This is a genomic window from uncultured Phyllobacterium sp. (assembly GCF_902479695.1).
Classification (GTDB): domain Bacteria; phylum Pseudomonadota; class Alphaproteobacteria; order Rhizobiales; family Rhizobiaceae; genus Phyllobacterium; species Phyllobacterium calauticae.
In genome coordinates, this window is record NZ_CABSQF010000025.1 from 1 (window position 1) to 57671 (window position 57671).

The 57671-nt window shown below is 60.2% G+C and carries 54 protein-coding genes (1 of these 54 running past the window's edge); 19 read left to right on the forward strand and 35 right to left on the reverse strand.

The genetic code is table 11. From position 1 onward, the window contains the following. The 6 genes from RDL77_RS15615 to rpsB form a co-directional block, all read right to left on the reverse strand. Positions 1-561 (reverse strand): phosphatidate cytidylyltransferase (locus RDL77_RS15615; RefSeq protein ID WP_288193643.1); only part of this gene is annotated, 561 nt, incomplete at its 3' end. After that, complete coding sequence (locus RDL77_RS15620; RefSeq protein WP_288193645.1) at positions 558-1277, reverse strand: isoprenyl transferase; 720 nt, start codon at positions 1275-1277, stop codon at positions 558-560. The genes RDL77_RS15615 and RDL77_RS15620, both read right to left, overlap by 4 nt. Before the next feature lie 40 nt (positions 1278-1317). Further along, positions 1318-1878, reverse strand: a complete 561-nt coding sequence (frr, locus tag RDL77_RS15625) for a ribosome recycling factor (protein WP_223615034.1) — start codon at positions 1876-1878, stop codon at positions 1318-1320. A gap of 57 nt (positions 1879-1935) precedes the next feature. Further along, positions 1936-2658: a UMP kinase gene (gene pyrH / locus RDL77_RS15630; protein ID WP_105732891.1), complete on the reverse strand. Its 723-nt coding sequence runs from the start codon at positions 2656-2658 to the stop codon at positions 1936-1938. Between the two features lie 101 nt (positions 2659-2759). After that, a complete protein-coding gene (gene tsf / locus RDL77_RS15635; protein ID WP_223615035.1) occupies positions 2760-3683 on the reverse strand; it encodes a translation elongation factor Ts in 924 nt (307 codons plus the stop codon). Positions 3684-3800: 117 nt separating this feature from the next. Next, entirely contained in the window at positions 3801-4595 is a 795-nt protein-coding gene (gene rpsB / locus RDL77_RS15640; protein ID WP_223615036.1) for a 30S ribosomal protein S2, read from the reverse strand. 278 nt (positions 4596-4873) lie between these two features. Between rpsB and RDL77_RS15645 the strand changes: the two genes are divergently transcribed. Together RDL77_RS15645 and RDL77_RS15650 are read left to right on the forward strand one after the other, a co-directional pair. Then, positions 4874-5197, forward strand: a complete 324-nt coding sequence (locus tag RDL77_RS15645; RefSeq protein ID WP_288193649.1) for a type II toxin-antitoxin system RelE/ParE family toxin — start codon at positions 4874-4876, stop codon at positions 5195-5197. Then, entirely contained in the window at positions 5197-5478 is a 282-nt protein-coding gene (locus tag RDL77_RS15650) for a helix-turn-helix domain-containing protein (RefSeq protein ID WP_288193695.1), read from the forward strand. The genes RDL77_RS15645 and RDL77_RS15650 overlap by 1 nt, the downstream gene beginning before the upstream one ends. A gap of 2 nt (positions 5479-5480) precedes the next feature. On the opposite strand, the gene RDL77_RS15655 is transcribed toward RDL77_RS15650, so the two are convergent. Beyond that, positions 5481-6305: a cell envelope integrity EipB family protein gene (locus tag RDL77_RS15655; protein WP_374042725.1), complete on the reverse strand. Its 825-nt coding sequence runs from the start codon at positions 6303-6305 to the stop codon at positions 5481-5483. A gap of 120 nt (positions 6306-6425) precedes the next feature. Here RDL77_RS15655 and RDL77_RS15660 point away from each other — a divergent pair, with 120 nt between their 5' ends. The 4 genes from RDL77_RS15660 (at position 6426) to RDL77_RS15675 (ending at position 9431) form a co-directional block, all read left to right on the forward strand. Continuing rightward, complete coding sequence (locus tag RDL77_RS15660; RefSeq protein WP_223615038.1) at positions 6426-6890, forward strand: RidA family protein; 465 nt, start codon at positions 6426-6428, stop codon at positions 6888-6890. 2 nt (positions 6891-6892) lie between these two features. Beyond that, entirely contained in the window at positions 6893-7612 is a 720-nt protein-coding gene (locus RDL77_RS15665) for a glycerophosphodiester phosphodiesterase (protein ID WP_288193652.1), read from the forward strand. 115 nt (positions 7613-7727) lie between these two features. Further along, positions 7728-8912 (forward strand): GNAT family N-acetyltransferase, encoded by a 1185-nt coding sequence (locus RDL77_RS15670; protein WP_288193654.1) that lies wholly within the window; start codon positions 7728-7730, stop codon positions 8910-8912. An 84-nt stretch (positions 8913-8996) separates the two neighbouring features. Continuing rightward, positions 8997-9431 carry an HIT family protein gene (locus RDL77_RS15675; RefSeq protein WP_288193656.1) on the forward strand — a complete coding sequence of 145 codons (435 nt, stop codon included), beginning with the start codon at positions 8997-8999 and terminating at the stop codon, positions 9429-9431. On the opposite strand, the gene RDL77_RS15680 is transcribed toward RDL77_RS15675, so the two are convergent. The 6 genes from RDL77_RS15680 to RDL77_RS15705 all read right to left on the reverse strand — a co-directional run bounded on the left by RDL77_RS15680 (position 9428) and on the right by RDL77_RS15705 (position 14971). Further along, positions 9428-10366 (reverse strand): phosphatase PAP2 family protein, encoded by a 939-nt coding sequence (locus RDL77_RS15680; protein ID WP_288193657.1) that lies wholly within the window; start codon positions 10364-10366, stop codon positions 9428-9430. The two genes, RDL77_RS15675 and RDL77_RS15680, sit on opposite strands and share 4 nt — an antisense overlap. 79 nt (positions 10367-10445) lie before the next feature. After that, positions 10446-10796: an AzlD domain-containing protein gene (locus tag RDL77_RS15685; protein ID WP_288193658.1), complete on the reverse strand. Its 351-nt coding sequence runs from the start codon at positions 10794-10796 to the stop codon at positions 10446-10448. Beyond that, the gene (locus tag RDL77_RS15690) at positions 10793-11551 is read right to left on the reverse strand and encodes an AzlC family ABC transporter permease (protein ID WP_374042726.1); all 759 of its coding nucleotides are present in this window, start codon (positions 11549-11551) and stop codon (positions 10793-10795) included. The genes RDL77_RS15685 and RDL77_RS15690 overlap by 4 nt, the downstream gene beginning before the upstream one ends. 66 nt (positions 11552-11617) lie before the next feature. Continuing rightward, positions 11618-14092, reverse strand: a complete 2475-nt coding sequence (gene clpA / locus RDL77_RS15695) for an ATP-dependent Clp protease ATP-binding subunit ClpA (protein WP_223615044.1) — start codon at positions 14090-14092, stop codon at positions 11618-11620. Between the two features lie 6 nt (positions 14093-14098). Further along, positions 14099-14452, reverse strand: a complete 354-nt coding sequence (gene clpS / locus RDL77_RS15700) for an ATP-dependent Clp protease adapter ClpS (RefSeq protein ID WP_105733146.1) — start codon at positions 14450-14452, stop codon at positions 14099-14101. Positions 14453-14638: 186 nt separating this feature from the next. Then, positions 14639-14971 (reverse strand): phasin family protein, encoded by a 333-nt coding sequence (locus RDL77_RS15705; RefSeq protein WP_288193659.1) that lies wholly within the window; start codon positions 14969-14971, stop codon positions 14639-14641. Positions 14972-15144: 173 nt separating this feature from the next. Between RDL77_RS15705 and RDL77_RS15710 the strand changes: the two genes are divergently transcribed. Both RDL77_RS15710 and RDL77_RS15715 read left to right on the forward strand, forming a co-directional pair. Beyond that, positions 15145-16605, forward strand: coding sequence for an SPOR domain-containing protein (locus tag RDL77_RS15710; protein ID WP_374042727.1), 1461 nt, complete (start codon positions 15145-15147; stop codon positions 16603-16605). A gap of 48 nt (positions 16606-16653) precedes the next feature. After that, on the forward strand, positions 16654-16923 hold the full coding sequence (locus RDL77_RS15715) for a hypothetical protein (RefSeq protein ID WP_288193660.1): 270 nt from the start codon (positions 16654-16656) through the stop codon (positions 16921-16923). 10 nt (positions 16924-16933) lie between these two features. On the opposite strand, the gene RDL77_RS15720 is transcribed toward RDL77_RS15715, so the two are convergent. The 3 genes from RDL77_RS15720 to RDL77_RS15730 form a co-directional block, all read right to left on the reverse strand. Then, the gene (locus RDL77_RS15720; RefSeq protein ID WP_105732907.1) at positions 16934-17368 is read right to left on the reverse strand and encodes a DUF1489 family protein; all 435 of its coding nucleotides are present in this window, start codon (positions 17366-17368) and stop codon (positions 16934-16936) included. Positions 17369-17471: 103 nt separating this feature from the next. Continuing rightward, a complete protein-coding gene (locus RDL77_RS15725; protein WP_374042728.1) occupies positions 17472-19001 on the reverse strand; it encodes a nucleobase:cation symporter-2 family protein in 1530 nt (509 codons plus the stop codon). 155 nt (positions 19002-19156) lie between these two features. Next, complete coding sequence (locus RDL77_RS15730; RefSeq protein WP_288193661.1) at positions 19157-20557, reverse strand: L-serine ammonia-lyase; 1401 nt, start codon at positions 20555-20557, stop codon at positions 19157-19159. A gap of 583 nt (positions 20558-21140) precedes the next feature. Here RDL77_RS15730 and RDL77_RS15735 point away from each other — a divergent pair. Next, complete coding sequence (locus RDL77_RS15735) at positions 21141-21860, forward strand: DUF599 domain-containing protein (protein ID WP_223615048.1); 720 nt, start codon at positions 21141-21143, stop codon at positions 21858-21860. Here the strand turns inward: RDL77_RS15735 and RDL77_RS15740 are convergent. Further along, positions 21855-23054: an MFS transporter gene (locus tag RDL77_RS15740; protein ID WP_223615049.1), complete on the reverse strand. Its 1200-nt coding sequence runs from the start codon at positions 23052-23054 to the stop codon at positions 21855-21857. The genes RDL77_RS15735 and RDL77_RS15740 overlap by 6 nt on opposite strands. 214 nt (positions 23055-23268) lie before the next feature. On the opposite strand from RDL77_RS15740, the gene RDL77_RS15745 reads away from it, so the two are divergent. Further along, complete coding sequence (locus RDL77_RS15745; RefSeq protein WP_288193664.1) at positions 23269-24243, forward strand: heparan-alpha-glucosaminide N-acetyltransferase; 975 nt, start codon at positions 23269-23271, stop codon at positions 24241-24243. A 174-nt stretch (positions 24244-24417) separates the two neighbouring features. Here the strand turns inward: RDL77_RS15745 and RDL77_RS15750 are convergent, their stop codons facing one another. The 6 genes from RDL77_RS15750 to RDL77_RS15775 form a co-directional block, all read right to left on the reverse strand. Further along, entirely contained in the window at positions 24418-24804 is a 387-nt protein-coding gene (locus RDL77_RS15750) for a MerR family DNA-binding transcriptional regulator (protein ID WP_105733149.1), read from the reverse strand. A 125-nt stretch (positions 24805-24929) separates the two neighbouring features. Then, positions 24930-26336 (reverse strand): magnesium transporter, encoded by a 1407-nt coding sequence (gene mgtE, locus RDL77_RS15755; protein ID WP_288193666.1) that lies wholly within the window; start codon positions 26334-26336, stop codon positions 24930-24932. 147 nt (positions 26337-26483) lie between these two features. Next, a complete protein-coding gene (locus tag RDL77_RS15760) occupies positions 26484-27932 on the reverse strand; it encodes an aldehyde dehydrogenase family protein (protein WP_288193668.1) in 1449 nt (482 codons plus the stop codon). A gap of 149 nt (positions 27933-28081) precedes the next feature. Beyond that, positions 28082-28672 (reverse strand): aminodeoxychorismate/anthranilate synthase component II, encoded by a 591-nt coding sequence (locus RDL77_RS15765; RefSeq protein WP_223615053.1) that lies wholly within the window; start codon positions 28670-28672, stop codon positions 28082-28084. After that, on the reverse strand, positions 28669-30063 hold the full coding sequence (gene pabB, locus RDL77_RS15770) for an aminodeoxychorismate synthase component I (protein ID WP_288193670.1): 1395 nt from the start codon (positions 30061-30063) through the stop codon (positions 28669-28671). Before pabB ends, RDL77_RS15765 begins: the two co-directional genes overlap by 4 nt. Before the next feature lie 29 nt (positions 30064-30092). Next, positions 30093-30518 carry an Lrp/AsnC family transcriptional regulator gene (locus tag RDL77_RS15775; RefSeq protein ID WP_105732917.1) on the reverse strand — a complete coding sequence of 142 codons (426 nt, stop codon included), beginning with the start codon at positions 30516-30518 and terminating at the stop codon, positions 30093-30095. A gap of 176 nt (positions 30519-30694) precedes the next feature. Here RDL77_RS15775 and rocF point away from each other — a divergent pair, with 176 nt between their 5' ends. Both rocF and rocD read left to right on the forward strand, forming a co-directional pair. Then, positions 30695-31678 (forward strand): arginase, encoded by a 984-nt coding sequence (gene rocF / locus RDL77_RS15780; RefSeq protein ID WP_374042729.1) that lies wholly within the window; start codon positions 30695-30697, stop codon positions 31676-31678. Between the two features lie 28 nt (positions 31679-31706). Beyond that, positions 31707-32915, forward strand: coding sequence for an ornithine--oxo-acid transaminase (gene rocD, locus RDL77_RS15785; protein ID WP_288193698.1), 1209 nt, complete (start codon positions 31707-31709; stop codon positions 32913-32915). Between the two features lie 18 nt (positions 32916-32933). Here rocD and RDL77_RS15790 read toward each other — a convergent pair whose 3' ends face one another. Genes RDL77_RS15790 through RDL77_RS15800 form a run of 3 tightly spaced genes read right to left on the reverse strand, consistent with a single transcriptional unit; the run spans position 32934 to position 39097 of the window. Next, on the reverse strand, positions 32934-35378 hold the full coding sequence (locus RDL77_RS15790) for an FAD-dependent oxidoreductase (RefSeq protein WP_288193672.1): 2445 nt from the start codon (positions 35376-35378) through the stop codon (positions 32934-32936). Continuing rightward, entirely contained in the window at positions 35375-37822 is a 2448-nt protein-coding gene (locus RDL77_RS15795; protein ID WP_288193674.1) for an FAD-dependent oxidoreductase, read from the reverse strand. Before RDL77_RS15795 ends, RDL77_RS15790 begins: the two co-directional genes overlap by 4 nt. Before the next feature lie 42 nt (positions 37823-37864). Beyond that, positions 37865-39097 (reverse strand): aromatic ring-hydroxylating dioxygenase subunit alpha, encoded by a 1233-nt coding sequence (locus tag RDL77_RS15800; RefSeq protein ID WP_288193699.1) that lies wholly within the window; start codon positions 39095-39097, stop codon positions 37865-37867. Positions 39098-39254: 157 nt separating this feature from the next. On the opposite strand from RDL77_RS15800, the gene RDL77_RS15805 reads away from it, so the two are divergent. Next, the gene (locus RDL77_RS15805) at positions 39255-40151 is read left to right on the forward strand and encodes a LysR substrate-binding domain-containing protein (protein ID WP_288193675.1); all 897 of its coding nucleotides are present in this window, start codon (positions 39255-39257) and stop codon (positions 40149-40151) included. A gap of 185 nt (positions 40152-40336) precedes the next feature. Here RDL77_RS15805 and RDL77_RS15810 read toward each other — a convergent pair whose 3' ends face one another. After that, positions 40337-40816 carry a thioesterase family protein gene (locus tag RDL77_RS15810; RefSeq protein ID WP_223615059.1) on the reverse strand — a complete coding sequence of 160 codons (480 nt, stop codon included), beginning with the start codon at positions 40814-40816 and terminating at the stop codon, positions 40337-40339. Positions 40817-40909: 93 nt separating this feature from the next. Further along, the gene (locus RDL77_RS15815; protein ID WP_223615060.1) at positions 40910-41896 is read right to left on the reverse strand and encodes a GlxA family transcriptional regulator; all 987 of its coding nucleotides are present in this window, start codon (positions 41894-41896) and stop codon (positions 40910-40912) included. A 79-nt stretch (positions 41897-41975) separates the two neighbouring features. On the opposite strand from RDL77_RS15815, the gene RDL77_RS15820 reads away from it, so the two are divergent. From RDL77_RS15820 to RDL77_RS15845, 6 genes are all read left to right on the forward strand, one after another. Continuing rightward, the gene (locus RDL77_RS15820; protein WP_288193678.1) at positions 41976-42881 is read left to right on the forward strand and encodes a 3-keto-5-aminohexanoate cleavage protein; all 906 of its coding nucleotides are present in this window, start codon (positions 41976-41978) and stop codon (positions 42879-42881) included. Positions 42882-42885: 4 nt separating this feature from the next. Further along, positions 42886-43947, forward strand: a complete 1062-nt coding sequence (locus RDL77_RS15825) for a carnitine 3-dehydrogenase (protein ID WP_223615061.1) — start codon at positions 42886-42888, stop codon at positions 43945-43947. A 3-nt stretch (positions 43948-43950) separates the two neighbouring features. Further along, positions 43951-45114, forward strand: a complete 1164-nt coding sequence (locus RDL77_RS15830) for an acyl-CoA dehydrogenase family protein (protein ID WP_288193680.1) — start codon at positions 43951-43953, stop codon at positions 45112-45114. A gap of 189 nt (positions 45115-45303) precedes the next feature. Continuing rightward, complete coding sequence (locus RDL77_RS15835; protein WP_288193681.1) at positions 45304-47376, forward strand: acetate--CoA ligase family protein; 2073 nt, start codon at positions 45304-45306, stop codon at positions 47374-47376. Then, on the forward strand, positions 47369-48151 hold the full coding sequence (locus tag RDL77_RS15840; protein ID WP_223615064.1) for a carnitinyl-CoA dehydratase: 783 nt from the start codon (positions 47369-47371) through the stop codon (positions 48149-48151). The genes RDL77_RS15835 and RDL77_RS15840 overlap by 8 nt, the downstream gene beginning before the upstream one ends. Further along, complete coding sequence (locus RDL77_RS15845) at positions 48148-49098, forward strand: alpha/beta hydrolase (RefSeq protein WP_288193682.1); 951 nt, start codon at positions 48148-48150, stop codon at positions 49096-49098. The genes RDL77_RS15840 and RDL77_RS15845 overlap by 4 nt, the downstream gene beginning before the upstream one ends. Positions 49099-49126: 28 nt before the next feature. Here RDL77_RS15845 and RDL77_RS15850 read toward each other — a convergent pair whose 3' ends face one another. The 7 genes from RDL77_RS15850 to RDL77_RS15880 form a co-directional block, all read right to left on the reverse strand. Next, entirely contained in the window at positions 49127-50788 is a 1662-nt protein-coding gene (locus RDL77_RS15850) for an ABC transporter ATP-binding protein (protein WP_288193683.1), read from the reverse strand. Further along, the gene (locus RDL77_RS15855; RefSeq protein ID WP_288193685.1) at positions 50781-51611 is read right to left on the reverse strand and encodes an ABC transporter permease; all 831 of its coding nucleotides are present in this window, start codon (positions 51609-51611) and stop codon (positions 50781-50783) included. Before RDL77_RS15855 ends, RDL77_RS15850 begins: the two co-directional genes overlap by 8 nt. 9 nt (positions 51612-51620) lie before the next feature. Further along, positions 51621-52580, reverse strand: a complete 960-nt coding sequence (locus RDL77_RS15860) for an ABC transporter permease (protein WP_223615068.1) — start codon at positions 52578-52580, stop codon at positions 51621-51623. Between the two features lie 11 nt (positions 52581-52591). Beyond that, complete coding sequence (locus RDL77_RS15865) at positions 52592-54181, reverse strand: ABC transporter substrate-binding protein (protein ID WP_223615069.1); 1590 nt, start codon at positions 54179-54181, stop codon at positions 52592-52594. A gap of 121 nt (positions 54182-54302) precedes the next feature. Next, a complete protein-coding gene (locus RDL77_RS15870; RefSeq protein ID WP_288193686.1) occupies positions 54303-56309 on the reverse strand; it encodes a CocE/NonD family hydrolase in 2007 nt (668 codons plus the stop codon). A 194-nt stretch (positions 56310-56503) separates the two neighbouring features. Further along, a complete protein-coding gene (locus tag RDL77_RS15875; protein ID WP_288193688.1) occupies positions 56504-57343 on the reverse strand; it encodes an ABC transporter permease in 840 nt (279 codons plus the stop codon). Further along, positions 57343-57671 carry the final stretch of an ABC transporter permease gene (locus RDL77_RS15880; RefSeq protein ID WP_223615218.1) on the reverse strand. It continues 385 nt past the right edge of the window, so the window shows 329 of its 714 coding nt (coding positions 386-714); the start codon falls outside the window, past its right edge; the stop codon is at positions 57343-57345. Before RDL77_RS15880 ends, RDL77_RS15875 begins: the two co-directional genes overlap by 1 nt.

Sequence of the window (57671 nt, forward strand, 5' to 3'; positions counted from 1 at the left end):
GCCAATGGCCCCAGACCAGGTTTTATTCGGCGAGAAACGCGGAGCCAGTTTTGGCCCGCCCAGTGCCCGCCCGTTGAAATAGGCAAAGATATCGGTCGACCAGACGACGGCAAACAGGAACAGAACAGCGGCAAAGCCATCTCCCGTGTCGCCGCGCACGAACGTCAGCGCGATGGCCGGAAATCCGGCATAGAGCAGACCGATCGCCGGCCACAAACCGGATTGCCGTCCGCCCAGCAAGGCTGTCAGCGCGGCTCCTGCCAGCAATATGGCAATGATCAACAATCCGTTGTGCGACAGCAGCAAAAGTCCAAGCACCACGATCAGGCAGGCCCAGGCAACGCCGCGGGTCAGCGGACTGGAGCGATCGAGCGTTATGGCATGCCATTCATAGAAGACACCCAAACCGATGGCACTGGCCATGAGCGCGAATGGCACGCCGCCAACCCAGGTCAGGGCGACGGCGATTGCAATCATGACAACGGCACTGAGGGTTCGTTTATGCAGATTGCTGAGACGGCCGGTGCCCTTGTCCGGTGCGGATGGCCCCGAAGCCGTCACAGAGCTATTTCCTGCTGATTGACGCCGCCAAAGCGCCGCTCGCGCATATGGAAGGTTTCGATCGCTTCCGCCAGGTGGGTGGATTTGAAATCCGGCCAGTAGCACGGCAGGAACATGAATTCCGAATAGGCCGCCTGCCAGAGCAGGAAGTTCGACAGCCGCATCTCGCCGCTGGTGCGAATGATCATGTCAGGATCCGGAATGCCCGCCGTATCGAGCCGCTCGGTGATAGCCTCGGCGGTCACCTCGTCCTGCGTCAGGACACCCGCCGCCACGTCGGACAGCAGCGCCTTCACCGCGCGGGTGATTTCATTGCGCGAACCGTAGTTGAAGGCAATGATCAGCGTCAGTGCCGTGTTCTTCTCGGTCAGGCTTTCTGCTTCCGTCAGGAGGGCGCGAATATCCTTCGCCAGGCCTTCCCGCTCGCCGATGATGCGCACACGCACATTCTCGCGATGCAGATCAGCCAGATCGCGCCGGATGAACAGCTTGAGCAGCCCCATCAGATCCGACACTTCGGATCGCGGGCGCGACCAGTTTTCCGATGAGAACGCAAACAGGGTCAGGTATGGAATGCCCATTTTGCCGGCGGCGCGAATGGTCTCGCGCAGCGCGTCGACGCCCGCCTTGTGACCGGCGGTGCGTGGCAGGCCACGTGCTTTTGCCCAACGGCCATTTCCATCCATGATGATGGCAATGTGGCGCGGATTGGACATGGCATTCAACCTCCGGTGGTATTAACGGGCTAAAAACAGACTAAACCTGCATGATTTCCGTTTGCTTGACTGCAACAACCCTGTCCATTTCGGCAATGGTCTCGTCCGTCAGCTTCTGTACTTTTTCGGAAAGAACGCGGTTGTCATCCTGACTGATCGCGCCATCCTTTTCGAGCTTTTTCAACTCGTCCATGCCGTCGCGGCGCACATGGCGGGCGGCAACTTTCGCCTGCTCCACATACTGATGGGCAATCTTGACAAGTTCCTTGCGGCGCTGCTCATTGAGTTCCGGCAAGGGAATGCGCAGATTGTTGCCGTCGGTGATCGGATTGAGGCCGAGACCAGACTCGCGAATGGCACGCTCGACCTTGCCAACCATCGACTTGTCCCAGACCGAGACGGCAAGCATGCGTGATTCGGGCACGGTGATGTTGGCGACCTGGTTCAGCGGCATATGTGAGCCATAGGCCTCGACGGTGATCGGCTCCAGCAAACTCGCCGACGCACGGCCTGTCCGCAGGCCATTGAGGTCATGTTTCAATGCCTGCACGGCACCATCCATACGGCGCTTCAGGTCATTCAAATCGAGTGCATCACTCATATTCAACGCTCCTATATTCTTTCCGTTATTCTGGTCAGCCCCTGCGAGGTTGGCGGGTCAATCGTCGGAAACGATTGTCGCGCGTCCTCTGCCCTGCAGAATTTCGGCAAAACCACCCTTTTCGTGGATTGAATAGACAATTATTGGGATATTGTTCTCGCGCGCAAGGGCCACAGCTGTTGTATCCATCACCGTAAGGCCGCGATCGAGCATCTCCTTGTGGGTAAGTCGCTCAAAGCGGACGGCGCTGGGGTCCTTTTTGGGGTCGGCGGTGTAAACGCCGTCAACCTGCGTGCCCTTGAACAGGGCATCGGCACCCACTTCGGCTGCGCGCAACGCTGCGGCCGAATCTGTCGTAAAGAATGGATTGCCCGTGCCGCCGGCAAAAATCACGACCTTCCCCATGTCCATGTAGGCTGTCGCCTGTCTCTGCGAGAACGTCTCGCACAATTCAGGCATGGCAATGGCGGAAAGGACGACGGTGTCTATGCCGATTTTGACGAGGGAGGTGCGCAAGGCCAGTGAATTGATCACCGTGGCAAGCATGCCCATGTGGTCGCCGGTGACCCGGTCGCCGCCCTTGGACGCGACAGCGACGCCGCGAAAGATATTGCCGCCGCCAATCACCACCCCGACTTCAACGCCGAGCGCCCGCGCTTCGGCAATATCACTGGCAATACGGTCGGCAACCGCAACGTCGATACCGAAACCCTGATCGCCCATGAGGGCTTCACCGGAGGCTTTCAGTAGAACGCGTTTATAGACAGCCGTACCAACCATAAGACCTCCCGCAGAGTCGTGCATTTCAGATATTCGAAGCCCGGATACACCAAGGGCACCGCGTTGTCACGCGATGCCCTCTGATTTCGTCAGTTGTGAAATTACTTCTTCACAGCTGCTGCAACTTCCGCTGCGAAATCGGTCTCTTCCTTCTCGATGCCCTCGCCCAGAGCAAAACGGGCAAATGCCGTGATCTTGGCCGGTGCGCCGATTGCCTTTTCCGCATCTTTCAGAGCGGCTTCGACAGTCAGGTCGGGATTGATGACGAAAGCCTGCGAGAGAAGAACAACTTCCTCATAGAACTTGCGCAGACGGCCTTCGACCATCTTTTCGATGATGTTGTCTGGCTTGCCGGACTGGCGTGCAGATTCGGTGAAAACCGCCTTTTCACGCTCAACGGCAGCCGGATCGACTTCAGCGGCGGTCAAAGCCAGCGGGTTGGTTGCCGCAACATGCATGGCCACCTGGCGGCCGAATGCATTGGCAGCGTCGGCATTGCCGGCGGTTTCAATGGCAACGAGAACGCCGAGCTTGCCGAGACCATCGGAAACAGCATTGTGAATGTAGGTTGCAACAACGCCTTCACCAACGCTGAGCGCTGCAGAACGGCGGAAAGACAGGTTTTCGCCGATTGTGCCAACCGCATCCTTGATGGTGTCGACAACGGACTTGCCGGTTGCCGGATAGGTCGCAGCAGCAACGGCAGCCGTGGAACCATCGCTACCAAGAGCGACCGTCGCAACGTTGCGAACGATGTCCTGGAACGCGTCGTTGCGCGCAACGAAGTCCGTTTCGGAGTTGACTTCAACGATAACCGACTTCTTGCCGTTGGTTGCAACGCCAACGAGACCTTCGGCAGCCGTACGGCCGGCCTTCTTGTCGGCCTTGGAAATACCCTTGGCACGCAGCCAGTCAATCGCAGCTTCCATGTCGCCATTGGTTTCGGTCAGGGCTGCCTTGCAGTCCATCATGCCGGCACCGCTGATTTCGCGGAGTTCTTTTACCTGTGATGCAGAAATGCTCATTATGTCGCCTCTTCTCAAAGCGAAGGCATACTGGGGAAACCAGCATGCCAACTTTGCGGCGCGTCATGCGCCAATACAATTGCTTTTAGTCACCCGTTACGACGGGTATATGAAGCCTCAAGCGGAGGCTTCACCGTCCTGTGCAGGAGCCGGTGCCGGCTCTTCGAGCGCTGGTTCGACAGGCGCTTCGTCCTGGGCGCCGATATCGATGCCGAGCGAGCCCTGCTGACGCAGGATGCCATCGAGGGCAGCCTTGGCAATCAGATCGCAATAGAGCGAAATGGCGCGCGACGCGTCGTCGTTGCCGGGGATCGGGAAGTCGATCTGGTCCGGATCGCAGTTGGAGTCGATAACGGCTACAACCGGAATGCCGAGACGCTTGGCTTCCTGAATGGCAATCGCTTCCTTGTTGGTATCGATGATGAAGATCAGGTCCGGGATCGAACCCATGTTCTTGATACCGCCGAGGGCGCGGTTGAGTTTTTCGCGTTCACGATCGAGGTTCAGGCGTTCCTTCTTGGTGAAGCCCTGTGCTTCGCCGGAAAGAAGTTCGTCCAGCTTGCGCAGACGCTGAATGGAGTTCGAGATCGTCTTCCAGTTGGTCATCATGCCGCCGAGCCAGCGGGCATTGACGTAATACTGGGCCGAACGGGTTGCCGCATCGGCAATGATGTCCGAAGCCTGGCGCTTGGTGCCGACGAACAGAACGCGGCCGCCACGGGCTACGGTGTCGGAAACCTTCTGCAGCGCACGGTGAAGCAGCGGAACAGTCTGGGCCAGATCGAGAATGTGAATGTTGTTGCGGTCACCATAAATGTATGGTGCCATTTTCGGGTTCCAGCGATGTGTCTGGTGGCCGAAGTGAACGCCAGCTTCGAGGAGCTGACGCATGCTGAAATCAGGCAATGCCATCTCTTAGTTTTCCTTTTCCGGTTTAACCTCCACAGGAAAGAGGCGGGAAACCCGCCACCGGAGGCCATATCGGATTTCTCCCGATATCAACCCAAATCCCGTGTGTGGAATGAAGCGGCTGTTAATGGATATTACCGGCAAACGCAAGAGCCATGGCTGATTTTCGCTGCATTTGGTTCCACCAGCCCTCTTACGACCATCGTTCAATGTCCGTCTTACGGGCGGCCCGCTATACTCTTGTGCGCTTTATACAAAAACTGATATAATGGACAATCAATATGAAACGTGTGGAGTTTGCCGGCAATTCACTCGCTTCACTCCGGGATTTCCCCGAGGCCATACGCAAGGAGATTGGCGTTCAACTGCACAAGTTACAACTTGGCCTGTCTCCAACCGATTGGCGCCCGATGCCTGCCATCGGAAGTGGCGTACGTGAAATACGTGTGCGGGATAGCCAGGGGGCTTTCAGGATTATCTATATCTCCGCCTTGGCGGACGTCGTTTATGTTTTGCATGCATTTCAGAAGAAGACGCAGAAAACAGCAAGCAAAGACCTGAACATAGCTGCCCTACGGCTACAAAGACTTCTGGAGATAAAATGATGAAGCGACAGAGTTTCTCAAGTGTATGGGATGCCTTGGAACGCAATTCCGCGGAAGCCGCCAACATGTCCATGCGATCCAGCCTGATGATTGCGATCGAGCAGCAGGTGAAAAGCTGGAAGCTCACGCAAGTCGAGGCCGCGCAGCGTCTCGGATTATCGCAACCGCGCCTGAATGATCTTCTGCGCGGCCGGATCACGCATTTCAGCCTGGATACACTGATCAATATCGCCCGAGATGCCGGACTCACCGTCCGGCTGGATATAAGTCAGGCAGCATAAGCCTACTTCGTGCACTTCGGCGCATCGAAAAGCTCCAGATTGACGAGCTTGCCGGTCATGGAGAAATCGCCGTAGTCCATCTTGAGATCACGGGTCACGCCATTGCGATAGAGTTTGAAATTGATGCGGTAGCTCGGCAGCCCTTCCGATTTGTCCGTATCGTCAAAATAGGCGATGGAAACCGGCCAGGTGTTTTCCTTCTCGAGCGCGCCCATCTTCTTCGTCTCGTCATCGGAATCACCGGAAGCGGGCTTGCCGATGACCACCGTCGTCGCCATGACCTTGTCGGCATCCTCGGAGCCGTCGAACAGCTTTGTCTGGTAGAACACATCCCCGGCGATCGCCTTCTCGATCAGTTCCTGCATGTGACGTGTCGGGAACTGTGAAAGTTCGAGATTTTCCTTGTTCGCTTCCGGCTTGGTAAGGGAGATTTCCGTCTTGTCCTTGTCCAGAAGCGCATCGCCGCGCACTTCCTTGGTCAGGCTCTGGTCGACAAATGTCTTGTTGACGAAACGGAATTTGGCGCCGTCACCGGACTCGAACGTGGTGGTCTGCTGGTCGGTCACCCTTTGAGGCTGTTCTTCCATGTCGACGCGCGTCACAAAGCGAAAATTTGTCGTGTAACCTTCACAATCCGAACCATTGAATTCGTATACCATGCGGCCTGTCAGCCCCGTGATACCACTGCTTTCCTGCGCATTATCCAGCTTGAGATCATAAATGGCGCGGTGTGGTACGAGAGTCGCTGTTCCAGCGGCGAGAGCCATCGACGATCCGGAAAGACCAAGGGCACTCAGGCTGAAAACGAGGACGGGGAATAGACGCATTGACAAGATTCTCCAGTTTTCGAATGGCCATATTAAAAAAACTCTTGGCGGAAGCGAGGCAAAAATCGCAACTTCATTCACAATCACTTGCGATTCCGCATGAGAAGGATGAGAAACCCAATGACCAGCACCATCGACAGCCGTCTAAACGACCTTGGAATTACCCTGCCCGTTGCCGCCGCTCCGGCCGCAAACTATGTGCCCTTCGCACGCAGCGGCTCGCTGCTTCTCACCTCGGGGCAATTGCCGCTGGCCGGGGGCAAGCTGGTCCATACCGGTTTGCTCGGTATTGATGTCGATCTGGCGCAGGGCCAGGAAGCGGCAAAGGCCTGCGCCATCAATATCCTTGCCCAGGCAAAGGCCGCGCTCGGCGATCTCGAGAAGATCGAGCGTATCGTGAAAATCACGGTGTTTGTCGCCTCCTCCAAGGATTTCACCGAACAGCACCTCGTCGCCAATGGTGCATCCGACCTGCTCGTGGCCGTGCTGGGCGACAAGGGCCGCCATGCTCGTTCCGCCGTGGGTACAGCGGCGCTGCCGTTGAATGCGCCGGTTGAAATCGAAGCGATCATCGAGGTCCGCTGATCATGGCATCACTGGAATGGCTGACAAAGACGCCCATTGCCCATCGCGGATTGCATGATCTCAACAAATCCCGCTGGGAGAATACGCTTTCAGCCTTTGATGCGGCGGCAAGTGCCGGCTTTGCCATCGAATGCGATGTGCACCTCTCTGCCGATGGCAAGGCTCTGGTGTTTCACGACGGCACGTTGGATCGTCTGGTTGCAAAGCCCGGCAACATTCATGATGTCACGGTGGCCGACGCCGCCGCGTTGCGGGTCGGCGGCACAAAGGACCACGTGCCGACACTCGCAGAAGCGCTCAAGCTCATTGCCGGCCGCGTGCCGATCGTCATCGAATTGAAGGGTATTCCGGGAAGGGACGATGGTCTCGTCAAGGCAGTCGCCGGGGATCTGGCCGGGTATGAGGGCAATGCCGCCATCATGTCGTTCGACCATCACCTCATCCGGCTGTTCGGCAGGGACGCTCCGGGGATTCCGGCCGGGCTCACGGCGGAGGGGCTCGATGACAGCGCTCTGGAGGCGCATTTCGCCATGCTCGCCCATAACATCGATTTCGTCTCCTACAATGTCCATCATCTGGAAAACCGCTTTGTCGGCTTCGTGAAGGGCAGGCTCGGCCTGCCGGTCATTTCGTGGACGGTGCGCAGCCCCGCTGACAAGGCCACGAGCGATGCGCATGTGGATCAGATCACGTTCGAGGGCTTTGATCCGCGCTCTGTTTGAAACACGGCGGTCATGCCGCGCTGCCTCTTGTATCGCCGGGTGGAATACCTAGTTTAATCAGAGGCAGCGAGGCGACTTTCATCCTGCCGGCAACGTCAGGAAACCAAGTTCAGCAATGTCAAATCTTGATCAGGGCGAGTTTACCTTGCGCGTCGGCGATGGAATCGGCGCGTTTACGCCGGAGGAATGGTCGCAGCTCTCGGGAACGTCGAGCGGCGCGCCCGGCTACAATCCGTTTCTTTCGCACGCCTTTCTCTCCGCCCTTGAGGATTCCGGCTGCGTCGACCGCAAGTCCGGCTGGCTGCCGCAGTTCCTGCGCCTCGAGGATGCCACAGGGACAGTCATCGGCGCGGTGCCGTGCTATCTGAAGGGCCATAGCCAGGGCGAATATGTCTTCGACCATGGCTGGGCCGACGCCTTCGAACGGTCTGGCGGGCGCTATTATCCCAAATTGCAGGCCAGCATTCCCTTCACGCCCGCAACGGGCCCTCGCCTGCTTGTGCATCGGGACTGGGACGGTCCGGCGGTCCGGGCCGCGCTTGCCAACGGCCTGCGGCAGCTCACGGGACAGCTCGGGGTTTCATCCGCGCATTCGACCTTTGTGAATACAGACGATCTGCCGGCATTCAACGAAGCCGGTTTCCTGCATCGCATCGATCAGCAGTTTCACTTCTTCAACGAAGGCTATGCAACCTATGATGATTTTCTCGACAGTCTTGCCGCGCGCAAACGCAAGGCCCTGAAGCGCGAACGGCGCGAAGCGCTGGCCGATGGCATCGTGATCGACCGCCTCACCGGCAGCGACCTGACCAAACCGGTCTGGGACGACTTCTTCACCTTCTATACGGACACCGGCAACCGCAAATGGGGTCGCCCCTATCTCAACCGGGAATTCTACCGGTTGATCGGCGAGCGCATGCCCGGCGACATCGTCCTGATGATGGCGCGGCGCGGCGGCCGCTACATCGCCGGAGCCATCAATTTCATCGGTTCCGACCGGCTTTTTGGCCGCCACTGGGGCTGCATCGAGGACCACCGGTTCCTGCATTTCGAGGTCTGCTATCATCAGGCCATCGATTTTGCCATTGAACGCAAACTGCGTGTGGTCGAGGCAGGCGCCCAGGGCGAGCACAAGCTGGCGCGTGGCTATCTGCCGGTCACCACCCATTCTGTCCACTATATCGCGCATGAGGGTCTGCGCCGCGCCGTCGCCGGTTTTCTTGAGCACGAGCGCAATGACGTTGCGATGATGAGCGACGTGCTGAACGAACACGCCCCCTTCAAGAAATCCGACTGCTGAACACACCATTTGCCCGGGCACGCTTGACCTTGCGGCAACACATGGCAAACATCCGATTCATCATTCAGGAAAGACGGGTGCCCCATGAGCCAGACCTATGACGACAACAATGTGTTCGCAAAAATCCTGCGCGGCGAGATTCCGTCCCACAAGCTCTACGAGGATGCCGACACCTATGCCTTCATGGATGTGATGCCGCAGGGCAAGGGCCACTGCCTGGTCATACCCAAGCAGCCCTCGCGCAACATCCTCGATGCCGCACCGGCCAGCCTCGCGGCGGCCATTGCCACGACGCAGAAGCTTGCGCGCGCCGTCAAGACGGCCTTTGACGCGGATGGCGTGACGGTCAGCCAGTTCAACGAACCGGCCTCGGGCCAGACGGTTTTCCACCTGCATTTCCACATCATTCCGCGATTCGAGGGCGTTGCACTGAAGCCTCATACGGGTCAGATGGAAGATCAGGGCGTGCTCGCCGCCAACGCTGACAAAATCAGACAGGCGCTCGCACAGGCCGCTTAGGCTGTCGCCATGGCAGGACGTGAGATCGTTCTGGCGGCGACAGCGCGGCCCGACTTGTAAAACAGGCCGGTACCGTACCAGCATATCAGAGCCACGCCGACGCCTGCGATGACATCGACGAGATGATGTCCTCCCTCGATCGGCGTGGCGATCAGGATAATGGTGTTCAATATCAGGATCGGCAGAAACCAGAACCGGACACCGGAAAAAGCCAGCACCAGCAGGATCGAGAGGGTCCCGTGATAGGACGGAAATGCGATCAGTCCTTTCATGGAGTAGAACGAAATCCACTGATCAACGCCGGAACGAAGATCAAAGAAGGTCTGCTTATAGGCGAGATCCACCACCGGCCTGTGTATTTTCCATATGGCATCGGCAGGTTTGATTGTCGCCAATGCTCCGGCTGAAGGCAGAACCGCCGAAATCAGGATGCACGCAAGGGCGCCCGCCATGACAGCTGCAACGAAGTGCTGCGCCCTTTTCGCATCTTCCATCACGCCGAGGATGATGACGGCACAGGCGACTTGAGCCAACGTCGTCAGATAGGTAATCGAGAACAACAGACCCAGCCACGGGTGATCGCCAACATATTGCGCATAGGCGAGCCAGTCGAAGCCAAGCAGAGCGTCAAGGCGCATAAGCGGCGCGTCAACGGAGGGGAAATCAAGCGATGTCACCAGATAGCTCAACACCGCCGCGGCAGCGCTGAATGCCATGAGAATCGCCGTTTCAACGCACATCACACTCAGATGACGCACCGGCCGCTTTGCATGATAGATATAAGCCACGATGCTGCAGAGGCCTGTCAGGACGACCGCTTTCAAGGCACTGAAAGTGTCGAACCGGAAGTCAGACACGGCAATCCACACCGCGTCGATCAGCAGTATTCCGGCAACAACCAATGCTTTCCAAAGGGTCTGACTCTTCGACCTCATCTGAACTCCCCGCACGAGTACTCCGGCAAACCTAGAGAGCGGGGATGTTTATCCCGTTAAGCGATTGGCTTAATCAAAGCTAAAAATTGAGAAAAAGCCCTATTATCAAGGCGATCTCCGCCGCGATCACACTGACAATCACATGGCGGCCCAGGCGCAGATAGGCCAGAAACCCGACAGCGGCGGCACCAATGCGCAGGAACACCGAGGACTCGGCCAGCGCCCCGCTGGGATAAAGAATGAGCTGGGCGATGACACCCGCGACGAGCGCCGTTGCAACGGCACGCACCGCGATGAGCGCATCGGAATCCTCGCGCACGCGGCCGCCGATGAGAACACCCAGATAGCGCCAGATATCCGTGGGCAGCCAGCCCGCCAGCAGGATGAAGAGATAGGGCCACCACCAGTCGGTCAGGCTGTGCCAGGTCATGCTGCGCGCCCCCTCGCCCACCGTACATAGCCCATCGTCACCGCGCCGCCGGCAAAGCCCGTCAGCAGCAGATCATAGGCCGGTGCCAGGTGATGAATGAGCGGGAACAACGCGAGGCCCGATACCATGGCCACATGGACCGACCGGTCGCGCGCCGATCCCCACAGCGACGTCAGGAAATACATCGGCGTCAGGAAGAACAGCGCGGCGAAAACAATCGGCGGAAAATCCGTCGACAGAAAATAGACCAGTGCCACCACGAGCGAATTGGTCACGGTCAGCGTGATGCCGAGCCCGGCGAAATAGCTGACGCGCATATCGCGCGGAATGTGGCGGAAGCGCTCCATGCCCATGACCCAGGCGGTGACGGCAATGAAATGCGACAGCAAAAGCAGCGTGATCCTGCGCGTCTTCGGCCCGCGCATTTCCGGGATGAAGGCGGCGACCATCGGCATGAGACGGATCGACGACAGGGTGACCGCAACCGCCGCTCCTATGAGCGAATAACCGCCGGAAATTGCGCCGATCAGGACGATATTGGCCGGAAGCGCCCAGATCGTCGCGACCATGAAGGTTGCCTGCAGCAGGGATACGCCATTCTCGCTGGCAAAACCGGCAAAGCCCACATGCGCCGTCATCAGAATGAAGGCCGGGATGCTGAAGATCATCGCCATGCCGGACAGAAACCATGAGAACCGCGTTTTCACGGTGTCGTCTGCCGGCGTCTGTGATGAAGGAAATTCGGAATCGCCCATGATTCAACCGATAGCCCGATCCTGCCATGCCAGCAAGAAAAAGGCCGCCCGGAGGCGGCCTTTTCGTTACTTCTTGCGCGGCACCTTGGGCACCGATGCCTTGCCGCGCGATGGCGGCGTTGGCTCGTCGGCGATGGAAGGACCGGCCGTCACTTTTTCAAGTATCGGCTTCTTCGGCGCAGGCTTCTTCTTCGCCACCGGTTTTTTCTCGACGGCGATTTCCTGCTTCGGCTTCACCGCCACTTCGTCGGCGATATAGTCAAGCACGAGCCCCTTGGAACCATCGGCCTTCTCGGCAACCGAGACGACAACGGTACCGCCCTTCTTCAGCCTGCCAAACAGCACTTCGTCCGCCAGCGGCTTCTTGATGTGCTCCTGAATGACGCGGCCGAGCGGACGGGCGCCCATACGGTCGTCGTAACCCTTTTCGGCCAGCCAGGCGATTGCCTCAGGCTTCAGATCAAACGTCACGCCGCGGTCGGCAAGCTGTGCCTCAAGCTGGATGACGAATTTCTGGACCACCTGATGGATAACCGGGATCGGCAGGGGACCGAACGGAATGATGGCATCGAGACGGTTGCGGAACTCCGGCGTGAACAGCCGGTTGATCGCTTCCATGTCATCGCCTTCACGACGCGAGGAGCCGAAGCCGATGGCCGAACGTGCGGCATCGGAAGCACCCGCATTGGTTGTCATGATCAGGATGACATTGCGGAAATCGATCTGCTTGCCGTTGTGATCCGTCAGCTTGCCGTGATCCATGACCTGCAACAGGATGTTGAACAGATCCGGATGGGCCTTTTCGATTTCATCGAGCAGCAGCACGCAATGCGGATGCTGATCGACGCCATCGGTCAGAAGACCGCCCTGGTCGAAACCGACATAGCCGGGAGGTGCACCGAGCAGACGCGAAACCGTGTGACGCTCCATATATTCCGACATGTCGAAACGCAGGAGTTCCACGCCGAGCGACAGCGCCAGCTGCTTGGCAACTTCGGTCTTGCCCACGCCGGTCGGACCCGAGAACAGGTAGGAGCCGATCGGCTTCTCCGGTTCGCGCAGGCCGGCACGGGCCAGCTTGATCGAGGAGGACAGAGCTTCGATTGCAAGGTCCTGGCCGTAAACGACGCGCTTCAGTTCGGCCTCGAGATTGGACAGAACCGCTTCGTCATCCTTGGAAACCGTCTTCGGCGGGATGCGGGCCATCGTGGCAATGGTTGCCTCGATTTCCTTCACGCCGATGGACTTCTTGCGCTTTCCTTCCGGCAGCAGCATCTGGCTGGCACCTGTCTCGTCGATCACATCGATTGCCTTGTCGGGCAATTTGCGGTCGTTGATATAGCGTGCCGACAGTTCCACCGCCGATTTGATCGCTTCCACCGTGTACTTGACCTTGTGGAAGTCCTCGAAATACGGGCGAAGGCCCTTCATGATCTCGATGGCATCCGGGATGGACGGCTCATTGACATCGATCTTCTGGAACCGCCGGACAAGCGCCCTGTCCTTCTCGAAGAACTGGCGGAATTCCTTGTACGTCGTCGAGCCGATGCAGCGGATGGCACCGGACGACAGGGCCGGCTTCAGGAGGTTCGACGCATCCATTGCGCCGCCCGACGTGGCTCCCGCACCGATGATCGTGTGAATCTCGTCGATGAACAGGATCGCACCCGGAAACTCTTCGAGCTCCTTGATGACCTGCTTCAGACGCTCTTCGAAATCACCGCGATAGCGTGTTCCGGCCAGCAATGTGCCCATATCGAGCGAAAACACCGTGGCGTCGGCCAGGACCGACGGCACCTTGCCTTCGACAATCCGCTTGGCAAGACCTTCGGCGATGGCCGTCTTGCCCACGCCGGGATCACCGACATAAAGCGGGTTGTTCTTGGAACGGCGGCACAGAATCTGGATCGTCCGGTTGATTTCCTGATCACGGCCGATCAGCGGATCGATCTTGCCGGCTTTCGCGCGGTCGTTCAGATTGTTGCAGTAGGCCGTCAGGGCATCCTGCTTCTTCTTCGGTGCACCCTCTTCCGACTCGGAAGCGTGGTTTTCTTCGTTGTTGCTCTCCGTACCCAGCGGGGTGCGCGGCTCGGATGCGCCGGGGCGCTTCGAGATGCCATGGGAGATGTAGTTGACCGCGTCATAACGGGTCATCTGCTGTTCCTGCAGGAAGAACGCCGCATGGCTTTCCCGCTCGGCGAAAATAGCGACGAGAACGTTGGCGCCGGTAACTTCTTCACGGTTGGAGGATTGAACGTGAATAACGGCGCGCTGGATGACGCGCTGAAACGCGGCAGTTGGTTTTGAATCCTCGTCATACCCGGTGACAAGGTTGTCCAGTTCGTGATCGACATAGTCGGTCACCGTGCGGGTCAGCTGTGCGAGGTCAACATTGCAGGCGCGCATGACACTGCTCGCGTCCTGATCATCGATGAGCGCGAGGAGCAGATGCTCCAGCGTCGCATATTCATGATGATGCTCGTTCGCGATTGTCAGCGCCTGATGGAGGGCCCGCTCCAGACTAGGTGAGAAAGATGGCATGAAACCTCACTTTTTCTCCATCACGCATTGTAGCGGATGTTGGTTTTGCCGCGCATAGTCCATGACTTGGGTCATCTTGGACTCCGCGACCTCATAGGTAAAGACGCCGCACTCTCCGACTCCATGATTATGCACATGAAGCATGATGCGTGTGGCATCTTCTTTGTTTTTCTGGAAAAAGCGTTCCAGAACATGAATGACGAATTCCATGGGGGTGTAATCGTCATTCAGGAGCAACACCCGGTAAAGACTCGGCTTCTTCAGCTTAGGCTTGGTACGTGTGATGACAGCCGTTCCCCGGCCGGGGCCATTGCCGCTGCCTTTGTCTTCATCTTGCATTGTTGGTGCAAACCGCTTCATCTCTTCCAATACCCGCATTTGGTGGTCATGTGTTGCCCTGTGTATCCTATGTAGGTCGCAACGCGCTGATTTTAAGCCCTCTCACAAAGCATGCAATATCACTCGGCCCGTTTTCGGGCGTGCAAATAAAAAAAGTCCGGTTGCGCGCGCAACCGGACCTTTCGCAAGCCGCAAATAAGGCTGGATTTATTTGGTAACCTTGGCAACTGCCGCCTCGTAGGGCTTGTAGGCTTCCTTGGCGAGGTCGGCATAGAGTTCGCCGAACTTGGTTGCCTGGGCAACAAAGGCTTCATAGGCCTTCTTGGAGAATGCGGTGTGCGCCTCGTAGAGCTGCTCGACCGACTTGGTCGTGCCGAGCTTTTCAACAAGTGCCGTGCCGTCTTCGAAGGACTTCTTCGAATATTCAGCCGCTTCATTGGCGATTGTCTGCAAACCCTGCGACAGGACCGAAACGCTCTTCATCGAGTTGTTGACGAATTCCTTGCTGGATTCACTCAGAGTTTCGAATGGGTTGGCCATGATAAATCCTTCCATGGATTAAATTTCTGCGTAGCCGTATTTAGTGTGCACTGCACAAAAAGTCAATTTTTTTGTGCATCGCAATAATTTCCGACAATTTTAAACAACGCAATGCCGCGGAATTCGTGAACATTCCGGTTACCATAAACAGTTTAGTAACGCTGTTGCGGGTAATGTTCGACGATCCGTACCTGACGCAACATTACGTCAGTCAAATTCCATATACGCTTCAGTATGAGCAGGTGTTGATTGTGCTTTATCCAGCCCGCCAAGGTTCCAGACTTTTTACCAGACTTACCCATACATTCCTGGCTTTGGCGCTCGCTTCCGGAATAGGCCTGACACAGACACCCAGAGCAGAAGCATCCTCGAAGGCATCGGCCATCGTGGTGGATGCCAACACCGGCAAGACGCTCTACTCGTCCAATGCCGATGCCCAGCGCTTTCCGGCGTCCCTCACCAAGATGATGACGCTGTACATGCTGTTTGAAGCGATGGAAGCCGGAAAGGTCTCGAAGTCGACACCCATTCCCGTTTCCGCCTACGCCGCCGGCCAGCCGCCGACAAAGATCGGCTTCAAGCCCGGCCAGACCATCAGTGCGGAAGCAGCCATTCTCTCCGTCATCACCAAATCGGCCAACGACTCGGCGACAGCCATCGGCGAATATCTCGGCGGTTCGGAACAGCGCTTTGCCCAGATGATGACCAACAAGGCGCGCCAGCTCGGCATGCGCAACACCACATTCCGCAACGCCTCGGGCCTGCCCAATCCGCAGCAGCGCTCGTCGGCGCGCGACCTTGCCCTGCTTGGTATCGCCCTGCGCGAGCATTTTCCGCAATATTATGATTATTTCTCCACCCGCAGCTTCAGCTATCGCGGCCGCCGCATCGCCGGTCACAACCGCCTGCTTGGCAAGGTACGCGGCGTCGACGGCATCAAGACCGGCTACACCCGCGATTCCGGCTTCAACCTCGTTTCGTCGGTGAATGTCGACGGCAAGAAGATGGTTGCGGTCGTGATGGGCGGCACCAGCGGCGGCGCCCGCGATGCGCAGATGGCCAAGCTGATCGAACAGTACCTGCCCAGCGCCTCGCGCCGTGACGGCGGCAATCTGCTGGCCTCGCGCAAGAACAGCAAGGTTCAGGTCGCGGCCGTCGAACTGCCCGAAGACGACGATGCGCCGATGCCGACACAGCGTGCCGAAGTTGTTGCGAAAACCAGCAATGTCGTGACGGCCTATGCCTCCGCCCCGGCCCAGTCGCCAGCCGCGCAGATCCTGACCGTTCCGACTCCGACCGCACGCGCTGCGGCAACCGAATCCGACGATGAGGCAGAGGTCGATCCGGTCACCACAGCTTCAGCTTCGGACAAGGGTACAGCCAGCGGTTGGATGGTGCAGATCGGCTCGATGGGCAGTGCCGACGAAGCCAAGGCGATCCTTGCCCGCGCCGCATCAGAAGTCGGCGGCTCGCTTGCCACCCTGTCGCCCTACACCGAAAAATTCCAGAAGGGTTCGGCAACCTATTACCGCGCCCGCTTTGCCGGCATTGCCTCAGCCAAGGCTGCAAACAATGCCTGCACCGCGCTGAAGCGTCAAAACTACCACTGCTTTGCAATTGCGCCCCAATCGTAAGGCAGTGATCTGAAAGACCCAGTTTGTACAGAGTTGAGGGTTTTGCGAATGTCGAGTGTCAATGATTTCCATGGTTCTGCCGGTGCTGCCGGCAAGGAATCCCGGTCGCTCTTTGGCGGTATGCACGCGTTGCAGCAGGCGGCGCAGCGCCTTGCCGATCTGCGGCGCGGCAACGCAGCGTTCAAGACGATGGACCTGGTGAACGTGCTGCTGTGCCAGGCGGCGAGAACCCGACGTGCGGCCATGCCTCCCGTGCGCTTGCATATCCGCACCGCCGGTCACAATGGTGTTACCGCAGTCCGCCTCAAGGTTTCCTGAAGATTCGGGTCTAGAGCAGCCCCAGCGACGCCAGTTCGTTGCGCAGTTCCGGCGGCAGTTTGGCCCGGCCCTTGCCCTGCCCCTCATCCGCCGGTGCATCCTCGCTTGTCAGATAGCGCCAGCCCTGGAATGCCCGCCGTGGCTGCCATTCCGTCGCGATGATGCGCGGATCCAGCACCAGATGGCAGCGTGAAATCCCCTCGTCATCGGTGAAGGTGCGAATGTCCGTCAGTATCTGGCGGCATTGGATGTTGCCCTTGATCACCCAGTAAAGCGATCCACCGGCCAGCAATTCCTCGACGCGCTTGGGAACCATGCGTGTCGTATGGAACTGTTCGGGCGACAGGCCGGCACGCCTGCGCTCATCCAGGCGAAAATCGATCCACGCCGCGAGATCTTCGATCGCAGTGCAGCCGACACAAAGTTTGACGAGATTGAGAGCCATGGAGGAGATTTGACGCTTTCAGGCGGCAAGGTCAACCGAAACCGGCGGGTTCTCCACAAAGCGCCGGCGGGAAGCATGGCGATGCCGCCCGCCGGCAAAAGTCTCAGTGACCGGTTGCGGGTATGGCTGCCCCGCCGCCCGATTGCCGTTTGACCGCCGGGGCATGAACGTCCGCCGCAACGACCGGCACCTCGACGCCCTTCGCGTCATAGAGCTTGCCATTGAGGAAATAGTCTCCATCGTGCAACTGCGCGATGTCCTGATAGCGCAGCACCCGCTCGGTACCGGCGACGAAGACCGACTGCTGGTCCGAATTGCCCGCGGTCAGATGGTTGAACACGATGTTCAGCGCAATCGCCATGAGCGCGGCCGAACTGATGCCGGAATGGAAGATCGTGGCGAACCATGTGGGGAAATGATCGTAAAAATTCGGCGATGCAATCGGGATCATGCCGAACCCGAGCGACGTCGCGACGATGATGAGGTTCATGTTGTTGGCATAGTCGACCTTGGACAGCGTGCGGATGCCGCTGGCAGCCACGGTTCCGAAGAGCACGAGGCCAGCGCCGCCGAGGACCGCACTCGGCACCGCCGCGACGATGCGTCCCATGACCGGCAGCAAACCCAGAACGACAAGGAACAGGCCGCCCGTCGCCACCACATAGCGGCTCTTGATCCCGGTTACCGCAACCAGCCCGACATTCTGGGCAAAGGCGCTCTGCGTGAATGAGCCGAACACCGGCGCGATCAGGCTCGACAGCATGTCGGCGCGCAGACCATCGCCGAGCCGGCGCGAGTCCACCTTGGTCTCGATGATCTCACCGACGGCCAGGATATCCGCCGATGTTTCGACCAGCGTGACCATGATCACGATGAACATGGAAATGATCGCCGCTACCTGGAAGGTTGGATAACCCCATTGAAAGATCGTCGGCAGGGCGATGAACGGTCCTTCGCTCACCTTGGAGAAGTCGGTCATGCCCAGTGCCAGCGCAATCAGGGTGCCGATGACGATAGCCAGCAGGATCGACAGCCGTGAAATGCGGGCACTGCCGACCTTGCTGAGCAAAAGCACGATAACAAGGGTCACCGCTGCCAGCTCGATATTGGCCATGCTGCCGAAATCCGGCGCCTTGCTGTTGCCGCCCATCGCCCAGCGTGCGGCAACCGGCATCAGGGTCAAGCCGATGATGGTGATGACGATCCCGGTGACCAATGGCGGGAAAAACCGGGTAATCCTGGAAAAGACCGGCGTGATCAGCAGGCCGATGAACGAGGCGACCATGACGGCGCCCAGCACCGCCTCGATGCCGCCATTGCCCGTGATGGCGACCATGGTCGCCACGCCGGAAAACGACACACCCTGAACGAGCGGCAGGCGGCAGCCGAAAAAGGGCAGGCCCATCGTCTGCAGGATTGTCGCCAGCCCGCCGGCAAACAGCGACGCGGTGATCAAAAGGCCGATGTCGTTCGACGACAGTCCTGCCGCCTGGCCAAGGATCAGCGGAACGGCAATGATGCCGCCATACATGGTCAGAACATGCTGAAAGCCATAGGCCATATTGGCCGCCAGCCCCAGATTCTCGTCCTCCGGACGGTCCTCTGGCGTATTTTCATTCAATCGTGATGCCAAGGTAGTGTCCTCCCAATACCTTTATGCAGCCCAACCAAACATTGCTGATCGGGCGGGAGGAAAACTATGGCAGCTTTTTGGGATTTGACTGTATCTGATTTATTGAAAGTGTTTTCGGCTGCGTGCGGGTATTGCACGCGCCGATTCAATCAATCTCAGCACTCCACGACATTGACCGCAAGACCGCCAAGGCTGGTTTCCTTGTAACGCTCGTTCATGTCGCGTCCGGTCTGGCGCATGGTTTCGATGCAGGCGTCGAGCGGCACGAAATGCGTGCCGTCTCCCTTGATCGCTAGGGATGCGGCCGTCACCGCCTTGACCGCGCCCAGCGCATTGCGCTCGATGCAGGGAACCTGGACGAGACCCGCCACGGGGTCGCAGGTCATGCCGAGATGGTGCTCGAGCGCAATTTCAGCGGCATTCTCGATCTGGGCTGCATTGCCGCCCATGACGGCAGCGAGCCCGGCCGCTGCCATGGCCGAGGCAGAGCCCACCTCGCCCTGACAGCCGACTTCCGCGCCTGATATCGAGGCATTGTGCTTGATGACGCCGCCAATGGCCGCCGATGTCAGCAGAAAATCGCGAATGCCTTCGGCATCGGCATCGTCATGAAAATGCAGGTAGTAGCGCAGCACGGCGGGAACCACGCCCGCAGCGCCATTGGTCGGCGCGGTCACGACCCGTCCGCCCGCAGCGTTCTCCTCGTTCACCGCCATGGCGTAGACGGAGAGCCAATCATTGGCCAGCAGCGGGTTCATGCGGTTCTGCCGCCATTCCTCCTGCAGCCGGTCATGCAGATAGCGGGCGCGGCGCTTGACCTTGAGGCCGCCCGGCATGATGCCTTCCTGCTCCAGCCCGCGATCGATGCAGGAGCGCATGGCCGACCAGATGCGATCAAGACCGGCGTTAAGCTCATCCCGGCTCATGAAGACTTCTTCATTGCGGCGTTTCATTTCCGCGATGGAAAGCCCGCTCTCCGCGCTCATGGCCAGCATCTGGGCCGCGTTCTTGAACGGGAACGGCACGGGATGTTCGGGTTTTGGTGCAGTGCGGGTCTTTGCGCTTTCCAGCTCTTCCTCGGTGACGACGAAGCCGCCGCCGATCGAATAGAAAATCCGGCGCAGAAGCAGGCGTTCATCCGCATCATAGGCTTCGAAGGCCATCCCGTTGGCATGTCCCGGCAGCGGCGTCCTGCGGTCCATGATCAGATCGGTTGCCGGATCGAAGCGGTAGGCGGGATGCCCCTCGGGGCGAATACGTTTTTCCTGTTTGACTGTCTCCAGCAGCGCATCCATCTGGTTGGGATCGATCGTCGCTGGCAGAAGGCCGCAGAGGCCAAGGATCACCGCCCGGTCCGTCGCATGACCAATGCCCGTGAACGCCAGCGATCCATGCAGATGCACGCGCAGGCGATCCACCTTCACGCCGGTCGGGCGTGGCCATTGCCCGTTCTTCAACTCTTCGAGGAACAGGCTGCCGGCGGTCATCGGGCCCATCGTATGGGAACTCGAAGGACCAATGCCGATTTTATAAAGATCGAAAACCGACAGGAACATCCGGCTACCTCAAATGGTGAAATTGCATCGCGCTATAATGGCTGCTCCGAGGCATAAGCCGAAGCCAGCCACCGACCTAGCGTTGTGTTTCTACGACATGCCGGACCAAAGAAAAAGGGTGCAGACGCACTGCACCCCTCCATCAGAAATTTATTCCGGCTCAACTGGACTGGAGCCTGTTTTTTATCAGTGCATCGCGATGAGATAGGTCACCAGCATGATCACTGCGAAACCGACAACTGCCCAGGCGGTGATGCCCCAGCAGGACTTTTGAACGCTATCGTCCATGAATTTTGTATTTCCCTGTTGCTCTCGGAAGGACACGATTCTGTCGAAACGCTCCCTCCCTGGGAACGCGGGTATATCCGTCCATGCCGTCCTTCGCAACGCCAAAGATGGCAAAATCAGGGCGGCGCGGCGCATGGCTGCGTTGTGCCAGCCGCATGACTTCAATGATTTCAATATGTTAAAGAAAGCTTCAGCAGGCTGCGCCGTTTACGATTGGGGTAAATTCGTGTTGAGTGAATCTGCAAACTGAGTCATGTGTTTGTGCACGTCTTTGTCTCACACCGAGAGAGCCCGCATGGAACCCGCACGCTTTATGTCCTACTGGCTCGATGCGCTGGCCCTCGTCTATTTCTTTGGCGTGTGGGTGCTCTATTCGCGCACCACGGACAAGGGATTTCTCAACCGGCGCTCGCTGACATCGGAAATGAATCTCGCCCGGCGGCAATGGATGACCACCATGTCGAGCCGCGAACTGCGCATGATCGACACCAGCATCATGATCGGCCTGCAGCAGGGCACCGGCTTTTTTGCGTCAACATCGATTCTGGCCATCGGCGGCTGTTTCGGCCTGCTGAATTCATCCGGCCGGGTGGTCACGCTGTTCCACGATATCCCGTTTCTCGGCGAGACGACCGAGCGGCTGTTTGAAACCAAGGTTCTCGGCCTGCTGGTGCTCTTCGCCTATGCCTTTTTCAAATTCGCCTGGGCCTACCGGCTGTTCAACTACTGCTCGATCCTGATCGGCGGCGTGCCCATGGCGCGCGACAAGGCGCCGGATGATCCGCAGGTCATTTTCAGCGTCAATCGGGCGGCGGAGATCAACATCCTGGCCGGCCAGCACTTCAACAGCGGACTGCGCGGCATCTTCTTTTCCATCGGCTATCTCGGATGGTTTCTCGATCCGCTGCTGTTCATGATCACGACGAGCCTTGTGGCGGTGGTGCTGTTGCGCCGTCAGTTCTTCTCCAATGCCCGCGACGCGCTCATGCGCAACAATGCCAATGCGGATTCATAGGCCGCGCGGCAGATAGCGCCAGACGACGACAGCGGTAAAGACCATCAGCGTGCCCAGGGCGATGAAGATCGCGCCAAGGCTGAAGAATGTCAGGATGATCGAATAGAAAAACGCCGGCAGAAGCTCGGAAAAATCGAGATAGGTCCGGTAGACCGAGGTCATCTGCGCCCGCTCGTGCGGGTGAACCGCGCGAATGAAGGTGGTCGAAGCCAGCGTATCCAGCGCAACGCAGAAAAACGCTCCGGCGAGCAGCATGAGTGCCGCGATCATCGGAAATTTCTCACCCGCCAGCCCGGCGCCGGCCAGCGCAATGGCCAGAAGGATGAAAACGCCTGATATCGTCCGCATCAGCCCCTTGGCCATGCCGACCTTGCCCCACAGGATCGATCCCAGCAGGAAGAGGTTGCCGAGGGAGACGAGCAGGCCGCCCGCCAGCTTGCCTTGGCCCGTCGCCACCATCAGGATCGGCCCGTAGACGAAGAACGTGCTCCAGTAGCACGACCGCGAAAAAGCGATGAGCCATGCCAGCCGCAGCCGTGGCTGCGCGACAAACCGCCGGACATTGGCAATCGGATTGGCGGCCCGGCTCGGGCCCTTCTGCAGGGCGGGATTGTCGCTGAGGCGAAAGTACCAGAACAGCGTGAGAAGCAGCAGGGAAAAGCCGATCGACAACAGGAACGGCGCGATCATGCCGATGGTGCTGTAGAGAAAGACGCCGAGGAACGGCCCGGCCGTCCAGGCAAAGGTCGCCGTCGCCATGCGCACGGACTCGGCGCGAACGAGCTCGCCCCGCTTGATATGGTCCATGATGTAGAGGCTGAGCGTGATGGACAGCGCGCCCGCTCCGAAGGTTCGCAGGAACAGCCCCGCCGCCTGCCCCGGCACCGTGTCGAGTGCAAAGGCGCAGCACCCCAGGATCAGCGAGGTGGCGCCCGCCGTATAGACCCAGCGGCGCGGGATGCGGACGATCAGCAACGGAATCGACAGGGTGACCATCAGCCCCAGCATCGACATGCAGGTGTAGAGGATGCTGACGCTGCGTTCACTCTGCAGCAGGTCGTAGGTCTGGATCGGCACCACGCTGGTGATGATCGCCCGGGCCATCGACTCGATGCCGAAAAGGATCGCAAACACCCGTGCTGTCGGACGTTTGGCCGTGCTGATCCAGATGGGATGGCGAACTTGATTGATCACTGGCTTGGCTATCGGGGAAATGCTGATTCGAGCGCCCCCTGACATTGGAGCGCGAAACCATGGATAGCAGTCAATCAAGCGACATTATATGTCTGTTTCGCAGAAACCTTTGAAACAAGTGCGAAATATCAGCCGTGATGCGTGCCGGAAACACATGGATTTTGTGTTGCAACTCCCCTAGCCTGTCAGGAGTTGCAATCATCGAGATTCCCGCATGAGCCAGACCGAGACGCTTGCCCCGCCCGCCAAATCCCGTCTCGGCAGGCTTGATGTGCTGCGTGGTATCGCGCTCATTGCCATGGCGACCTATCACACGGGCTGGGATTTCGAGTTTTTCGGCTACATGGAGCCGGGCACGACAGGCCACGGCGCGTGGAAACTCTATGCCCGCATTATTGCCTCGACCTTTCTGGTGCTTGTCGGTTTCAGCCTCGTGCTGGCCCATCGCAACGGTATCCGCTGGCGCTCTTTCGGCATCCGCCTGGCGCAGATCGTTGCGGCATCCCTCGCCATCACCCTCGTCACCCGGTACATCACACCGGACAGTTTTGTGTTCTTTGGCATCCTGCATGAGATTGCCGCCGCCAGCGTGCTCGGCCTGTTGTTTCTGCGCCTTCCCGCCATTGTCATCGCCGTCGCAGCCGCGGCCGTTATCGCCGCGCCGCATTACCTGACCTCCGCTGCATTCGACGCACCGGCGCTCTGGCCGCTCGGCCTGTCGGAAATGCCCATCCGTTCCAATGATTACGTGCCCATTTTCCCGTGGTTCGGCCCGGTCCTGGCGGGTATGGCCCTCGCCAAGACATTGCTGCACCTCGACCGGATGCGCATTTTCGCCGGAACCGTCCGTCCGGGCTGGCTCGACCGGGGATTGCGGTTCATCGGCCAGCACAGCCTGGCGTTCTATCTGATCCATCAGCCGGTGCTGATCAGCTGCGTTTTCCTGATCGCACAGGTGTTTCCGCCCGCTACATCAACACCGCACGAGGTTTTCGACCGGGAATGCACCCGCAGTTGTTCGGTGGATAATGACAAGGCATTCTGCGAACGCTTTTGCACCTGCACGGTGGGTCAGCTGGAGACGCAGAAGATTTTCGATGATGTGTATACGGGCAAGCGCAACCAGGACAATGACCCGCAGATACAGGACATCACCGGCATGTGCACGCAGGAAGCGATGCAACCCTGATCGAAATTTTCATCGGCAGTTGCAGTGAGCGTGGTTCGACAAGCTCACCATGAGGGAGGTTGAGAGTTGCAGGGAGCCTTACTCCGCGACGTTCGCGATTGGCATGCAGCCAACCCACTTCCCTCATGGTGAGCTTGTCGAACCACGCACCATGCAGAAGGACAGTACCAGCTCTCAGGTATTAACGCCCAGTTCCGCCAGCCGTTCGATGCAGGCTTCTTCCACCTGATCGAGTTCAGCCAGGGTTTCCTCGATGTCACGGCGCTTCTGGCGCAGGTCGCCGCGCTTTTCCTCGACGCGCTTCATCAACAGGTGCAGTTGACCCATTTCTCCCGGCGGCTCGCGGTACATCTGCACGATCTCGTGGATTTCCGCGATGGAAAAACCGAGCCGCTTGCCGCGCAGGATCTGCTTGAGCAGATGCCGGTCCGATGGCCGGAACAGGCGTGTGCGCCCGCGACGGACGGGGTGGATCAGCCCCTCGTCCTCATAGAAGCGCAATGTCCGGGTGGAAACGCCGAACTCCCGCGTCAGCTCAGTAATAGAATAATATTCGCGCATGACAGACATTGCTCTGATTTTTCTTACTATTTCACATGGATGTTTGGCCACGCAATTACGTAAAAGTCAATTGTACCTTTGTTAGCATAAATGAACGTTAGTCTCAAATGCCGGAAAATCAGCTGTCAGGCCAGTCCGAACCACCAGGTTGCCAGTCCCAGGAACGAGAAAAACCCGACAACATCGGTCACGGTGGTGACAAAGACAGCCGACGAAATGGCGGGGTCGGCCCCGAACTTGTCGAGCAGCAGGGGAATCAGAATACCGCCGAGGGCAGCGGCCATCATGTTGATGATCATGGCCGAGGCGATGATTCCGCCCAGTTCGGCATTGTGGAACCAGAAGCCGGCAACCATGCCGATCAACACGGCGAACACCATGCCGTTGATCAAACCGACCGAGGCCTCGCGCCGGATGATGCGGCCCGCATTGTAGATATCCATGTCGCGTGTCGCCAGCGCGCGCACGGTCATGGTCTGGGTCGCCGCATTGCCGCCCATGGAAGCAACGATGGGCATCAGCACCGCCAGCGCCACCATCTGCTGGATGGTGCCGTCAAACAGCCCGATGATGGAGGCGGAGAGAAACGCCGTGAACAGGTTGACGACCAGCCAGGGCGTGCGCGAGCGCGAGGTGGACAGGACGGAGTCGGACAGTTCTTCGTCGCCGACGCCGCCGAGGCGCATGATGTCCTCCTCGGCCTCTTCCTGGATGACGTCGACGATGTTCTCGATGGTCAGCACGCCGACAAGCCGTTCATTCTCGTCGACAACGGCGGCGGACAGCAGGTCATACTGCTCGAAAATCTGTGCCGCCTCTTCCTGATCCATCGTCGCGGGAATGGCATGGCGCGTCTCGTGCATGATCTCGTCGATCTTGCTGTCGCGGCCGGCGCGCAGGATGCGGTCGAGATCGATGGCACCGAGCAGCCGGAACATCGGATCGATGACGAAAATCTGCGAGAAGGATTCCGGCAGGTCGGCATTGTTGCGCATGTAGTCGATGGTCTGGCCGACAGTCCAGAACGGCGGCACGGCGACGAACTCCGTCTGCATGCGGCGTCCGGCGGTTTCTTCCGGATAGCCGAGCGAACGGCGCAGGCGCACGCGCTCGGTGAACGGCAGCTGCGCCAGAATCTCGTCGCGGTCTTCCTGGTCGAGATCTTCCAGGATGTAGACGGCATCGTCGGAATCCAGGTCCTGAACCGCTTCAGCGATCTGCTGATTCGGCATGGCATCGACGATTTCGAGGCGCACGGCCTCGTCGACTTCGGTCAGCGCGGCAAAATCGAATTCATCGCCAAGCAGTTCAACGAGGGCCGCGCGCTGCTCCGATTGCAGCGCTTCAAGAACGTGGCCCAGTTCGGACTGGTGCAGTTTGCCGACATGGGAACGCAGGAACAGAACATCACGATCCGCAATGGCGGCGCCGACACGGGCGAGATAGGACGAGCGGACGGCACCGTCTTCGCCGTAAATGTCGACGTCCCGCTCGTCATCGGCGGGCGGAGGCAATGTTTCCGTTTCGTCCATCGATCCGCACCTGCCTTCCCGACACGACTTGCACCATACAGTGTCAGTTAACGCATAACCCCCGAAATCCAAATCGATTTCTCCGGGGATTGCGCGTCAATTCAGAAGGTTATTCCCCCTGCGGGACCGGGTGCGTGGCGCGGCCGGTCAGGCGGCGCTGTCTTCCCAGCCGCTGATGGCCTTGACCTCAAGGAAGTCTTCCAGCCCCCAGTGACCGCCTTCGCGGCCGATGCCGGACTGCTTGTAGCCGCCGAACGGGGCGTCCGCCTTGTGCGACGCGCCGTTGATGCGCACCATGCCCGCACGCAGCTGCTTCGACACACGCTTGATCCGCTCGCGGTCGCCCGACTGGATATAGGCGGCAAGACCGTATGGCGTATCGTTGGCGATTTCGACGGCTTCTTCTTCCGTATCGAACGGGATCATCGCCAGCACCGGCCCAAAGATTTCCTCACGGGCAATCGTCATCTCATTGTTCACATCGGCAAATACCGTGGGACGGACGAAATAGCCGCGATTGAAGCCTTCCGGACGGCCGGTGCCACCGGCGATCAGGCGTGCGCCTTCCTTGATGCCCTGCTCGATCAGTCCCTGCACCTTGTTGAACTGCGCCTCGGAGACGAGCGGGCCCATATGATCGCCGTCCTGCGCGGGATCACCGACAACGGTCGCCTTCGCCGTGGCGGCTGCAACTTCCGTTGCCTTGTCGTAGACCGAGCGCTCGACCAGCATGCGTGTCGGCGCATTGCAGGATTGGCCCGTGTTGTTGAAGACGTGCAGCACGCCGCGCGTTACCGCCGCTTCCACATCGCTGTCGGCGAAAACGATGTTGGGCGACTTGCCGCCGAGTTCCAGCGATACGCGCTTGACCGTATCGGCAGCAGCCTTGGTCACGGCAATACCGGCACGGGTCGAGCCGGTGAAGGACATCATGTCGATGCCCGGATGCGCGGACATGACAGCACCCACGGACGGACCATCGCCATTGACCATGTTGAACACACCGGCGGGAAGGCCCGATGCATCGATGATTTCAGCAAAGACAATCGACGAAATCGGTGCGATTTCCGAGGGCTTCAGCACCACCGTGCAACCGGCGGCGATGGCAGGCACGACTTTCAGCACAACCTGGTTCATCGGCCAGTTCCACGGCGTGATCAGGCCGCAGACGCCGATGGGCTCATAGGCGATCCGGACATTGGGGTTGTGCTCGTCGAGCGGACGTTCGAATTCAAAACTCTTCAGTGCCCGCATGAATGCCTTGAGGTGGCCGGTGCCCGAGGCTGCCTGCTCTTCCAGCGCCATCTTGATCGGCGCGCCCATTTCGGAGGAGATGGCCTGCGCCATGTCATTGATGCGCGTCTCGTAGACGGCGGTCAGGCGCTCGAGCCAGGCAATGCGCTCCTCGCGGCTTGTCAGGCTCCAGGTGGCGAATGCCTTGCGTGCGGCGGCAACGGCGGCATCGACATCGGCGGCCGAGCCCATTGAAATGACGGCAAAGGGCTGCTCGTCCGCCGGATTGATCACTTCGAGGTCCTTTGCCACGGCCGGAGCGGTCCATTTTCCATTGATATAGAAATCGGTCTTGCGAAGCATGGTTGGTCTCCTGCCTGGTGCTGTCGGATTGGGTTGGTTCAGGGCGGATGTGCATCCGTTGGACTGCTGGTGTAGCGGATGAATGGACCGCCAGCCAACAGGAATATCGAACAAAGAGGCGAAAATAGCGGCGCGCTGACGTTTGATCGTCATTTCCTGGGTTGGTGGAAGGCACGCCCGATGCGCAGGAAATTGCCGAGCATGGCATGGCCATATTCCGTCAGCACCGACTCCGGATGGAACTGCACCCCGAATGTCGGGTGCGCCCGGTGGGCAAGCCCCATGATCTCGCCCCTGTCGGAGCGGGCCGTTACGGTGAGCGACGCATTGTCCTCGTCCGCAACGACAATCAGCGAATGATAGCGCCCAGCCTTGAACGGGCTCGGCAATCCCTTGAAAACGCCCGTTCCGTCATGCTGGATCAGGGACGAGCGGCCATGCATGGGTTCCTGCGCCCGCAGCACCGTACCGCCGAAGGCCTCACCGATGCATTGGTGGCCAAGGCATATGCCGAGAATGGGAATGCTGCCGCTGAAGGCTTCGATGATGGCGAGCGACTGCCCCGCTTCATGCGGCCCGCAGGGACCCGGCGAGATGACCAGAGCCGCGGGTTGCAGCGCTTCGATGTCGGCAACCGTGATTGCGTCGTTGCGCACGACGCGTGTTTCCTCGCCGAGCTCGGCAAAATAGCGTGCCACGGTGAAAACGAAGGAATCGTAATTGTCGATGATGAGGATCATGAGCCGGCATCTCCGGCCATGTCGAACACATCGAAAATCCGCGCCGCCTTGTCCAGCGTCTCCTGATACTCCGCCGCGGGATCGGAGAGCGCCGTGATGCCGCCGCCCGCCTGGAACACCGCCTTGCCACCCTGGAACAGCACGGTGCGGATGGCGATGTTGGTGTCCATATTGCCGTTGAAACCGAAAAAGCCGATCGAGCCGCAATAGACACCGCGCGCGACCTGTTCCATCTCGGTGATGATTTCCATCGCCCGCAGTTTCGGCGCACCGGTGATGGAGCCGCCGGGAAAAGCCGCGCGGATCAGGTCCGGCAGTGATTTTTCGTCCGCCAGACGCCCGGTGACGACCGACACCAGATGATGCACGCTGGCATAGGATTCCAGCCCGCACAGCACGGGCGTGAGCACGGAATGGGGATTGCAGACCCGCGACAGATCATTGCGCATGAGGTCGACGATCATCAGGTTTTCGGCGCGATCCTTTTCAGAAGCAAGCAGGGTCTCCGCATGCCGCCGGTCGATATCCGGATCGGCCGAGCGCGGCACCGTGCCCTTGATCGGCCGTGTCTGCACGTCCCGGCCCCGAACGGAAAGAAACCGCTCCGGCGAACTCGACGCGATGACCAGATCATCGTGCTCCAGATAGGCGGCAAATGTCGCGGCATTGCGCTGGCGCAGCGCCTTGTAGAAGGCCCAGACGGGATAGTTTTCGGGAAGATCGGCGATAAAGCGTTGCGCGATATTGGCCTGGAAAATATCGCCATCGAGAATGTATTCGACGACTTTCGCCACCGCCTGCATATAGGCTTCGCGCGTGAAATTGGATTGCCAGATATTGCGCGCAACGCGTGGCCGCACGGAGTCTGGCGTTTTCACCGGCTTCTCGAGCGCCGTAAGAAAGACATGAGCGCGTTCGGCGGCACGCCTTTCGTCCGCCTGTTCGGGCAAACCGGACGAGACGAGCCAGACCCGTTGCGTCAGGTGATCGAAGGCAAGCACGACATCATGGAAATGCCAGATGGCGTCGGGCACATCGCCCTGCGACTGTTTGCGCGGTTCTGGAAGATTTTCCAGCAACCGTCCGAATTCATAGGAGAAATAGCCGATGGCCCCGCCATGGAATGGCGGAAGGCCAGCCTGATCGTCGAGGCGGAAACGTTTGAGATACTGGGAAAGAGCCTCCAGCGGGCCGAGATCCAGTGGCTGATCGTTCCAGCTGGCCGCACCATCCCGGACCGCCAGCGTGCCGAAGGGATCGGCAGCCACGTAGGAATAGCGGCCAAGCTGGTCGTGCCGCATGGCACTGTCAAGAAAGCTCAGCCTGCCGAACGGCTTCAGGCGTTCGGCAGCATCGACTGGTTCCAGCCAGGGGATTTCACGGATGTACATCCGTTGTCAGCCTTTCCCGAACGATGGCGTTACCCGCTCTTGCGGGTGGAAAGAAGTATACTTGTCTCGGTCAGGGTGATTCCGTCAATATGCCTGATGTCGCGCAGGGTGTGATCGAACGCCTCCAGCGTCTCCACCTCGATCTCCGCAACAATATCCCAGCGGCCGTTGGTGGTATGCAGCGCGCGGATTTCGGGAAATCCCTGCAGGCGGCGGATGACCTTTTCCGCGCCCTGCCCGGCCACTTCGATCATGGCGATGGCGCGAACGCCATAAACGCCGGCACCCGCCTTCAGCGTCACGGTAAAACCCTGAATGGTGCCGTCGGTCGTCAGCTTGTCGACGCGGGCCCGCACGGTGGCGCGCGAAATGCCGAGCAGCGTTGCCATCGATGAGACGGGCATGCGGCAGTCATCGCGCAGCAGTGACAAGAGGCGGCGGTCAAGATCATCCATGTCTGTTCCAATTTGTATAATTGAGATGCGCAAACTGCGCATTAAGTAGCGCATTTCTATCAGGATGCTGTCTATTTGTCACCGTCTCGGGGTGGCAGTATACTGGCTGCGCCGGTGAATCCCCCGGCTTCATTTGATTGACCATTCAAACGCGAAAGTGGCGCTTGTTGATGAACATGCTCAGCAACTTTGAGAACGACCCCAAACAGAAATTGATGATCGTCGGCGCGCCCATCGAGGAAGGTGCCGGTCGTCTCGGCGCCCTGATGGGCCCGGCAGCGCTGCGCACCGCCGGTCTCATCCGCACTTTGGAAGAGATGGGCCATCCGGTCGACGATCATGGCGATCTTCGCCTGCCGCAGACCCTGCCAGCCGTTGCACCCGTCACCGGCCTTGCCCATCACATCGAAAAGATCGCCGCATGGTCGCGCATGCTCTGCGTTGAAACCTATGAGGCGATGAAGGACGGCAGTTTTCCGGTCATTCTGGGCGGCGACCATTCGCTGTCCATGGGCTCGGTCGGCGGCATCGCCCGCTACTGCCAGGAAAACAACCGCGAACTGTTCGTGCTCTGGCTCGACGCCCATTCCGATTTCAACACCCCGGCAACCTCGCCGTCCGGCAACATGCACGGCATGTCGGCGGCGCTCCTGTGCAACGAGCCCGGTCTTGAAGGCGTGTTCGGCGACGAGCCGCATGGCCTGATCAAACCGGAAAACCTGCATCTCTTCGGCATCCGCTCCATCGATACGGTCGAGCGTAAGCTCCTGCGCGAACGCGGCATCGACGTCATCGACATGCGCCAGATCGACGAGTTCGGCGTGGCCAAGCTGATGCGCCGCATCATCGAGCGGGTGCAGAAGGCCAATGGAATCCTGCACGTCAGCTTTGACGTGGATTTCATCGATCCGTCGCTTGCGCCGGGTGTCGGCACGACGGTTCCCGGCGGCGCCACCTACCGCGAAGCCCATCTCGTGATGGAAATGCTGCATGATTCCGGCGTTGTCGGCTCGCTCGACATCGTCGAGCTCAATCCGTTCCTCGACGATCGCGGCAAGAGCGCCATGCTGCTCGTCGATCTCGTCGCCAGCCTGTTCGGCCGGCAGATTTATGAACGGCCCGCCGTTTCAGACCAGAGCACCACGGCGCTCAACGTATAAGAAAATTGGCAAATAGGAGGATATTTTGCTGCAAACAGCCGCCCAACTGATTTCGACCGAGTCCCGTCTTGGCGCTCACAACTACAAGCCGCTTGATGTGGTTCTGTCGCGCGGCGAAGGCGTGCATGTCTGGGATATCGATGGGAACCGCTATCTCGACTGTCTTTCAGCCTATTCCGCCGTCAACCAGGGCCATTGCCATCCGAAAATCCTTGCGGCAATGACCGAACAGGCGTCAAAGCTGACGCTGACCTCGCGTGCCTTCCGCAATGATCAGCTGGCCCTGTTCTACGAAGAGCTGGCAACCCTCACCGGCTCGCACAAGATCCTGCCGATGAACAGCGGTGCCGAAGCCGTCGAGACCGCCATCAAGGCCGTGCGCAAATGGGGTTACGAGGTCAAGGGCGTGCCGGAAAATGCCGCCGAGATCATCGTCTGCTCCGATAATTTCCACGGCCGCACCATGGGGATCGTCGGGTTCAGCACGGACCCGTCCGCCCGCGAGAATTTCGGCCCCTTTGCGCCGGGGTTCAAGGTCGTTCCCTTCGGCGATATCGATGCCTTTGCAGCGGCATTGACCCCCAATACCGTGGCGTTCCTTGTCGAGCCCATCCAGGGCGAGGCTGGCGTGAAAATCCCGCCGAAAGGCTATTTCTCCAAGGTGCGCGAGCTCTGCACGCAGAACAACATCACGCTGATCCTCGATGAAATCCAGACCGGCCTCGGCCGCACCGGCGCCCTTTTGGCGGAAGAGCATGAGGCGATCGAGGCCGACGTGACGCTGATCGGCAAGGCGCTCTCGGGCGGCTTCTATCCGGTCTCGGCTGTGCTGTCGAACAGCGATGTACTCGGCGTTCTGAAACCCGGCCAGCACGGCAGCACATTCGGCGGCAATCCGCTGGCCTGTGCCATTGCCCGCGCCGCGCTGCGTGTTCTCACGGAAGAGAACATGATCGAGAATTCCCGCATCGAGGGCGAGTATTTCCTGCAGCAGCTCAAGGGTATCCGCAGCAATATCGTGCGTGAAGTGCGCGGCCGCGGCCTGATGCTGGCCATCGAGCTGCATCCGGAAGCCGGCGGTGCCAACCGCTTCTGCTACGAGCTGAAGGAACGCGGCATTCTCGCCAAGGACACCCATGGCGATACGATCCGCATCGCGCCGCCGCTGGTGATCAAGCGCGATCAGATCGATTGGGCGCTGGAACAGTTCAACGAAGTGCTGACCAGCATGAATTGAGGCAGAGTGAGGGCTTTGCTAAGCCCTCACTCGTTCCGCCTTCGGATCATACATCGGTGTGAGCGATGCCACGGCTTTCACGCGCTCTCCGGCGATCTCGATCTCGTAGTTCGACGCCAGCACCTGCTCCGCGCTTTCGCCCTTGCAGGCGACATAGCCAAGCCCGATCGCCCCACCGAGATAATGGCCGTAATTGCCTGAGGTGATCGTTCCGACGATTTCGCCATCGCGCACGATGGCTTCATTGTGGAACAGCAGCGGTTCGGGATCGGCAAGGCGGAACTGCACCAGCCTGCGGTCCAGTCCGCTTTCCTTCTTCTGCAACACCGCATCACGCCCGATGAAGTCGCCCTTCGTGGTTTTGACGGCAAAGCCGAGCCCTGCCTCCAGCACATGGTCTTCGTCGGTGATATCATGGCCGAAATGCCGGAAGGCCTTTTCGATCCGGCAGGAATCCAGCGTGTGCAGGCCGCACAGTTTTAGACCCAGCTCCTGACCGGCCTCCTCCAGCGCCTCGAACACATGCGCTGTCTGGTCGGACGAGACATAAAGCTCCCAGCCGAGTTCGCCGACATAGGTGACGCGGTGCGCGCGGGCGAGGCCCATGCCGATCTCGATTTCCCGCGCGGTGCCGAAGGGATGACCCGCATTGGAAAAATCGTTGGGGCTGATCTTCTCGATCACGTCGCGGGATTTCGGCCCCATCAGGCACAGCACGGATTCCGCCGCCGTCACATCGGTGATGACCACGAATTCGTCCTTGAGATGCTTGCGCATCCAGGCGAGATCGCGTTGCAGGGTGGCGCCGGGAACCACGGCAAAGAACGCCGTCTCCGACAGGCGCGTGATCGTCAGATCGCTTTCGATACCGCCCCGGTTGTTGAGCATTTGCGTGTAGACGATGCGTCCGGGCTCGACATCGAGCTGGTTGGCGCAAAGTCTTTGCAGGAAAGCCAGTGCATCGCGGCCCTCGATGCGGATCTTGCCGAAGGAGGTCATATCGAACAGGCCGACGCCATTGCGCACCGCCAGATGTTCCTCGCGCTGATTGTCGAACCAGTTCTGCCGCTTCCAGGAATAGCGGTATTCGCGCTCCTGGCCTTCCCGCGCGAACCAGTTTGCCCGTTCCCATCCGGCCACTTCGCCGAAAACGGCACCGCGGGCCTTCAAATGTTCATGGATGGGCGAACGGCGGATATTGCGGGATGTCGCCATCTGCCGATAGGGAAAATGATCGGCATAGAGCAGGCCAAGCGTCTCGGAGACGCGTTCCTTCAGATAGCGCCGGTTCTTCTGGAATGGCTGGGCCCGGCGGATATCCACTTCCCACAGGTCGAACGGCGCTTCACCGTCGTGAATCCATTGCGCCAGCGCCATGCCGGCTCCGCCGGATGAAACAATACCGATGGAATTGTAGCCCGCCGCGACCCAGTAGCCGCCAAGCTCCGGTGCTTCGCCGAGATAATAGCGATCATCCGGGGTAAAGCTTTCCGGCCCGTTGAAAAAGGTGTGAATCCCCGCCGTGCCGAGCATCGGCATGCGGTTGACGCCCATTTCGAGGATCGGCTCAAAGTGCTCGAAATCCTCCGGCAGTTGGTCGAAGCAGAAATCTTCGGAAATGCCGTTCATGCCCCATGGCTTGGCCACGGGCTCGAAGGCGCCGAGCATCATCTTGCCGGCATCTTCCTTGTAATAGGCGCACTCATCCGGAACGCGCAGCACCGGCAGGCGGCCGAGCCCTTCAATCGCTTCGGTGACGAGATAAAAATGCTCGCAGGCGTGCAGAGGCACCGTCACGCCCGACATGGACGCCAGATCGCGCGCCCACATGCCCGCGCAGTTGATCACCACGTCGGTCTCGATCGTGCCCTGTTCCTCGCCCTTGGCCCAGGAAACGCCGGATACCCGGCCATTCTTCTTGTGAATGTCGGTGACTTTCACGTTCTCGAAGATTTTTGCACCGCGCTGCCTCGCGCCCTTGGCCAGTGCCATGGCGATATTGGCGGGATCGCACTGCCCGTCCAGCGGAAGATGCACGGCTCCGACCACATCCGATATGTTAAGATGCGGGTACATCTCCTTGACTTCGCGCGGAGAAATCTCCCTGACATCCACATCGAAAGCACGCGCCAGGGATGCCTGACGATAGATCTCGTGCTTGCGTTCCTCGGTCAGCGCCACGGTGATGGAGCCCACCTGGCGCATGCCCGTGGCCACCTCGGTTTCCGCCTCCAGCTTGACGTAGAGATCGGCGGAATATTTGGCGAGCCGCGTCATGTTCTGCGAGGCGCGCAGCTGGCCGATCAGGCCAGCCGCATGCCATGTGGTGCCCGAGGTCAGCTGCTTGCGTTCCAAGAGAACAATGTCGGTCCAGCCCAGTTTGGCAAGGTGATAGGCGACGGAACAGCCGGAAACGCCGCCCCCGATGATGACGGCTCTGGCCTTGGCCGGAAGAGAACTCATGCGCGGATTCTTTCGTTAGCGGGATCCCAGAGCGGCTGATCCGGATGCACGGTGGCCTTGAAACGCTCACCGAAAATCTCGACCTCGATTTCCGTTCCGGGTTCGGTGAGTTCGGTCTTGAGCATGCCGAGCGCGATGGATTTATCAATCCGGTGCCCCCATCCGCCCGAGGTGGTTTCACCGACAATGCTGCCCTGGTGCCAGAGCGTCGACATATAGGGTGCGTCGCAATCCCCGGCATCGACCGTCAGCGTGACGAAGCGCTTCTTCACGCCGTGCTGCTTTTCGCTTTCCAGCGCGGCCTTGCCGAGAAATTCGGGCTTTTCCCATTTGATGAAACGGTCGAGCCCGCTTTGCAGCGGTGTGTAGTCGGTGGACAGATCGCCCTTCCAGGCGCGATAGCCCTTTTCCAGCCGCAGCGAGTCCAGCGCATACATGCCGAACGGTTTTAGCCCGTATGGCTGCCCCGCCTGCCAGACCGCATCGAAAATGGCCTGGGTATCGGCGACCTTGCTGTGGATTTCCCAGCCCAGTTCCCCGGCAAACGACACACGCACAAGCTGGCAATAGCGTCCGGCGATCTGGGTTGTCTGGTGCGACAGCCAGGATTTGCCGAGATCCGCATCGCAGATACCGGCAAAAAGATCACGCGCCTTCGGCCCCGTGAAGATCTGGCAGGAAAACTGCTCCGTGACGTTGCTGATGCTGATCGCGCTGCCCTTGGGCAGATGTTTTTGCAGCCATTCCAGATCGTGCCACTCGGCAACGCCTGCGGTAATGAGGAAAAACACATCCTCATCGATGGCCATGATCGACATTTCGGTGACGACGCGGCCTTTGGCATCGGCGAAATAGCCAAGGCCGATGCGGCCGGGTTTCGGCACCAGACCGGTGATCAGGCCGGACAGCCAGTCGCGTGCCCCGGCGCCGCTCACCTTGAAGCGGGAGAAACCGGGCAGATCGAGAATGCCGACCGCGTCGCGCACCGCATGGCACTCCTCGCGGATGCGCCGTTGCCACGGCCCTTCCCGCGTGAATGTCTGTGTCGCCTCTTCCGAGGTATCGTCGCCGGGCTGCGCATACCAGTTTGCCCGCTCCCAGCCATTATAGACGCCGAACTGCGCGCCCAACCCGGTCACGCGCGCATGCAGCGGCGACAGCTTCTTGTTGCGTCCGGCAGTCCACGTATGGCGCGGGAAATGGATAGCGTATTCGTGGCCATAGACTTCCACGCCCTTGGCGACACTGTAGTCATGATCGGCAAAGGCGGTGAAGCGGCGCGGATCGCAGGACCACATGTCCCATTCGGTCGCGCCCTCCGTCACCCATTCCGCCAGTACCTTGCCTGCCCCGCCCGCCTGCGCGATACCAAAGGTGAAAACACAGGCTTCGAACGCGTTGGGCACGCCGGGCATCGGCCCGATCAGCGGATTGCCATCCGGCGCATAGGGAATGGGGCCATTGATGATTTTCGACAGACCGGCCGTACCAAGGATCGGCACGCGGGCGATCGCATCGTTCAGATACCATTCGAGGCGCTCCAGATCGTCGGGAAACAGCTGGAAGGAGAAATCATCAGGCATGGGATCATCTGAGGTGGCCCAGTGCGCCCGGCAATTGCGCTCGTAAGGACCGAGATTCATGCCGTTCTTCTCCTGCCGGAGATAGTAGGACGAATCCACATCGCGCAGCAGCGGCAGCTTGTGGCCCTGTTCGCGGCTCCATGCGGCAATCTCGGGGATTTCATCGAACAGCAGATACTGATGGCTCATGACCATCATCGGCACATCGCGGCCGAACAGCCTGCCGATTTCCTGCGCCCGGTAACCGGCGGCATTGACCACATATTCGCAGCGGATCTCGCCCTGCGGCGTCGCGATCACCCATTCATCACCGTCGCGCCGGGCACCTGTCACCGGACAGAAACGGATGATCTTTGCGCCCATGTCGCGTGCGCCCTTGGCCAGTGCCTGCGTCAGCTGGGCGGGGTCGATATCGCCGTCATTGGGATCATAAAGCGCGCCTTCCAGATCGTGAGTCGACAGGAAGGGATAGCGGCCGTTGATCTCATCGACACCGAGCACGTCGATATCCATGCCCTGATAGCGCCCCATGCTTTTGACGCGCTGGAACTCGCGCATGCGTTCCTTGCCATGGGCGAGCCGCAGCGAGCCGGTGACGTGGTAGTTCATGGGATAGTCGACTTCCTGCGCCAGCCGCCGGTACAGCTCGGCGGAATAACGCTGCATGTTCATCACCGACCACGAGGCGGAGAAGGTAGGCACATTGCCCGCCGCATGCCAGGTGGAGCCCGATGTCAGCTCGTTCTTCTCCAGAAGCACGCAATCGGTCCATCCCGCCTTGGCGAGATGATACAGCGACGAGACGCCGACCGCCCCGCCGCCGATGATGACGACCCGCGCCGACGTTGGAAATTCAGACATGCATAGTCTCCCGTGGTCTCATGCTGTGGTTTTGCTGCCCGGTCATGCCCGGGCGATTTCATCGAGGTACCACTGGATGTACCGCAACTCGTTGTGTTCCATCGGTGCGATGGGCCCCGGCACGAAATAGTGCGAGCGCACGCCGCGCGCCGTGTGTTCGATGATCGTCTTGTCCTCGGCCGTGGTCACCTTCCACAGCCATGTCAGCTTTTCCAGATCGTAATCCCGGCCCTCTTGCGCATCGCCGCGCACCAGCCAGATCAGCTCCATCTCGCAGGTATCGGCTGTCTTCGGAATGAAACGATAAATCATGCCATGATCGGGGTAGCACACGAGGAAACTCGTGCCGCCAAGGTGGATGGAGGTCACGCCGCCGTCGAATTCGGTGAAACGGCCCATCAACGGGCCGACAGGCGAGCCGTCCTGGCTGCCGCTCGATACGCCGTCATAGAGCGCATAGCGGAACGTATGAATCGTTTCATTGCCCTGCGCGGAGCTCTGCCAATGGTCACCGGTCGCAATGTCGATGCCGAGCGCGCAGGTGCGCTGCTCCATCCGCGCATTCAGCTCGGTGATTTTTTCCAGCGGCTGTTCAAGCGCATGGGTCTGCGAATATTCCGGATGTGCCGGGCCGCAGTGGTAGCATTCGACGTAATTTTCGACGGCCAGTTTCCAGTTGGCATCCACCGGATAGGTCTCGCGGTGCGCCACCTTGGCATCGGCCCAGCCATATTGCCCGCAGGTGGTGCGCAAGGACTGCTCGATAATGTCGAAATTCAGCGGTTCGTCGGCAAAGCAGATGAAGATCAGCCCTTCGGCCACGCGCACATGCAGCTTTTTCAGGCCATGGGCGCTGCGGTCGAAATCCCGCGGCATCAGCCGCGCCGCGCGCAGGCTGCCATCGTTCATGTAGGTCCAGGCGTGGTAAGGACACACGAAGAAGCGGGCATTGCCCTTCTGCTGGGTGCAGACCTCGGCGCCGCGATGGCGGCAGACATTGAGAAATGCGTGGATCGTACCATCCTCGGTGCGCGAAACGATCACCGCCTCCGAATCGATCTTGAACAGCTCGAAATCGCCCGCATTGGGAATGATGCTGGCATGGCCGATACAGTGCCAATGGCGGCGGAACACCCGTTCCATGTCCCGGGCATAGACATCCGGGTCCATATAGAAGGCGCGCGCCAGCCCATGGCCGGGCCGGTGGTCCGCAATCATGCGGTCGATCTTGTCGCCTGCCGGTGCAACGCCGGCCAATGCCTGTTCCGCGCCCATGTTAGCCTCGCTCAAAAAGAGTGGTCCCCCGACGCGCTCCCTTGTTTCCCGGATGCGTCGCAGATTAGAATGATTCCGCATTGGGCGCCGTTCAAGCGATGGTTGCTCATCAAGACATGAATTATTCTCAACAGTCTGTTTTACAGGATGCCGCCCGATGATGTCGAAGCCCCGAATACCCCCGCTCGGCTCGTTGCGCGCGTTTGAAGCCTCGGCCCGTCTCTTGAGTTTTCGCCTGGCGGGCGATGAGCTCGGCGTCACCCAATCGGCCATCAGCCACCGCATTTCCGAGCTCGAGGCGATTCTCGGGGTAAAGCTGTTCGAACGCCTGCCGCGCGGCGTGGCGCTGACCGATGCCGGCACGCTGTATTATCCCTATATGCGCGATGCCTTCGAAAAGATCGCCCGCGGCACGGCGCTGATCAACCGGCTGGGCACGACGGACGATCTGGCGCTTGAAACCTATGCGACCTTTGCCATCCGCTGGCTCATTCCGCGCCTGACCGACTTCCGCAAGGTCAATCCGAACCTTGCCATCCGCATCGGCACCAGCCAGCTCGACTGGGAACTCAACATCGACAGTTCCGATATCGGCATCATCCACACGACCCGGCCGGAGCGGATGAACCTGCATTATCGGCTGCTTGTTAAAGCCGAGATGTTTCCGGTGTGCAGCGCGGCGGTTGCGGCACGGATCGCCGGCGACACCGAGGCAAAGGCACTCAACAAAGTGCCGCGTCTGGCGCTCTATACCGCACCGGAGGACTGGGGCACGTGGCTCGATGCCGCCGGGATTGCCGATAGCGGCCAGGCGGTGACGCTGAAGTTCGACACCTACCTCGCCGCGCTGCAATCGGCTCTGGATGGTCAGGGATTGGCCATCGCCCCGGGCTTTCTCGTCGCCGACGATCTGAAGGCGGGGCGTCTGGTGGCACCGTTTGCGCTAAGGATCCCGCAACCCGGTGCATGGTACATGATCTGCCGCAAGGAACGGGTCAATGAAGCGCGCATCCGCCAGTTCGAGAAGTGGCTGGTGGAGCAGTTCGGCGGATGAAACCAACGATTGCTGTTGTTTCACCCCCCTCTGGGCTGCCGCCCATCTCCCCCACAAGGGGGGAGATCAGCCTTCACAGCTGTTTCAGCGAATCTTCAAGGGTGAAAGTTGACCGAGATGATCGATGCCGATGCGATCTCCCCCCTTGTGGGGGAGATGTCCGGCAGGACAGAGGGGGGTACAAATCACTTCCTCTTAATCCCGATCGATTTTCCAACCCGCGCCGGAATCCCGAGTTTCGCATGGGCAGTCTTGTAAAACTCAAGCTTTGGCAGCACGTCCTCCGGGAACGGCACAACCTTCGGGCCGTTCATATCCACGTGCAGTGACAGAACTTCCGACGTCGCAGCAACCCAGCCATCGACGTGAATGATCTCGTTGTAGGTATGCAGACGCTTGCCGTCGAAATCGATGAGCTGGCTGGTGACCGTCACCAGATGGTCGAGATGGATCTCCTGCACGTAGCAGATATGAACCTCCGCCGTGTAGATCGTCAGCTTGCGTTCCGCCGCATATTTCGGGCCAAATCCCAGCTCGGCAAGGAATTCATCACCGCCCCGGTCGAACACCACGTTGTAATAGGCCATGTTCAGATGGCCGTTATAATCGATCCATTCCTTTTCCATGGCTATCGGAGCGGAGCGGTACAAATCACCTTCTGGCATGCTGGTATTCCCCTGATTGGTAAAACTCGGCGGCATTTGAACCATGGCAGCCGCCCGTCCACTGTGTCAAAAACGACTGATAATGGCGGCGGCCTAACGATTGGCTGCCGCGCGCAGGCTGCTCGGCGGCTTGCCCTCGAAGGTGCGGAACGTGCGGGCGAATGCGGCAGCGGATGAAAAACCCGTTCGCGCGGCGATATCGGCCAGCGGGGTTTTGGTATCGGTGATCAGCCGCCGCGCGATCTTCAGGCGTAGGCGCAGATAGTAGCGGCCGGGTCCTTCGCCCACGGCTTTCGCAAAAATTTTTTCCAGGCTGCGCGCACTCAGGCCGCAGCGTTTGGCAATCGCTCCGATGGTGAGCGGCGCATCGAGATGCCCCTCCATCAGCCGAATCGCCGTGGCGAGTTTCGGATGCACGCCGTCGAGCCGCCCCAGCGAGACAAGCGGCTGCGCAACGTTGGATGCATGCGCTTCGTCATAGATAAAGACGCTCGCCACATCGAGCGCCACGGACATGCCGCAGCGCGAGCGGATGAGATGCAGCATCAGGTCGAAGGTCGGCGACGCGCCGCCCGTGGTGAAGACGGGCCCGTCGATGACATAGCGGTCCGGCCGGATATCCGCCTCGGGAAATTCGGCGGTGAATTCCTCCATGTCCTCCCAGTGGGTGGTGGCACGCCGTCCCCGCAGCAGCCCCGCCCGGCCAAGCAGCCATGACCCCGCCTCGATGCCGCCGATCATCTGGTAGTGATGCATGGCGCGGCGCAGGCCGGCGGTAAAGGTGGTGCGCGAAATATCCGATGTGCCGAAGCCGCCGATCATCAGCAGCATGTCGGCCTTGTCAGCCGGATCGAACGCGCCGGAGACGGCAATCGGCAGGCCGCAGGTGGTGATCGCCGGGTTGCCATCCAGCGAAACGATCCGCCATTTGAACAGGGTGCTGCCCGAGACGCGGTTGGCGGCACGCATGGGATCGATGGTCGATGCCACGCACATCAGCGATGCGCCGCTGAAGACGAGGACCGTCACCTCAAGCGTTTTGGTGTTGGGCAAAAAGAGTGGCGACGTTTCGTTATTCATCAAATCAAGTTCGTATATTGCAAAGCATGCATTTGCAACAGCTGCATGATTTGCCCAACGAAAAAATGGGAGCAAAGCAATGGGACTCACCCCCAATCGCGACGTATTCATCACCTGTGCCGTCACCGGCGCGGGCGACACGACAGGCCGGTCCGACAAGGTTCCGGTCACCCCGCGGCAGATCGCCGACGAGTGCATATCAGCCGCCAATGCCGGTGCCGCCGTGGCGCATATCCATGTGCGCGATCCGAAAACCGGCAAGGGTTCGCGCGATGTCGCGCTTTACGCGGAAGTGGTCGAGCTGATCAAGGCATCGGGCGTCGACATGGTGCTGAACCTCACCGCCGGCATGGGCGGCGACCTGACGCTCGGCAGCACCGAACAGCCGATGCCGCCCTCACCCGTCGGCACTGATATGGTCGGCGCCACCGAACGGCTCGTGCATGTGGCCAAGCTGCGCCCGGAAATCTGCACGCTCGATTGCGGCACGATGAATTTCGGCGAAGGCGACTACGTCATGACCAATACGCCTGCCATGCTGAAAGACATGGCGGCACAGATCAAGGCGCTGGGCGTGCGCCCGGAAGTCGAGATTTTCGATACCGGCCATCTGCTCCTCGCCAAGTGGCTCTATGACCAGAAGCTTCTGGAAGACCCCGTCATGGTGCAGCTGTGCATGGGCATTCCCTGGGGCGCGCCGGACGATATCAACACGCTTTTGGCGCTCACCAACAACCTGCCCGCCAACTGGACGTTTTCCGCCTTCTCCATCGGCCGCAACCAACTGCCCTATGCCGCCATGGCCATGCTTGCCGGCGGCAATATCCGTGTCGGCCTTGAAGACAATATCTGGCTCGACAAGGGCGTCCTTGCCACCAACGGCCAGCTGGTCGAACGGGCCGTGAAGGTCGCCGAGGGCATGGGCGCCAGAATTCTCGGACCTGACGAGGTTCGGGCCCGCATGAAACTGACAAAGGGCTGGTGAGATCATGAGCGTCATTCGCAAAGCGGCAGCCGTCGGCGGCGGCGTCATCGGTGCGGGCTGGGTTGCCCGTCTCATTCTCAACGGCATCGACGTGTCGATCTTCGATCCGGACCCGGAGGCGGAACGCAAGGTCAGCGAGGTGATGAAGAATTCACGCCGCGCCTACAAGACCATGGTGCCCGGCGGCCTGCCCAAAGAGGGCAAGCTGACCTTTGCCAAGACAATCGCCGAGGCTGTTGCCGGTGCCAATTTCATTCAGGAAAGCGTGCCGGAACGCCTCGACCTCAAGCACAAGGTGCTGGCGGAGATCGACAAGCACGCGGCGGTCGATGCCATCATCGGCTCGTCCACGTCAGGCATCCTGCCGTCGGACATGCAGACATCGATGAAGCATCCCGAGCGCCTCGTTGTCGGCCACCCCTACAACCCGGTCTATCTCCTGCCGCTGGTTGAAATCGTCGGCGGCAAGCTGACCTCGCCGGAAGCCATCGAAACCGCGCGGGAACTCTATGCCTCCATCGGCATGAAGCCCGTGGTCATCCGCAAGGAAATCGAAGCCTTTGTCGGCGACCGCCTGCTCGAAGCCGTCTGGCGCGAAGCGCTGTGGCTGATCAAGGACGACATCACCACCGTCGAGGAACTCGACGACATCATGCGCTATTCCTTTGGCATCCGCTGGGCGCAGATGGGCATGTTCCAGGTCTATCGCGTGGCGGGCGGCGAAGCCGGCATGCGCCACTTCATGGCCCAGTTCGGCCCCTGCCTGTCCTGGCCGTGGACCAAGCTGATGGATGTGCCTGAGCTCACTGATGAACTCGTCGACAAGATCGCTGCACAATCCGATGAACAGGCGCATGGCCTGTCCATCCGCGAGCTGGAACGCATCCGCGACGATAACCTCGTGGCGATCATGGATGCCCTGTCCCGCCAGAACAAGGGCAAGGGCTGGGGTGCCGGTGCGCTCTACAAGGATTACACCAAGCAGTTGTCGAAACTGGCAAAGAAGCCTGCGGTCTCCAAGGCGGCTGAAAAGGCCAAATCCACCAAACCCAAGAAGAAGGCTTAAATCATGGATTTCGGTCTTTCGGAGGAGCAAAGGCTGATTGTCGAAACGACACGCGCCTTTGTCGAAAACGAGCTTTACCCGCATGAAGCGGAAGTGGAGCGTACGGGTGTCCTGCGCAAGGAGCTTGCGGACGAACTCAAGCAGAAGGCGATTGCAGCCGGTCTTTATGCGGCGAACATGCCGGAATCCGTTGGCGGCGCCGGTCTCGATACCGTGACATGGCTGCTGTATGAAAAGGAGCTTGGCCGCGCCAATTATGCGCTGCACTGGTCCTGTGTCGGCCGTCCGTCCAACATCCTGCTCGCCGGTAGCGACGCGCAGAAGGAAAAATACCTCTATCCCTGCATTCGCGGCGAAAAGTCCGATTGCCTTGCCATGACGGAACCGGGCGCCGGTTCCGATCTGCGCGGCATGAAGGCGACGGCCGTCGAAAAGGGCGGTGACTGGGTCGTCAACGGCACCAAGCATTTCATCAGCCATGCGCTGGAAGCGGATTTCGTCATTCTCTTCGTGGCCTCCGGCGAAGAAGATACGCCGCGCGGCAAGAAGAAGAAAATCACCGCCTTCTTCGTGGACAAGGGCCATCCCGGCATGACGATCCGCGAGGGATATCGCAACGTCTCGCACCGGGGCTATACCAATGCCATTGTCGAATTTGACGATTGCCGCCTGCCCGCCGATGCCATTCTTGGCGAAGTGCACAAGGGTTTCGAGGTCGCCAACACGTGGCTCGGCGCGACGCGTCTGCAGGTCGCGGCCACCTGTCTCGGCCGCGCCGAACGGGCGCTTGGCCATGCCATCGAATATGCCGCACAGCGCGAACAGTTCGGCCAGCAGATCGGCAAGTTCCAGGGCGTCTCGTTCAAACTCGCCGACATGGCAACGGAGCTGAAGGCCGCTGACCTGCTGACCTTCGAGGCGGGCTGGAAGTTCGATCAGGGCACCGTCACCGATCAGGACATGGCCATGGCCAAGCTGAAGGCCACGGAAATGCTCGCCTTCGTCGCCGACGAGGCGATTCAGATTCATGGCGGCATGGGGCTGATGGACGACCTGCCGCTTGAGCGCATCTGGCGCGACGCACGCGTCGAGCGCATCTGGGAAGGCACATCCGAAATCCAGCGGCATATCATCTCGCGCGCCCTGCTTCGCCCGCATGGAGCGTAAATGGTTATGCGGTTAGGCTTTACCCCCCTCTGGGCTGCCGCCCATCTCCCCCACAAGGGGGGAGATCACATTGGCATGAATGCTTTCGCACAACAGGTAACGTTTCAAATTTCGCAGAATCGGCAATGCAGGCTGATCTCCCCCCTTGTGGGGGAGATGTCCGGCAGGACAGAGGGGGGTGCCTGACACATGCGCGCACTCGACCGTCTGCTCCGTCCCAAAACCATCGCTGTCTTCGGCGGCCTTCAGGCTGCCGAAGTCATCAAGCAATCGCAGAAAATGGGGTTCTCCGGCGAGATATGGCCGGTTCACCCCAAGCATGACGAAGTCCTTGGCCTCAAGGCCTACCGCTCCGTTGCCGATCTGCCCGGCAGTCCCGATGCCGCCTTTGTCGGCGTCAACCGCTTTCTGACCCTCGATATCGTCCGCCAATTGCGTGAACGCGGCGCGGGCGTTGCCGTCTGCTACGCCTCGGGGTTTCTCGAAGCGGGCGCCGACGACGCGGATGGCGCACGCCTGCAGGACGAGCTGATCGCGGCGGCGGGCGACATGCCCATCATCGGCCCGAACTGCTATGGCCTGATCAATTACTGCGATGGCGCCCTGCTCTGGCCGGACCAGCATGGCGGGCGCAGGCTTGCCGCCGATGAGCGCGGTGTCGCCATCATCACCCAATCCTCCAACATCGCCATCAACATGACGATGCAGACGCGCGGATTGCCGATTGCCCATGTCATGACGGCAGGCAACCAGGCACAGACCGGCCTGCCCGACATGGCCATCGCCCTGCTCGAGGATGAACGGGTCACGGCGCTGGGCCTGCACATCGAGGCGTTTCAGTCGGCAGCAAAGTTCGAAGCTTTGGCAAAGCGGGCGCGGGAACTGAACAAGCCCATCGTCGCCATGAAGGTCGGACGCTCCGCACAGGCGCGCGCCGCCACGGTGTCGCACACGGCCTCGCTGGCCGGATCGGATGCGGCGTCGGATGCATTCCTGAAACGGCTCGGCATTGCCCGTGTCAATTCCATCGCCTCGTTCCTCGAAACGCTGAAACTGCTGCATGTGCACGGACCGCTCGATGGCGATACGCTGTGTTCCATGAGCTGTTCCGGCGGCGAGGCCTCCGTCATGGCCGACAGCGCCGAGGAGCGGAGCATCCACTTTCCATCCCTCACGCCGGAGCATCGCGCCAAGGTCAAATCCACGCTGGGGCCGCTGGTCGCGGTCGCCAACCCGCTGGATTACCATACGTTCATCTGGAACAACGAACCGGCGCTGACCGAGACTTTCACCGCCATGGTATCCGGCGGTTTTGCCCTGAGCTGTCTCGTACTCGATTTTCCGCGCAAGGACCGCTGTTCCGATGTCGACTGGTGGTCGACGGTGCGCGGTCTTGAATCGGCCCTCAAAACCAACAGGGCCAAGGGCGCCATCGTCGCCTCGCTGCCGGAAAACATCCCGGAAGAGTACATGGCCGGGCTGATGGCGCAGGGCATTGCGCCGCTCTGCGGCATCACCGAGGCATTCGACGCGGCCGAGGCCGCCGCCTTCATCGGCAAGGCATGGAAGACACCCCTTGCCCAGCCGGTCGTCTCCCCGGAAATCCGTGACACGGACGAACAGGCGCCCGACGAAGCCGCCGCAAAGGCTCTTCTGGCGAAGCACGGCCTGCCCGTGCCCTTGGGCTGGCGCTGCCAGACGGTCGACGCCGCGGTTGCGGCTGCGGAGGACCTGACGTTCCCGGTTGCGCTCAAGGCACTCGGCGTTGCGCACAAATCCGAGCACAATGCCGTGCGGCTCAATCTGCGCGATGTGGACGCCGTCCGCGCGGCAGCAACCGACCTGATTGCCATCGGCAGCGGCCTCTATGTCGAGCGCATGGTGACCGACGCCGTTGCGGAACTGATCGTCGGCATTGTCGATGATCCGCAGTTCGGGCCGCTGATGACCCTCGGGACCGGGGGCGTGCTGGTGGAACTGTTGCAGGACAGTGTCACGCTGCTGTTGCCCTCCAGCCGTGCGCAGATCGAAGCCGCCCTTCGCTCCCTGCGCATGTTTCCGCTGCTCGACGGTTATCGCGGCAAGCCGAAGGCTGATCTGGATGCGGCGCTGGATGCCATCCTTGGCATTGCCGGATTTGCGGTCAAGAATGCCGGCCGGATCGTTGAACTCGATATCAATCCGCTGCTTGTATGCCGCAGCGGCCAGGGCGCATGGATCGCCGATGCATTGTTGATCACCAGGGGAGAGCTGCATGAATGATGTTGTCAGGACGCGCCGCGAGGGCGGCATTCTCGAAGTCACGCTGGATCGTCCGAAGGCCAATGCCATCGACCTGAAAACCAGCCGCCTGCTCGGTGAAACGTTTCAAAAATTCCGGGACGATCCCGAGCTTCGGGTCGCGATTGTCCAGACCGAAGGTGACAAGTTTTTTTGCGCCGGCTGGGACCTCAAGGCCGCTGCGGGCGGTGATGCGGTGGACGGCGATTATGGTGTCGGCGGCTTTGGCGGCCTGCAGGAACTGCGCGACTTCAACAAACCTGTCATCGCCGCCGTCAATGGCATGGCGGTCGGCGGCGGGTTCGAGCTCGCCCTCTCCTGCGACCTCATCTATGCCTCCGACCATTCGAGTTTTGCCCTGCCGGAAATCCGCGCGGGCACGCTGGCCGACGCCGCCACGGTGAAACTGCCCAAGCGCATTCCCTATCATGTCGCCATGGACCTGCTTCTGACCGGCCGCTGGATGGATGTCGCCGAGGCGCACCGCTGGGGGCTCGTCAATGAGGTCCTGCCCAAGGACAAGCTGATGGAACGGGTGTGGGAGATCGCCCGGCTCCTGGAAAGCGGCCCGCCGCTGGTGTTCGCCGCCATCAAGGAAGTGGCGCGCGAAGCGGAAGACATGAGCTTCCAGGATGCCATGAACTGGATCACCAAGCGCAAATTCCGTACGGTTGACATGCTTTATGCTTCGGAAGACGGTCAGGAAGGCTTCAAAGCCTTTGCCGAAAAACGCGATCCCGTATGGAAGGGCAGATGAGCACGGATTATTCAGTCCTGATCGACGCGGAAACCTGGGCCTTCATCGAGCGGACGAACAGCTTTTATCCGCCCGATGCCGTCGACTATACCGTCGCGCAGCAGCGCGACGTCTACAACACCATGTGCAAGGCCTTCTTTGCCGGCTACCCCGCAGGCATCTCGGCAATGGATCGTTTCATCGAGGCCGATGGCCGCACGATTACGGTGCGCCTCTACGACAAGGCAGGCACGAGCCCGCAAGCGGTATGCCTCTATTTCCACGGCGGCGGTTTTGTCGTCGGCGGTCTCGACAGCCATGACGATGTCTGCGCCGAGATTTGCGAGGCCACCGGCTTTCACGTCATCGCGGTCGACTACCGCCTTGCGCCGGAACATGCGCATCCCGCCTCCTTCGAGGATTGCCTTGCGGCATTCGAACACGCGGCGGCAACATCCAGCCTGCCGATTGTCCTGTGCGGTGACAGCGCCGGCGGCAATCTGGTGGCAGCCGTGTCGCACCATGTGCGCCATAGCGATCGCGCGCCGATCGGCCAGGTCATGGTCTATCCGGGATTGGGCGGCGCGCAGGACCAGGGGTCTTACCTCACCCATGCGGAAGCACCGATGCTGACGACGCGCGACACCGCCTATTATGCAAAAATCCGAAGCGGCGGCCGCGACTGGTCGACCGACCCGCGCTTTGCCCCGCTGACCGATACGGATTTTTCCGGCCTGCCCGATACCGTCGTGATCTCGGCCGAATGCGATCCGCTTTCCGACGATGGCCGGCAGTATTGTCAGCGCATCTCTGCTGCGGGCGGCAAGGCGATCTGGAACAATGAGCCCGGCCTCGTGCACGGCTATCTGCGTGCCCGCCACAGTGTTACACGCGCGCGCTCCAGTTTCCGTCGCATCTGCACCGCCGTGCATCTGCTGGGTCAGGGGCGCTGGCCGGGCCAGCTTTAGACCCGATTTTGCAGTTTGGCGGTGCAGATCAATTCCCTGCACTCGCCATGCGCCGGTTCTTGACCGCACCTTCCAGCCAGCCCAGCTCCATTTCCGGAACCGACGACAGCAGCAGGTCGGTATAGGCATCGAAGGGCGGCTTCAGCACCTGCGTTTTCGGACCGTAGCGCACCACCTCGCCGCGATACATCACTGCGATGGCGTCGGCGATGGATTTCACCGTCGCAAGATCGTGGGTGATGAAGAGATAGGCGACATGTTCGTCCGCCTGCAAGTCGAGCAGCAGTTTCAGGATACCGTCGGCCACGAGCGGATCGAGCGCGCTGGTCACCTCGTCGCAGATGATCAGTTTCGGCTTGGCGGCGAGCGCCCGGGCGATGCAGACGCGCTGCTTCTGTCCGCCGGACAGTTCGGCGGGGTAGCGGTCGGCAAAGCCTTTGCCCATCTCGATCTTGTCGAGCAGTTCGGCAATGCGTGCATCGCGCTCCTTGCCGCGCATACCGAAATAGAATTCGAGCGGACGGCCGATGATGGTGCCGATGGTCTGGCGCGGGTTCATCGCCACGTCGGCCATCTGGTAGATCATCTGCAACTCGCGCAGATCGTTGCGGGTGCGGTTGGCAAGGCGCGGCGAAAGCGTGCGCCCGTCAAAGGTGATCGTGCCTTCCATCGGCGGCAACAGACCGGTGATGGCACGCGCCAGCGTGGATTTGCCGGAGCCTGATTCGCCGACAACCGCCAGTGTCTGGCCGAGATGCAGATCCACGGAGACGTTCTTCAGCACTTTCACCAATCCACCACCATAGGCCGCGGTGATGTTCTTCACCGACAGGATCGGCGCGCTGTCGGACGTTTTTTCCTGATGCGGGATGTGATGCACCGATACCAGCTGGCGCGTATAGTCCTCGCGCGGTTCCTTGATGATCTGGCGCGTATCGCCATACTCCACCATCTTGCCGTGGCGCAGCACCATGATGTCGTCGGCGACCTGCGCCACCACGGCAAGGTCGTGGGTGATATAAAGCGCGGCGACGTTGGTGTCGCGGATGGCATCCTTGATCGAGGCAAGCACATCGATCTGCGTGGTCACGTCGAGCGCCGTTGTCGGTTCGTCGAACACGATCAGATCCGGCTCGGAACACAGCGCCATGGCGGTCATGGCCCGCTGCAATTGCCCGCCCGAGACCTGATGCGGAAAGCGCTGCCCGAAGGTTTCAGGGTTGGGCAGACCCAGTTTTTTGAACAGGCCGATGGCGCGTTTTTCCGCCTCGGCGCGCGTGGCGATCCTGTGCTGCAGCGCAGCTTCAACCACCTGGTCCATCAGCTTGCGCGCCGGATTGAAGGCGGCGGCGGCGGACTGCGCGACATAGCAGACCTCACGCCCGCGGATTTGCCGCAGGATGGTCGCACCGCCTTTGAGAATGTCGCGGCCGTTGAGCAATACCTCACCGCCGGTGATACGCACGCCGCCGCGGCCAAATCCCATGCCGGACAGGCCGATGGTGGATTTGCCGGCACCGGATTCGCCGATCAGGCCGAGCACCTTGCCGCGTTCAACCTTTACCGAGACATTGTCGACGATCACCACATTGCGCGGCGCTTCGCCGGGCGGATAGCTGGTGGCCTCGATCCGCAGATTGCGGATGTCGAGAAGAAGGCCGGTCTTGTCCTTCGCAGGCGCTTTAGCCATTGCCGCGTCCTCCCTTCAGGCTGGTGGTCCGGTTGAGAATCCAGTCGGCGACGAGATTGACCGAGATGGCGAGGATCGCGATGGCCGCCGCCGGGATCAGCGCGGCCGGAATGCCGAAGACGATGCCTTCCTTGTTTTCCTTGACCATGCCGCCCCAGTCCGCATCCGGTGGCTGGACGCCAAGGCCCAGAAAGGACAGCGCCGACAGGAACAGCACGGCAAAGATGAAACGCAGGCCGAGTTCGGCAACCAGCGGGGTCAGGGCGTTGGGCAGTATCTCGCGGAAAATGATCCAGATGCGCCCCTCGCCGCGCAGCTTTGCCGCCTCGACGAAATCCATGACATTGATGTCGACCGCCACGGCCCGCGCCAGCCGGTAGACGCGCGTGGCATCGAGCAGGCCCATGACGAGGATCAGCGTGGTGACATTGCCCGGCAGGACCGACAGCACCACAAGCGCGAAGATCAGCGTCGGGATCGCCATGATCAGATCGACGAAGCGCGACATCAGTTGGTCGAACCAGCCGCCGATGACGGCGGCGGCGAAACCCAGCACCGAGCCGAGTATGAACGACAGCGCCGTCGCCATGGCGGCGATGAAGATGGTGATGCGTGCGCCGTAAATCATGCGGGAAAGCAGGTCGCGGCCGAGATTGTCCGTGCCGAGCCAGTATTTCGCCGACATGGGCTCCCACACATCGCCAACGGTTTCGCCGACGGAATAAGGCGCAACCCACGGCGCAAAGATGGCCGCGAACAGAAAGACCGCCGTGATGATCAGGCCGATCCAGGCGCTGATGGGGATGTTCTTAACATTCAGCATGGCGCGGCCTCACTTGGGATGTCTGAGGCGGGGATTGGAAACAATCGCCACGATATCAGCAATGATGTTGAGGGTGATGTAAACAGCCGCGAAAACCAGTCCGCAGGCCTGCACGACCGGCACGTCGCGCTTGGCCACGTGATCGACCAGATACTGCCCCATGCCGGGATAGACGAAGATCACCTCGACCACGACGACACCGACGACAAGGAAGGCCAGGTTGAGCATCACCACATTGATGATCGGGGCAATGGCATTGGGGAACGCATGGCGGGCGATGATCTGGAACGGCGTCAGCCCCTTCAGCTCAGCCGTTTCGATATAGGCCGACTGCATGACGTTGAGAATGGCCGCCCGGGTCATGCGCATCATATGCGCCAGAACGACCAGCGTCAGCACCGTCACCGGCAGGGCGATGGCGCTCAGCCTTTCGCCAAGCGGCATGCCGTCATAAACGGTCGAGACGCTCGGAAACCATTGCAGGCGCACGGCGACGAAGTAGATCAGGAGATAACCGGTAAAGAACTCCGGCAACGACGTCGATGCGAGGCCGAGGCCGGAGATGATCTTGTCCACCCAGCCGTTGCGGTAGCGCACGGCCAGCAAACCCAGTCCGATGGCGAGCGGAATGGAAACCACCGCCGCCCAGAAGGCGAGGAACAGCGTGTTCCACAACCTCCCCTTGAGCGACGATGCGATGTCCTGCCCACTGGAAAGCGCCGTGCCGAGATCACCGGTCAATATGCCGCCGAGCCAATGCAGGTAGCGGATATAGGCCGGATCGTTCAGCCCCATGTCACGCCGCAGGTTTTCCAATGCCTCCGGTGTGGCCGACTGGCCGAGAATGGATTGCGCCACGTCTCCCGGCAATATCTGGGTGCCTGCGAAAATCAGCACCGAGACGGCAAGGAGAAGGAGAAGGCCCATCGCAATGCGCTGGGCCACCAGTTTGAGGACAGGACCGCTCATTCGCCCCGGCCTTAGGCGTTCAGCCAGCAGCGGGACAAGGCATAGCCGCCACTCATTTCCTGATTGCCGTCCTTCACCCAGCCGCCAACCTTGGCGCTGGTGGCGTCGATGAAGTCGTTGAACATCGGTACGATGACACCGCCCTCGTCGCGCACCGTGACCGACATGTCACGGTACATCTGCTTGCGCTTGACGGGATCGAGTTCGGCGCGCGCTGCAATCAATGTCTTGTCGAACTTTTCATTGAAGAAGCGCGTGTCGTTCCAGTCGGCTGTGGACAGATAGGCGGTCGAATACATCTGGTCCTGGGTCGGACGGCCGCCCCAATAGGATGTCGAGAATGGCTGCTTGTTCCAGACTTCCGACCAGTAGCCGTCGCCCGGTTCACGCTTGACCTCGATCTTGATGCCGGCCTTGGCCGCGCTCTGCTGGTACAGCTGGGCCGCATCGATGGCGCCGGGGAAGGCAACATCGGAGGTGCGCAGCAGTATTGCGCCGTCATGGCCGGATTTCTTGAAGTGGAAAGCCGCCTTGTCGGGATCGTAGGCGCGCTGCTCGATATCGTCCGAGAACAGCGGATAGGCCTTGTTGATCGGGAAATCATTGCCGATGGTGCCATAGCCACGCAGGATCTTCTGCACCATGTCTTCGCGGTTCATGGCGTATTTCAGCGCCAGACGCAGGTCGTTATTGTTGAACGGCGCCGTGTTACAATGGGCGATGAAGACGTAGTGTCCCTTGCCTGCCGCGTTCTGGATGGTCACACCCGGCACGCGCTTGACCAGATCGACGATCTTCGGCTCGACGCGGTTGATCATGTGCACCTGGCCGGACTGCAGGGCAGCCGTGCGGGCGGTGGCATCGTTGATGACGATGATTTCGATCTGCGCCGCATGGCCGCGCTTGTCGCCATCCCAGTAATTGGCGAATTTTTCGCCGATATGCCGTACGCCCGGTTCGTCCTTGACCACCTTGTACGGTCCGGTGCCGATACCGGCAGTGGGCTTGTCCTTGCCGCCGTTCGGCTGGATCATCAGATGGTAGTCATCCATCAGGAACGGCAAGTCTGCATTGGCTTCTTTCAATGTGAAAACAACGGTATCGCCGTCTTTCTTCACACTGTCGATGCCCTTCATGACGCCCAGGGCGCCGGACTTCGAATTGGCGTCGGAGTGGCGCTCCATCGTGGCCACGACGTCATCGGCCGTCATATCCTTGCCGTTGTGGAACTGCACGCCCTTGCGGATCTTGAAGGTCCAGACCTTGGCGTCGGGGGTTGATCCCCATTCGGTTGCCAGTTTTGGATTGAGCGTGCCGTCTGGCTGGATTTCGACAAGCTGCTCGCCCCACTGGCGGCCGAACTTGTACGGCACCTGGCTCTGCCATGTTGCGGGGTCCATGCTGTCGGTCGAGGCGCCGCCCTGCATGCCGGCTTTCAGCGTGCCGCCCTTGACCGGGCCTTCGGCGAGAGCCGCACTGGACAGAAGTGAATTGGCAAAAACGGTGGTGACACCGAGGGCTGCTGCACGGCCGAGAAAGTCACGCCGCGACAGATGTCCGCGGGCGACCTTGCGGCTCAGATAATCGAGTTCTCTTGACATACCCATTCCCCTTTTGTTGCTTGGAACGCATGGCGTCCAAATTCGGTTTTTGTGAATTATGCGACTTGATACCCGTAAATTTCAACCGTTAACGTGACTGTCTAACGTTCTCCTCCAGCAATCAGATGTATTGACGCGCGATCGTCTCGGCGAAATTCCGCTCGAAAACCAGTTCGTCATTTTCGTAGGCTTCGATCCGGCCGGTCAGATGAAAATTGGCCTTGTCCGACCGCATCGTGGTGAACGTTTCCGTGCGCACGCGCCATTCGTCGCGGCCGGACAGTTCCGTCCAATGCGTCTCGCCATAGGCGGACAGCGGATCGTCTGCATGGATTTCCCAGCGTTCGCGCGCCACGCTGCCGTGGACGAGCCCATGTTCCTTGTCCCGCGCCTCGCCAAAATCATCCTCGATCGACAGGATGATCCTGCCGCTGACCTGGTCATGTTCGATCCGGCGGCTGTTGGTGCCCTTGCGCAGGATGTCGAGCTGCCAGGGCGATGCGGCCTCGGGCTCCGGAAAGGTCCATTCATCGCCGATGGCGAGATCGCGCGACGGCAGGTCGAGCGCGCCCGCATGCAGCGTCAGGCTGACCGCTTCCGGCGATGGCCAGACCATCGGCCAGTAGCTGGAGGAAACGGCGATGCGCAGCCGGTGCCCGGCGGGTACGCGATAGGCGATATCGTCGAGCTTGAAGCGGATTTTTACGGGTTCGCCCGGCGTGAGCGCTTGGGGTTTTTCATGGCTGTCGCGGTGACACAGGTTGAACACGCCATAGGTGATGCGCGTTGAAGCACCATCGGGATGCACGTCGCACAGGCGCACGGCAACCATGGCAACGGGCTTGTCGCTGGACACGGTCAGGCTGATTTCCGGCGCGCCGACAATATCAACCGCTTTTTCCAGGATATCGCCGTCATAATAGACGGACAGCGCATCATCGCGGCGCTGGTCGCCGGGAAGCTCCGGGCCGAGCCAGATGGCGCAATATTCGCCGCCCATCATGCCGCAATCCTGCGGCGAGGCGACGAGATGGGAAAACGCCCCGCCCCGTCTGGCGCTCAGGGACCTGTCGGCACCGAGCTGAAGAACCTCGCTGCGGATCGTCTTCGACGGCCATTGCGGCTCGGCAATCCAGTACCCCGGACGCTCCGTGTACCAGCTTTTCGGACGGACCGAATCCATGAGATAGCCGCGATAGGCCGGATCGTTCTCGACGCCCGTATCGATGTCCTTCAGCCAGCGGTCCCACCAGCGCAGTGCCTCCTGCAGGAAGCCGATGCGCGGTTCCGGCACGGCAAAATGCGGGTATTTGTGCACCCACGGCCCGACAATGCCTTTGACGGGTGCCGTTATGCCTTCCATCAGGCGTGGCACCGCGTTCTTGTAGGCATCGCCCCAGCCGCCGACGGCCAACGTGGCGGCTTTAACAGCCGAAAAATCTTCGCAGATCGAGCCGCGCTTCCAATAGGCGTCGCGCGTCTGGTGCGCCAGCCAGACGGCCGGCAGGAACGGTTCATGATCGAGCCTGTCCAGCCACATGTTGCGCCACTTGTCGCCGACCAGAGCCGGATCGGGCGAGCGGGAGGAATAGGCGAGCATGGTGGCGCCCCACCCCAGATTCTCGTTGAGCAGCAGCCCACCCTTGTAATGGATGTCGTCGGCATAGCGGTCGTCGGTGGAGCAGAGCGTGATGATGGCCTTCAGCGCTTCCGGCTGCAGGGCGGCCACCTGCAACGAATTGAACCCGCCCCAGGAAATGCCCATCATGCCGACCTTGCCTGTCGACCAGGGCTGCGCCGCGATCCATTCGATCACCGCGCAGGCATCGTTCAGTTCCTGAACCGAATATTCATCCTCCATCAGCCCTTCCGAATCGCCGTTGCCGCGCATGTCGACGCGCAGGCACGCATAACCATGCCCGGCGATATAGGGATGGGTGAGATTATCGCGCGCCGTCGTGCCGTCGCGCTTGCGATAGGGCAGAAATTCGAGAATCGCGGGAACCGGATTTTCCACGGCGTCCTCGGGCATCCAGACCCGGGCCGACAGGCGGCAGCCATCGGGCAAGACGATGCCCAGATCGGCGGTTTCTTTCACTTGGTGCTGAAATGTTTCGACTGTCCGCATTATCATCTTTCGTCCTCACAGCGGAGCTGAAAACAGATAACGCACACCGGGCAGAACACCCGGTGAAAACATCAATCCCATTTTCTCGTCTTTTGCGAGGTGTTCCTTTTTATCCTACTATGCGCATCTGTCCGGCTAAGCGGACCAAACACTTGCGACATATGTGCGGTCATTTGCGTCACGATGAAAAAGTCTCATCCGAGCCTCGATGGTATGAGCTTTTCCAGCCGCCGGAACAGGAAAACGATGATGCCGGTGATGACGAGATACCCGGCCGCCAGCAGCAGAAGCGGCTCATAGGTGATGTAGGTATCCTGCCTGACGCGCGAGGCCACGGAATAGAGATCGACGACCGTAATCGTTGCCACCAAAGGCGTGGATTTCAGCTGCAGGACCGCCTCGCCCGCCAGCGTCGGCAGAGCGCGGTGAATGGCCTGCGGCAGCCAGATGCGGCGGAAAATCGTAAAGCGGCGCATGCCGAAGGCGCGCGCGGATTCGAGCTGTCCCTTGGGCACACCGGCGAAGGCGCCGCGCATGACTTCGCCCTCATAGCCCGCATAGGACAGGGACAGCGCTAGAACGGCATAGGGCCATGCCTGCCTGAGATAAGGCCAGAGTTCGGAACTGCGTATCCACGGATATTGCGGAAACAGCGAGCCCAGCCCGTAGTAGAGCAGCCAGAGCTGCAGGAGCAGCGGCGTGCCGCGGATCACCGTGCAGAACACGCGCGCCGGCACCGCCACCACAGCGGGCCCGGCTGCCTGTGCCAGCCCAAGCGGAACCGCCAGCAGAAAGCCGATGATGACGGTGACGACCAGTATCCAGATCGTCCGCCACAGGCCCTGCAGGATCAGATCGCCGTAATTGGGCAGCCAGTCCCAGCGCATGAAGACAACAGCCGAGGCCACCAGCGCGAGGCCGATGAGGATGAGAACGATCCGGTGCGGCGGCAGTGCGCGCGCCTGACCGTTCGTGTCGCTGTCCTTGTGGATCGGGAATGTCTCGATCGGGGTTTCCAGCGGCGTCTCGGTCATTACCGCGCCTCCTTGACGGAAGGCATGCCGCGCCGCGCCCATTGCTCGACCTTGGCAAGGATGACATTGGAAAACAGCGTGATGGCGAGGTAGAGGATGCCGGCTGCGATGAAGAACAGGAAATACGCCTTTGTCGTGCCGGCCGCCTGCCGGGTGACGAGCGTCAACTCGCTGAAACCGACGACTGCCAGCAGCGCCGTATCCTTGGTCGAGATCAGCCAGAGATTGGCAAGGCCCGGCAGCGCATGCGGCAGCATGGCCGGCAGGGTGATGCGGCGCATCATCAGAACAGGCGACATGCCGTAGGCCCGCGCCGCCTCGATTTCCC

Coding starts and splice junctions, on each gene's coding strand:
- RDL77_RS15825 (WP_223615061.1), top strand. CDS start 42,886: ATGAGCGTCATTCGCAAAGCGGCAGCCGTCGGCGGCGGCGTCATCGGT.
- clpS (WP_105733146.1), bottom strand. CDS start 14,452: ATGAAGCGGTTTGCACCAACAATGCAAGATGAAGACAAAGGCAGCGGC.
- RDL77_RS15750 (WP_105733149.1), bottom strand. CDS start 24,804: ATGCGCGAATATTATTCTATTACTGAGCTGACGCGGGAGTTCGGCGTT.
- RDL77_RS15845 (WP_288193682.1), top strand. CDS start 48,148: ATGAGCACGGATTATTCAGTCCTGATCGACGCGGAAACCTGGGCCTTC.
- RDL77_RS15870 (WP_288193686.1), bottom strand. CDS start 56,309: ATGCGGACAGTCGAAACATTTCAGCACCAAGTGAAAGAAACCGCCGAT.
- pabB (WP_288193670.1), bottom strand. CDS start 30,063: ATGTACATCCGTGAAATCCCCTGGCTGGAACCAGTCGATGCTGCCGAA.
- clpA (WP_223615044.1), bottom strand. CDS start 14,092: ATGCCATCTTTCTCACCTAGTCTGGAGCGGGCCCTCCATCAGGCGCTG.
- rpsB (WP_223615036.1), bottom strand. CDS start 4,595: ATGGCATTGCCTGATTTCAGCATGCGTCAGCTCCTCGAAGCTGGCGTT.
- RDL77_RS15835 (WP_288193681.1), top strand. CDS start 45,304: ATGCGCGCACTCGACCGTCTGCTCCGTCCCAAAACCATCGCTGTCTTC.
- RDL77_RS15830 (WP_288193680.1), top strand. CDS start 43,951: ATGGATTTCGGTCTTTCGGAGGAGCAAAGGCTGATTGTCGAAACGACA.
- RDL77_RS15795 (WP_288193674.1), bottom strand. CDS start 37,822: ATGTCTGAATTTCCAACGTCGGCGCGGGTCGTCATCATCGGCGGCGGG.
- RDL77_RS15865 (WP_223615069.1), bottom strand. CDS start 54,181: ATGTCAAGAGAACTCGATTATCTGAGCCGCAAGGTCGCCCGCGGACAT.
- RDL77_RS15850 (WP_288193683.1), bottom strand. CDS start 50,788: ATGGCTAAAGCGCCTGCGAAGGACAAGACCGGCCTTCTTCTCGACATC.
- RDL77_RS15815 (WP_223615060.1), bottom strand. CDS start 41,896: ATGAATAACGAAACGTCGCCACTCTTTTTGCCCAACACCAAAACGCTT.
- RDL77_RS15670 (WP_288193654.1), top strand. CDS start 7,728: ATGTCAAATCTTGATCAGGGCGAGTTTACCTTGCGCGTCGGCGATGGA.
- RDL77_RS15675 (WP_288193656.1), top strand. CDS start 8,997: ATGAGCCAGACCTATGACGACAACAATGTGTTCGCAAAAATCCTGCGC.
- pyrH (WP_105732891.1), bottom strand. CDS start 2,658: ATGGTTGGTACGGCTGTCTATAAACGCGTTCTACTGAAAGCCTCCGGT.
- RDL77_RS15690 (WP_374042726.1), bottom strand. CDS start 11,551: ATGGGCGATTCCGAATTTCCTTCATCACAGACGCCGGCAGACGACACC.
- RDL77_RS15800 (WP_288193699.1), bottom strand. CDS start 39,097: ATGGGCGCGGAACAGGCATTGGCCGGCGTTGCACCGGCAGGCGACAAG.
- RDL77_RS15680 (WP_288193657.1), bottom strand. CDS start 10,366: ATGAGGTCGAAGAGTCAGACCCTTTGGAAAGCATTGGTTGTTGCCGGA.
- RDL77_RS15840 (WP_223615064.1), top strand. CDS start 47,369: ATGAATGATGTTGTCAGGACGCGCCGCGAGGGCGGCATTCTCGAAGTC.
- RDL77_RS15645 (WP_288193649.1), top strand. CDS start 4,874: ATGAAACGTGTGGAGTTTGCCGGCAATTCACTCGCTTCACTCCGGGAT.
- frr (WP_223615034.1), bottom strand. CDS start 1,878: ATGAGTGATGCACTCGATTTGAATGACCTGAAGCGCCGTATGGATGGT.
- RDL77_RS15705 (WP_288193659.1), bottom strand. CDS start 14,971: ATGGCCAACCCATTCGAAACTCTGAGTGAATCCAGCAAGGAATTCGTC.
- RDL77_RS15860 (WP_223615068.1), bottom strand. CDS start 52,580: ATGAGCGGTCCTGTCCTCAAACTGGTGGCCCAGCGCATTGCGATGGGC.
- RDL77_RS15775 (WP_105732917.1), bottom strand. CDS start 30,518: ATGGATGATCTTGACCGCCGCCTCTTGTCACTGCTGCGCGATGACTGC.
- tsf (WP_223615035.1), bottom strand. CDS start 3,683: ATGAGCATTTCTGCATCACAGGTAAAAGAACTCCGCGAAATCAGCGGT.
- RDL77_RS15710 (WP_374042727.1), top strand. CDS start 15,145: ATGTTCGACGATCCGTACCTGACGCAACATTACGTCAGTCAAATTCCA.
- RDL77_RS15720 (WP_105732907.1), bottom strand. CDS start 17,368: ATGGCTCTCAATCTCGTCAAACTTTGTGTCGGCTGCACTGCGATCGAA.
- RDL77_RS15620 (WP_288193645.1), bottom strand. CDS start 1,277: ATGTCCAATCCGCGCCACATTGCCATCATCATGGATGGAAATGGCCGT.
- RDL77_RS15875 (WP_288193688.1), bottom strand. CDS start 57,343: ATGACCGAGACGCCGCTGGAAACCCCGATCGAGACATTCCCGATCCAC.
- RDL77_RS15765 (WP_223615053.1), bottom strand. CDS start 28,672: ATGATCCTCATCATCGACAATTACGATTCCTTCGTTTTCACCGTGGCA.
- RDL77_RS15735 (WP_223615048.1), top strand. CDS start 21,141: ATGGAACCCGCACGCTTTATGTCCTACTGGCTCGATGCGCTGGCCCTC.
- RDL77_RS15805 (WP_288193675.1), top strand. CDS start 39,255: ATGATGTCGAAGCCCCGAATACCCCCGCTCGGCTCGTTGCGCGCGTTT.
- RDL77_RS15760 (WP_288193668.1), bottom strand. CDS start 27,932: ATGCTTCGCAAGACCGATTTCTATATCAATGGAAAATGGACCGCTCCG.
- rocF (WP_374042729.1), top strand. CDS start 30,695: ATGCTCAGCAACTTTGAGAACGACCCCAAACAGAAATTGATGATCGTC.
- RDL77_RS15820 (WP_288193678.1), top strand. CDS start 41,976: ATGGGACTCACCCCCAATCGCGACGTATTCATCACCTGTGCCGTCACC.
- RDL77_RS15650 (WP_288193695.1), top strand. CDS start 5,197: ATGAAGCGACAGAGTTTCTCAAGTGTATGGGATGCCTTGGAACGCAAT.
- RDL77_RS15790 (WP_288193672.1), bottom strand. CDS start 35,378: ATGAGTTCTCTTCCGGCCAAGGCCAGAGCCGTCATCATCGGGGGCGGC.
- mgtE (WP_288193666.1), bottom strand. CDS start 26,336: ATGGACGAAACGGAAACATTGCCTCCGCCCGCCGATGACGAGCGGGAC.
- RDL77_RS15685 (WP_288193658.1), bottom strand. CDS start 10,796: ATGACCTGGCACAGCCTGACCGACTGGTGGTGGCCCTATCTCTTCATC.
- RDL77_RS15855 (WP_288193685.1), bottom strand. CDS start 51,611: ATGCTGAATGTTAAGAACATCCCCATCAGCGCCTGGATCGGCCTGATC.
- RDL77_RS15810 (WP_223615059.1), bottom strand. CDS start 40,816: ATGCCAGAAGGTGATTTGTACCGCTCCGCTCCGATAGCCATGGAAAAG.
- RDL77_RS15730 (WP_288193661.1), bottom strand. CDS start 20,557: ATGTTCCTGTCGGTTTTCGATCTTTATAAAATCGGCATTGGTCCTTCG.
- RDL77_RS15745 (WP_288193664.1), top strand. CDS start 23,269: ATGAGCCAGACCGAGACGCTTGCCCCGCCCGCCAAATCCCGTCTCGGC.
- RDL77_RS15715 (WP_288193660.1), top strand. CDS start 16,654: ATGTCGAGTGTCAATGATTTCCATGGTTCTGCCGGTGCTGCCGGCAAG.
- RDL77_RS15660 (WP_223615038.1), top strand. CDS start 6,426: ATGACCAGCACCATCGACAGCCGTCTAAACGACCTTGGAATTACCCTG.
- RDL77_RS15655 (WP_374042725.1), bottom strand. CDS start 6,305: ATGCGTCTATTCCCCGTCCTCGTTTTCAGCCTGAGTGCCCTTGGTCTT.
- RDL77_RS15665 (WP_288193652.1), top strand. CDS start 6,893: ATGGCATCACTGGAATGGCTGACAAAGACGCCCATTGCCCATCGCGGA.